Raw genomic sequence first — 55,901 nt, forward strand, 5'->3', positions numbered from 1 at the left:
CACCCTTGGTACGCAAAATGCGTGTGAGTTGGCGGGTGTCGATCCCGGCGATGGCCACGATGCCTTGGGCTTGCAGGTACTCGGACAGAGACTGCGTCTGACGGAAGTTGGAAACCCGGATGGGCAGGTCTTTGATGATCAGACCAGAGGCATGGACTTTCGACGCTTCGACATCCTCGGGGTTGACGCCGTAGTTGCCGATGTGCGGATACGTCAGGGTGACGATCTGCTGGCAATAGCTGGGGTCGGTGAGGATTTCTTGGTAGCCGGTGAGCGAGGTGTTGAACACCACTTCACCGACCGTGTGACCGGCGGAACCGATCGAAGTGCCAGAAAAGACCGTGCCGTCTGCGAGGGCCAGAAGAGCTTGGGGCAGTACGGGCAGCACGGGGTTATTCTCCGTTGTTGTGCGCGCCCAGCTCTGCTCTCGATGAGCCGATTCCGGTGAGGGTGAAACGATGCAAGTTTCGCTAGGCGGAGGGTGGTTTCGGGTAAACCTGTAGAGTATAACCCATCGTGCTGTCACAAAGCATTTCCCACTGTATGGAGGCCCCATGAAAGGCGACATGAAAGTCATAGAACACCTGAACGCTCAACTCAAAAACGAACTGACAGCGACCAACCAATACTTCCTGCACTACCGCATGTTGAAGCATTGGGGCTTCGACAAGCTGGCCAAGAAAGAGTACGAAGAATCCATCGGCGAAATGAAGCACGCCGACAAGTTGATGGAGCGCATCTTCACGCTCGACGGTCTGCCCAACCTGCAAGACCTGGGCAAGCTGCTGATCGGCGAGGACGTGCCCGAACTGCTGAGCTGCGACCTGCAATTGGAAACCGGCGCCCAGCAGACCATCAAGGACGGCATCGCCTATTGCGAGACAGTGCGCGACTACGTGTCACGCGACCTGCTGCAAGCCATCCTGGACGACACCGAGGAGCACATCGACTTCCTCGAAACCCAAATCGACCTGATCGGCAAAGTCGGTTTGCAGAACTACCTGCAGTCGCAGATCAGCTGATCTGACGGCCCCGGTTGGCGGGGCGAACGACAAAACCCCGCCAGTCCGTGAGGACTACACACATGAGGGGGTTGACTGCGAATTGTTCCTATTTAGAATAGTGTCATCAAACTCGTTGTTTTGTGACGCCCATGATTGTCTGTGTTTGCAACCGAATCTCCGACCGCGACATCGTGCGCCATGCGCAGCAAGGGTGCTCCACTTTCGAGGACCTGCAGTTCGAACTGGGCGTTTCCACCTGCTGCGGCAGTTGCGAACAATGCGCCCGCGATGTGTTCCAGGGTGCCCAGCGCCCTCACACGGAAGCCACCATCCACATCGTGGCACCCATGAGGTTGCCGGCTTTCGCCTGACACACCAAACCCGAAAAGCGCGTCATTTCGCACAATCGCGCCCGGCCTGTTTCCCTTAACTTTGCCGCTGCCCCGCCGATACGTCTTCAAAGACCAGTCGGTTTGGCTTGCATCAGAGGGAAACATGGCTTCATTCTTCTTCGTCGACGAACAGGCAAGCACCAACAACCGCAGTGCCGTGGCCAAGCCCACGCTGGTGCAATCGCGCGCCATCTCTGTGATCGCGTCTCCTGACGACTCCGGCTATGCCACCCCCTCCTCCCTGCGCCGGGCGCAGGTGTGCCCCCCATCGCTGTTCAGCCGCTCAGGGCCGCAATGGAAACGCTGGGTGCGGGGATTCTGGTCCTGGCTCTGGGACCTGGACGACTACGCGGACGCCATGCCCGTGCTCACGGGCCTGACCAAGGTCAAATCGGAATTCTGTGCCGCCATGTGGGATTTGCAGTCGGTGCGGGCCCATCAAGTGCGTGATGCCGTCGAACATGCGCGCTCCCTGCGTGAGTTGTGGCACTTGCGCGCCGACGTGTTCCGCGCCATTTCCACCCACCGTGGACAGGCCGAAGCCACCGTGCGGATCGAAGCGCTCAACAACCATTTTCCGGTGCGCGTGTCCCGGCCCAACGCCGAACTCAAGCAGGGCCGCACCACAACTTGGTGATCAGTTGTCACAAAGGGCGCTGCGCACGCTGACGCCATAGCACAATGGAGGGCTGAAACACCTCAGCCCCATGAACATCATCATCCTGGACGACTACCAAGACGCCGTCCGCAAGCTCAAGTGCTCGTCCAAGCTGGACGGCCTCTCCGCCAAGGTCTTCACCAACACCGTGAAAGGCAACGGGCAATTGTCCGTGCGGCTGCGCGATGCGCAGGCCCTGGTCCTGATCCGCGAGCGCACCCACTTCCCCAAGGGCCTGCTTGAAAAGCTGCCCAAGCTCAAGCTGATCTGCCAGACCGGCCCAGTGGGGCCTCACATCGACGTCGAAGCCTGCACGCGCCTGGGCATCGCCGTGTCCGAGGGGGTGGGCTCGCCCGTGGCCCCGGCTGAGCTGACCTGGGCCCTGGTCATGGCCGCCATGCGCCGCCTGCCTCAGTACATCGGCAACCTCAAGCACGGGGCCTGGCAGCAGTCGGGCCTGAAGGCCTCGTCCATGCCCACCAATTTCGGCCTTGGCATGGTGCTCAAGGGCAAGACGCTGGGCGTGTGGGGCTACGGTCGCATTGGTCAACTGGTGGCGGGTTTTGGCAAGGCTTTCGGCATGCACGTGACGGTGTGGGGGAGCGAAGAGTCCCGCGCACGCGCCAAGGCCGATGGCTGCATCCCGGCGCCCAGCCGCGAAGCGTTTTTCGAAGCCTGCGACGTGTTGTGCCTGCACCTGCGTTTGAACGACGACACCCGGGGCCTCATCAAGCTGGAAGACCTGAGCCGCATGAAGCCCACGGCTTTGCTGGTCAACACCTCCCGCGCAGAACTGATCCACGAGAACTCGCTGGTCACCGCCCTGAACCGCGGGCGCCCCGGCATGGCCGCCGTCGATGTGTTCGAGAGCGAGCCCATCATGCAAGGCCATCCCCTGCTGCGCCTGGAAAATGCGGTGTGCACTCCGCACATCGGCTACGTCGAACAAGACAACTACGAGCAGTACTTCAATGCTGCCTTCGACAACCTGCTGAACTTCATCAAGGGCGAGCCGACCAACATCGTCAACCCCGAAGTGCTGCACCCCCGGTATTGACTTGAGGCCCCGGTTTGGAAGCTGAACGCGCCCTGCCCCGGCAGGACATGGCCGCGGCCCGCTGGGCCTTGTTGCTCGGCAACTTCGTCATCGGTTGCGGCGTGATGGTCGTGGGCGGCACGCTCAACGACCTCACGCACTCACTGAGCATCACCGTGCTGCAAGGCGGGCACCTGATCGCCATCGCGGCCGTGATGATGGGCTTGGGCGCGCCCATCCTGGCAGGCTTGGTGGGCAGTGGTGACCGCCGCAAGCTCCTGACCGCCGCCATGCTCTGGTATGGATTGGGCCACCTCCTGTGCGCACTGGCGCCAAGCTACGCGTGGCTGTGGCCGGTGCGCGCGCTCACGGTGCTGTCGGCTGCGGTGTTCACACCGCAAGCCGCGGCCGTGGTGGGCTACATGAGCACGCCCGCGCACCGAGGACGGGCCATCACCTTCGTGTTCATGGGCTGGTCCATCGCCTCGGTGGCCGGGCTGCCGTTGGCCGCCTGGGTGGGCGAACGGATGGGGTGGCGGGTCGCCATGGCCGCGATCGCCGTGGGCTCGCTGGTGTCGGCATGGGCGGTGTACAGCGCAGTGCCTGCCGGCATCCGACCTCCCGCCTTGTCGATGCGTTCCTGGCGCAAGGTCTTCACCTCACCCTTGATGATGGGACTGGTGGCCGTGACCGCGCTGCAAAGCACCGGTCAGTTCACGGTGCTGGCCTATGCCGCCCCGTATTACAAGTTCGGTTTTGGCGCCAGCCCGGAGCAGATCAGCTTTCTGTTCGCCTGGTTCGGCGCCCTGGCATTGGCCGGCAACCTGCTGCTGAATCGGTACGTGGACAAGGTCGGCGCGGCACAAGCCGTGACCTCCACGCTGGGCCTGATGGCGCTGAGCTTGTTGATCTGGCCATGGGCGCACGATGTCAGCAGCCTGGCCCTGGTCTTGTTGCCTTGGGCCTTGAGCGGCTTTGCCACCAACTCCGGGCAACAGGCGCGGTTGGGTGGGCTTTCGCCTCGCCTCACGCCTGCCTTGATGTCGCTCAACACCTCGGCCATCTACCTGGGACACGCCTTGGGCGCCTCGGGCGGTGGTCTGGTGCTGACCCATGCCGGATACGGTCAGCTGCATTGGCTGGGCTTGTTCTGGATGCTGCTGGCCTGGGCGGTGAGCTGGTGGGCTTGGCGGGCCCAACAAGCTCAGGAACGACAGCGGGACGAGCGGCTGTCCATCAGCCCACCCGCCGCCGCCAGCTGAGGTCAGTGCTTGGCCAGGCCCCGCTGCCGGCGGGCTTCGTAAAGGCACACGCCGCTGGCCACGGACACATTGAGGCTTTCCACCCCGCCCAGCATGGGAATGCTGACCAGTTCATCGCAGTTCTTGCGGGTGAGCTGGCGCATGCCGCTGCCTTCGGCACCCAGCACCAGTGCCGTGGCCTGGGCCAGGTTGGCCGCGTACAGGTCGCGCGGGGCATCGTCGGAGGTACCGACCACCCAGATGTCGCGCTCTTTCAGTTCACCCAGGGTGCGCGACAGGTTGGTCACCATGAAGTAAGGCACCGTTTCGGCCGCGCCACTGGCCACCTTGGCCACCGTGGCATTGACGCCCACGGCATGGTCCTTGGGGGCAATCACGGCATGGGCGCCCGCGCCATCAGCCACGCGCAGGCAGGCGCCGAGGTTGTGAGGATCGGTGATGCCATCGAGCACCAGCAACAGCGGCGGCTCGGACAAGGCATCCAGCAGATCGTCCAGCGATTTGGGCTGGGGAATGCTTTCCACCTTGGCGACCACACCCTGGTGGCGGTGGGTGCCGCACATCTTTTGCAAGCGATCGTCATCGCTTTCGACCAGGTTCAGCCCGGCTTCCTCGGCCTTGGTCAGGAATTGGCGCATGCGCTGGTCGCGCCGAGTGGCGTCGAAATGCAACTCGCGGATGGACTTGGGTGCCACCTTCAGGCGCACGGACACGGCATGGAAGCCAAATAGCAGTTTCAGACTCATGCCGGCATCCTACCTTGTGCGCCAACCAAGGCCGGATCAGCCCTCGCTCACCAAGCGGCCTGCATCGATGCGAAGACTGCGTCCACAGCGGCTGGCGATCAGGGGGTCGTGGGTCACCAGAATCAAGGTGGTGCCCGCTTCTCGGTTCAATTCGAACATCAGGTCCATCACCGCATGGCCCGTGGCATGGTCGAGGCTGCCGGTGGGCTCGTCGGCCATCAACACCTTGGGCTGGACCACGAACGCCCGCGCCAGGGCCACGCGCTGCTGCTCGCCACCCGACAAGGTCACCGGCTTGTGCGACAGGCGCTTGCCCAGCCCAACGCGCTCCAGCATGGCGGCGGCCTGCTGGCGCGCATCGCGCACGCCCCTCAGTTCCAGCGGCAGCATGACGTTTTCGATGGCGCTCAGGTGCGACAGCAACTGGAAGCTCTGGAACACGAAGCCCAGGTTGGCCGCGCGGTGAGCGGCCCGGTCGTCTTCGTTGAGCGAGAACAAGTCCAGCCCACACAGCTGAACACTGCCATGGCTGGGCACATCCAGGCCCGCCAGCAAGGACAGCAAGGTGCTCTTGCCCGAGCCGGAAGCCCCCACGATGGCCACGGTTTCACCGGCCTGCAGGGTGAAGTCGATCTTGTGCAGAATGTCCAGGGTGCCCGATGAGTCCTCCACCGATTTGCCCAAGCCTTGCACCTGCACGACGATGGCCGACGAAAGGGGTACAACCGGGTTTTGGCTCATGTTTTTGACGAACGAAAGATGTTGATGCCCATGGACTTTACGCGAGGTGCGCGGCTGGCCCTGACCAGCCTGGCTTTGAGCCTGACGGTGTCAGTGGGTAATGCCCATGCGGCCCCCCAGGGTACGACCATCCTGGTCATGGGCGACAGCCTGTCCGCCGAGTATGGCTTGGCACGCGGCACAGGCTGGGTGGCCTTGCTGGAGAAGCGCTTGCAGGCCGAGAAGATCAGCGCCCAGGTGGTCAATGCCAGCATCAGTGGCGAAACCACCGCTGGTGGGGTTTCTCGGTTGCCTGCCTTGCTGAAGCAGCACCACCCCAGTCAAGTGATCATCGAACTGGGCGCCAATGATGCGCTGCGGGGCCTGGCGCTGGCCGCCACGCAGAACAACCTGGTCTCCATGGCCAAGGCGAGCAAGGCCGAGGGTGCCCGGGTGGTGGTCGTCGGCATGCAGGTGCCGCCCAACTTCGGCAAACGCTACACCATGGATTTTGCCGCGCTGTTTCCCAAGGTGGCCCAATCGGAGTCGGCGGCGCTGGTGCCATTCTTTTTGAAAGGCGTGGCCGACCGGGCCGATGCGCGCGATTGGTTCCAGGCCGATGGCATGCACCCTCTGGCCAAGGCGCACCCCGTCATCCTGGAGAACGTCTGGCCAGTGCTGAAGCCTTTACTTCTTGGTGGGGTTCAGCGTTGAGGCGAGACCGCTGCCAAAGTTGCCAAGCAGGGTTTCGGCCTGCTTGCTCATCTGCTCCTGCATTTGCGTGAACATCTGGCGCGACTGCTCCATGTAGCCGCCCATGAAGTTTTGCATCAGGGGCGCCTGCAGGTTGACCACGGAACTGTCGGTCAGGCGGCTTTGCAGGTCGATGAAGGACTGGATGTTCTTTTCCAGGTAATTGCCCATCAGCCCCTGCATGGTGTTGCCATAGAAGCGGATGATCTGCGCCAGGGCTTGGCTGGAGAACATGGGCACACCGCCGGTTTCTTCTTCCAGGATGATCTGCAAGAGAATGCTGCGCGTGAGGTCTTCACCGGACTTGGCGTCCAGCACCACGAAGTTTTCGCAGGCCAGGACCATGTCCTTCACATCCACCAGCGTGATGTAGCTGCTGGTCTGGGTGTCGTACAGGCGTCGATTGGGGTACTTCTTGATCGCACGCACACCCGGGGGAGCGGCCGCGGGGGTGTCAGCATCAGCGCCCATCTCTTCAGCGGTGGCTTTGCTTTGAGTGCCTGAGGCAGCTGATTGACGACGTGATGTGCTCATGCTGTTCTTGGGTCTCCGGATCGGTGGATCATTTTAGGCACAGTCGTCCGGAAATGGTAATACTCATGTCCAGTTGCGCCTTGCCCATCGTACACAAGACCTTCAAGCCAAACTGCATCTTTTTTCAACAGCCACGGGCCTTCATGGTGAAGGTGGGGCATGAATCGAACACCGCCTCTTGGGCAGTTTTGAGGAGATGGTGGTGGGCGGCAATGGGCCCGGACTGACCGGATAGGGGCAGGCCTGGTGGGCCCATCACGCCTTGCCTTCAAGTGTACCGCGGTGAAAGCTTGCCACGACATAAGGATATTCAACTTGCGAGTTTCACGGTTTGACGGCTGAGTGAGATAGTCCACGGCCAGTTTTCAATGAAGCACTGATGAACCGTATCTCCGTCCACCGTTGTCGAAACCTTCTGGCCGCTGGCTTGCTTTTCACGGTCAGTGCCTGGGCGAACGCCGCGCCCTCGCCTCAGGATCCTTCCTTGGTCCGGGCTGAACTGGTGTCCTCCGTGGACGCCGTGTACCCCGGTGAGCAGATCACGGTGGGGCTGCATCAGCGCATTGCCCCGCACTGGCACACGTACTGGATCAACCCCGGCGATTCCGGCTTGGCGACGACCCTGGAATGGACTTTGCCCGCAGGTTCGGTGGCGGGCGACATCCAATGGCCGGCACCGCGGCGTTTCACCCAGGGTCCCGTGACCAACTACGGTTATGAAAACGAAGTGACCTTGCTGACATCCGTGCGGGTGCCTGCCAATGCCAGCCCTGGGGTCAGCTTTCCTGTTCAAGCCAAGGCCAAATGGCTGGTGTGCCGCGAGGTCTGCATTCCCCAGGAAGCCACACTGAACTTGGCCCTGCCAGTGATTGCACCTGGCGGCGCCCGTTCCGAAGGCCAGGCCTTGATAAAACAGGCACATGAACAGTTGCCGGTGCAGGCCAACTGGGCGGCCGAGGCGGTCCTGCAAACCGGCGGTGGCGTGGCTTTGCGCATCCCCAAGGTGTCGATCCATTGGGCCGGGGCCACGGATGTCTGGTTCTACCCGGACGAGTGGGGTCGCATTTCGCACAATGCACCGCAACCCCGCCAGGACGACGACCAGCAAGGCAGTGTCATTCAATTGACTGCCGGAGACTCAGCCGCGACCGCAGGACAGGTGTTGAAAGGGGTCCTGGTGGTCTCCGAGGGTGAAGGCCAGGCGCTGGTTCGGAAAAGCTATTGGGTCAGCGCGACGGTGAAGCCTGGTGCATTGGGCACGCCGACGGCAACACCTTTGGCCACAGCCCCCTCGACATCGACGCAGCCCCCCGACCTGACCCTGGGCTCGGCCCTGGTGCTGGCGCTGCTGGGCGGCCTGGTCTTGAACCTCATGCCCTGCGTGTTCCCGGTGCTGTCCATCAAGGCACTGGCTTTGCTGAACCACGGTGATCAAACGCCTCGCCAAGCGCGCGTCCATGGTTTGGTGTACACCGCCGGGGTCTTGAGCAGCTTTGCCTTGCTGGGCGGTTTGCTGGTGGCGCTCAAGGCTGGTGGGAGCCAGGTCGGCTGGGGATTTCAATTCCAATCTCCGGTGTTCGTGTTGGCGGTGGCTTACCTGATGTTCGCGGTGGGTCTGAGCCTGTCGGGCGTGTTCACCATCGGCGGCTCGGTCACCGGCGTGGGGTCATCGCTGGCCAGCCGTGGCGGCTACGGTGGCAGCTTCTTCACGGGCGTGCTGGCCACGGTGGTGGCCACGCCCTGCACGGCGCCCTTCATGGGCGGCGCCATTGGCTTTGCCCTGGGCCAGCCCACCGCCGTGCTGATGGCCGTGTTCCTGAGTCTGGGACTGGGCCTGGCCCTGCCCTACCTGCTCCTGAGTTGGTGGCCGCGACTGCAGCGCTGGCTGCCCCCGCCGGGCGTCTGGATGGAACGCGTCAAGCAGGCCTTTGCCTTCCCCATGTACGGTGCCGCGGTGTGGCTGGTCTGGGTGCTCGCGCAACAGGCCGGTGTCGATGCCGTGGCGGTCGCCCTCGGTGGCCTTTTGGTCATCGCGTTGGCCGCCTGGGTCTACGACAGCTCACGTGCCAGCCAACCGGCCTTACGCCATGTGGGCACCTTCGCCGCGGGCGTTTTCCTGGCCGCGGCCCTGGGCGGAGGTTATGTCGGCATCCGGTCTGGCGCATCGGCCAACCCCGGCACTTCGTTCGAAACCAAAACCGGACCTGGCTCCGAGAAAGCAAGCTGGGAGCCCTACTCGGCTGGACGCTTGAATGAACTGCGCACCAAAGGCCAACCGGTGTTCGTGAACCTCACCGCGGCCTGGTGCATCACCTGCCTGGTCAACGAACGCGTGGCCTTGAGCCGGCCCTCGGTGGTCGATGCCTTCAAGGCCTCCGGCATCACCTACCTCAAAGGCGACTGGACCAACCAGGATCCCGAGATCAGCCGTGTGCTGTCCGAGTTCGGGCGCAGCGGCGTGCCCTTGTACGTGCTGTACCCGGAAGGACTTCAGAGCAAGCCCATCGTGCTGCCCCAGATCCTGACCCCGGACCTTGTGTTGGCCGCGCTGAAAGATGCCTCGGCGCTTGCCCTTGTTTCCCGTCGATAAAACCCTAGGAGCTTACCCATGTTGCTGCGTCGTCAATTTTCCAAGACCTTGCTGACTTGCGCCGTTCTGGCCGGCTTGCCGATGGCCGCGCTGGCCGCCGCCGAGGTCAACCAGGCCGCCCCGGCGTTCTCGGCCCAAAGCGCCAATGGCAAGGCCATCAACCTCAGCGACTACCAGGGCAAAACCGTGGTGCTGGAGTGGACCAATCAGGATTGCCCTTTCGTGAAGAAGCACTATGAAAGCGGCAACATTCCCAGGCTCCAGAAGGAAGCTGCCGCCAAGGGTGTGGTCTGGTTGCAGGTGATCTCATCTGCACCTGGCGAACAAGGCCAGGTTGATGGCCCGACCGCCATCAAGGCCAATGAGTACCGCGGCGCCACCCCAGCCGGCATCGTGCTGGACCCCCAAGGCAAGGTCGGCAAGCTGTATGGCGCGCAGACCACGCCCCACATTTTCATCATCGATCCGCAAGGCAAACTGGTCTACAAGGGCGGCATCGACAGCATCGCGTCCAGCAACCAGGCGGACATCGCCAAGGCGGAGCCCTACGTCGGCAATGCGATCAAGGCGGTGACGTCGGGCCAGAAGGTGGCACAGCCCAGCACGCGGCCTTATGGCTGCTCGGTGAAGTACGCCAGCTGACGACCCGAATCACGTTCACGCCAACCAACAAAAAAAGGCCAGACCGCTTGCGCGGCTGGCCTTTTTTTTGGCTGATGCCAGCGCAAGGCTGGCATCTCCCATCACATTTTGCCGGAGAACTGGATGCCGAACCAGCGCGGGATGGCTGGCACATAGGTGCTCAAGGTCTGGTTCTGCGGGGTGTCGTCGTCGAACAAGTTCTTGACGATCAGCGACACGTCGAACTTCTGGTCGCTTCGGCCGATGCCAATGCTCGCGTCGGTGGTCCAGTGCTTCTTGATCCAGCTGTAAGCCGAGAGGTTCGCATCGCTGTAGTAGCCGCTCTGGAACGCCGAGTTGAAGCTGCCATGGGCTTGAAGCTGATTGAACACGGGCACGCGGTATTCGGCGCCGATGTTCAACATGTACCGCGAAGCACCAGGCAGGACGCTTCCAGACACGTCGCGGGCGGTTGGTCCAGGGGTGGCGGAGCTGTTGGGCTGGTATTCCGCAGGCACCGGAGCGTTCGGGAAGCTCTTGTACTTGGCGATGGTGTAGGCACCCGATACACGGGCCGTCAAATTGCGGATGCCGGTGTAAGCACCATCGAACTCCAGACCGCGGATGGTCACCTTGGGTGCATTGCCGACATAGGTGACGACCGTGCCAGATGCTTCGAGTTGATTCACCGTCTGTTGGTAGTCACGGATGCCCGTGTTGAACACGCCTGTATTGAAAATCAGGCTCTTGTCGAACAGCACCGACTTCAGCCCCACCTCGAGCGACGTGGCTTTCTCGGCCTTGGCCAACACAGGCTTGCCGTTGACAACTTGCGCCACGCCACCCTTCTGGCCGTATTGGACCGTGAAGTAGCCGGTCTGGTCCTCATTGAACTTGTAGCTCGGGCTGATGTTGAATCCTGGATAAGCCTTTCTGTATTCCGGAGCGTTGACCTGGTTCCAGAGTGTGCCGATCTGACCATTGCGGATGGCCTTGGCCGTGCCCACTTGTCGGCGCTGGTCCGGTGTAAGCAGGCTGTAGGCGCTGACCCCGAAGTAGCGTTGAGCGACCTGGTCAGCCAGCGCCAGCTGCGCGGCCGTGTTGGTGCCCAGGACACCCGCATCATTCGAATTGAACCCGCCGAGTTGCACACCATTCTTCACGGCTGGGTTCAAGGCGCCACCCGAGCCGTTGTTGACGATGAGCGACGAGGTCTCGTTCGTGCGGTTCTCGTAGGTGAGTCGGGCGCCGGTGGTCAGGGTGAACTGGTCGGTCACGTGCCAATCGGTCTGCCCGAAAATGGCCTTGCTGCGGTTGACGATCTTCTGGGCCGAAGTCTTGCCCATGCCATTGAGGGAGTCCGTCAGCAGTTGACGCCCCGCGGAATCCGTGTCCAGAAGGTCATACTGCGCCTGGTTGGCGAACCACGCGCCCGCGTCCTGTCCCCATCCAGCGTTCAGGCTTTGCTGGCCGAACATGACCTGGTTGTGCCAGTAGAGGAAGCCCGTCTGCCAATCGACTTTGCCACCGGGCTTTGAACTCAGGCGGAACTCCTGGCTGAACTGCTTGTACTCCTCGACCTTGCCTCCACCGTTCAGGGACACGGCGAATGGTGTGCCTTCCGAGTCGTTGCTGGCGCCAAAATGATATCGGCGGCCTGCTGTGATCGATGTCAGGTCGAAGTTCTCGAAGTTCTTCTTGAGCTGCAGAGAGGCGTTGTTGGTGTAGGTGTAAAGCGGCAGCTGCTGGTTGGTCGTGGGATTGGGGTTGTTGAGGTAGAGCCCACCATAGTAGAAGTTCTCGCCGTTGTTCTGCCGCCTGAACCAATCGCGGTTCAGCCTCGTCGCGTTGTCGATCGAGCTGTCGTAAGTCGAATTGCCGTTGGTGAAGGTGGCGGGTGGATTGATCTTGACCGTGCCGCCGTTGTAGAACTCCGCCCCATTGGGTTGCACTTCGACACTGGCCAGGGCACTGAAGTCGGACGTCGGTGTGAAGAGGAGCTTGATGCGACCAGACACCCGATCCTTGTTGAAGTACGAGTTATCCGAGTTGTAGTTGTTGGTATACGGGCCATTGCCCTTCTCAACGATCAGGGCGCCACGCCACGCCAACACATCATCGATCACCGGACCACCACCGGCCACCTGGCTGATGACGGTCTGGTTCTGCCCCAAGGCGATCGACCAGTTGGCGTCTGGCGTGAAGGATGGATTGCGGGTGTTGATGGTGACGGAACCCATGTTGAAGTTCCGGCCTTGCAGGGTGCCTTGAGGACCCTTGGCCACCTCGACCGTGTCAACGTCGTAGAAGTTGAAGCTCAGCAGAGGTGGGTAGACGATGCTGACGCCATCGATGATCCCGCCGACACTGACGTCTTGAGCCTCGGTCTGCGTGATCTTGCCCACGCCGCGCATGGCGAGGCTGGCGGTGCGCGAGTTGCCAACATTGCGCACCAGGCCTGCGGCGCGTTGCGAGATGGCGCCAATGTCGAGCGCCAGCTGGCTTTCCAGCTCCTTGCCACTGATCACCGAGATGGATTGGGGCACATCGGCGACGCGGGCGAGCTTGGGCCGACTTCGCACCACCACCTTTTCAAGTTCCTGCGTCTTGGCGTCTTTCTCGGCCGCGGCCTCGGCGGCCACTGGGGCTTCCACGGCCGGTGCCGCGGCACCAGTGGACAGACCAGCGGCTTCGGCGGCGGCCTTGTCACGGGCGGCCAGTTCGGCCTTCAGCCTGGCCACTTCCTGCTGCAGCTCTTCCACGGTGGGGGCTTCCGCCGCGTACACGGAGCCAGCACCGAACACGAACAGACCGGCCACCAAAGCGGCAACGGGGGACAAATTCAAAGGCGCTTGCTTGTCTCGAATAGCATGTCTTCCAGCGCTCGCTTTATGCTTCATTACCGCTATCTCCGGGATGTAAAAATTAAGCTGCATAAACAGCAGAAGCCATGCCACCAAAGCACCGGTTTCTGCATATGAATATGTGAGCGGCCGTCACGGCCATGCCCATAGCGGAAAGAACCGCCGGCTTCATTGACCAGAGCTGGTCGCCCTGCCCCTCGCTGAGGTTTTCGCAAACAGCCAGGTTGATTTGTCAGCAATCATGGTTTGAAGGGGTGCGCCAATTCAAGCAGCACTGTTTGAATATCGACATCCCTTGAACACTGATGGCCCCATGCAAAAGCGCCACCCGTCACCCGGCGAAAGCCGAGCACCGCGTGGCGCCAAAGCAAAGCAGAGAAATGGATCAGGCGGCGCTGGGCTTGCCCCGCACGTAAAGGCTCCACAGCCTGGCGAGATCCGCCACGCCATCACGACCTGAGACATGGCGGTCGGTGTCGGCAAGCTAGCGCTGACCCCACAGCTTGGCTTTGCCATGGTCGCGCGAACGGAAGGCCGTGCCCGAGATGGACTCCAGGTAGCTGAGTTTCTCAGCCTGGCCAAGGCGACCCGACGCGTTCAAGGTTTCAAACGACTTGATCGTGGTGTCGAGGTCTCCAGCCCCAGCAGCGGCGGCCAGGCGCATGCGATCGATGGTGGAGGATTCCTGAGCGGTCTTGCCCCCACGGCGTCCTTGTACTTTTTGGGCCTTGATCAAGGACTGCGCTGCTTGCAATGGCCTGCCCAGGCACTTCCCATCAGCAGCGCCATCGCGGCCACCCGAAAGGTCTTGCTCACACCCGATTCATTCATGCTTGCTCCTTGCTCAGCCCGCTGCGGAGCGGGCTAGTTCACGAACTGCTCATTGCCCACGACACCGAGCTTGGTCACGCCGTGGCGCTGCGCACTGGCCAACACCGCGGCCACGTGCTCGTACTCGGCCAGCTTGTTGGGCCGCAGGTGCACCTCGGGCTGGTCGGCTTCGGCACCGGCCTTCTGCAACCGGGCCTCGAGTGCCTGGTGGTCGGGCAAAGCCTCGCCATTCCAGAGCACGGTTCCATCGAAGTCGACGTCGATGGTCACGACCACGGGAGGCTGGGGCGGCGCGGCAGCCGGCCTGCTCACAGGCAGGTTCAGGTTGACGGAATGCAACTGCACGGGAATCGTGATGATCAGCATGATGAGCAGCACCAGCATCACGTCGATCAAGGGCGTGGTGTTGATGTCGATCATCGGTTCGGGATCGCTGGCGCTGCCTGATCCAATGTTCATGGCCATGGAATGGTCCTTGGGTACTTTTGATTAAGAACGTGCGGGGGGCTCGGTCACGAAGCTGATCTTGGAGATCGCCGCGCGCTGGCAGGCGAACACCACTCGCCCGATCGATTCATAACGCGCCTTGCCGTCGCCACGGATGTGGACCTCGGGTTGCGGCACGAGGACCGAGACCTTCTTGAGCCGCTCCACCAGAGTGGCCGCGTCGGCCACCGGTTGCGTGTTCCAGAAGATCCCGCCGTCCTGATCAATCGAGATCTCGATGTTCTCGGGCTTGGTCTGCCGCACGATGTTCTGCTCTTTCGGCAGCGACACGGGAACCGTCTGGGTGACCACCGGGATGGTGATCAGGAAGATGATCAACAGGACCAGCATCACGTCCACCAATGGTGTGGTGTTGATGGTCGCGTTGATGGCGTCGTCCGAGCTGCTAGAGCCGATGCTCATGGCCATGTCAGGCTCCTGGGGTCAAGGTTGCTGGTCAGCCTGCGGCGCGCGCAGCGACCGGGATCGACGAAGGGGCGTTGTTGTTGCCGTTGGCATTGGCAGCATGGGCATGCCCGCCCACCAGACGGACGGGCTTGGCACCCAGCAACACGCCATGCAGTTCCGCGGCGAAGCTGCGGGCGGCATCGAGCGTGACCTTGTTGCGGCGAACGATCCAGTTGTAGCCCAGCACCGCCGGCACAGCGACCGCCAGGCCAATGGCCGTCATCAGCAGCGATTCACCCACGGGGCCGGCCACCTTGTCGATGGAGGCCTGGCCCGCCACACCGATGGCGGTCAGCGCGTGCAGGATGCCCCACACGGTGCCGAACAGGCCGATGAATGGCGAAGTGGAGCCCACGGTGCCCAGGAAAGCCAGGCCATCTTGTTGGCGAGCCTGGACTTCATCGATGGAACGCTGAACACTCAAGGTGACCCAGGTGTTGCGGTCGATGTTCTGGGTCAGCTCGCCTTCGTGGTGGTTGCTGGCTTCGATGCTGCTTTCGGCGATGAAGCGGAAAGCACTGCCTTCCTTGAGCTTTTGGGCGCCCTCTTGCAGGCTGCTGGCGCGGAAGAAGGTCTTGCGCGCTTCACGGGCCTGACTGGCCAGCTTGTAGCTTTCATACAGCTTGGTCACCAGGATGTACCAGCTGCCCGCGCTCATGAGGATCAGGATGATCAGGGTGCCACGCGCCACCAGGTCGCCCTGGCTCCACAGTGCTTCGAGGCCGTAGGGGTTGTCAACGGTTTCCTTGGCGGCGGTCGCAGGGGCAGCCGTGTGGCCTGCGGCTTCGGTGACGGCGGGCTTGCTGTCGACGGCGGTCACTGGCGTGGCCTGGTCTTGCGCATGAGCAGCGGATGGGTGACCCAGGGCAGTGACACCCAGCGCGGCCACGAGGGCCAGAGCGGTGGCCGCAGAGCTTAGTTTTTTGATGAACATGAGAGATTCCTTACTGACAAAAATTGAACAAGACGCATCACTCAGTTCGCGGCGGCGAACTCAAAAGTCTGCAATGCAACCACTACCTGATCACCGTTGTCCTGGCAGCCGTACTGCAGAACGGCCTTTCGAACGGCGTCGTCGAACACACCACGCGGCGTCGACTTCACGATGTCGACGTTGACCACCTTGCCCCCTTTGACGGTCAGGCGCGCCTGGACCGATCCGGTGATGCCGTCGCGCTCGGCCTTGGCAGGCATGACGGGCTGGGCTCGCTGAGGGCAGGCCACTGACACCGACACGACCGCTGGCTTGGGTGGCGCGGGTGGTGCCACCACCGGCGGTGCCACGGGCGCGATTTCGACCGGCGCGGGCGGAGGCGTTGGCGTGGCCGCGATGACGGGCGCGGGCGGAGGCTCCGCGATGGTCACCTCGGGCGGCGGCACGAAAGGCGGCGGAGGCAGGTCCACCTTGGGCGGTGGCGGCGTTTCGATTTTGGGCGGCGGTGGCGGCTTGACCTCTTCGATGATCTTGGTCTCGATGGGCGCGCGAACCACATCCACCACCTTCTGCGCCAAGCCAGACATGAGCGCGTAGATCACGACGACGTGGAAAAGAACGACAGAGCCAATGCCAAACAGTTGGCGCTTGGGGTCGGTTTGAAGCTGATAACTGTGCATGCCTGAACGCTCTGTGTGGGCGATGGGGATTGAATGAACGGGACGCCTGTGCAACGTCATTTGGGCGAAAGATACGCGGCCACTCCCGCACTGAAAACAAATAAATCTGGATATTCATATGCAGCGGCGCTGCGAAGAAATGCCACTGCTGAATAAGCAACCAAGGTGCTGACATGGCAGCAGCCAGCACCTTGAAACTGGTCAGAATCCAGCAGGCCGTGTCACTTTCCGGCGGCAATCACGGCCTGGTCGTCGTGAGGTGTCCCCGCAGGCGCCCAGTCGTAGGGCACCGGTTGCGCGCGGTACAGCTGGTGATTGACCGTCTGCTTGCCATTGACCGGGTCCTTGCCCACGCGAGGATGGGCATTGACGTACTCCCAGACGATGTCCCCGTTGGGCGTCACCTGGAACAAGCGCCCACTCTGCCCTTCGTCGATGAAGGTATTGCCATTGGGCAGGCGACGCGCAGCGCTGATGTGCGTGCTGCGGAAAGACCAGCTGGGCCCGCCCGAGTCCTCGCCCGTGTACTGCCAGACGATCTCTTTCTTGATGGGGTCGATTTCGAGCACGCGCGAACCTCCGGTCGTCTGCAGTTCGACCGGTGGATAGCCGGCCTCGCCCTGGTTGTCGAAGACCAGCAGATTGCCCGCGCCTGGCAAGCCCTCGGGGATGAGGTGGGCATCGTGTTGACCCGTGATCTGGTCGACCGGTCGTGGCACTTTCCGGGCGCTGGGTCCCTTCGGGATGGCCGGATAGTTGGGCCCCAAAGTCCAGACCACCTTGCCGGTCTTCCTTTCGACGATGGCGATGAAGTTGGCGTTGCGCGAATCGAAGATCAGGTTGTCCGGATGAAAGCGCTGGTCACCCGCCTTGTACCAGCGGTTCGGCCCCAGCACCTTGAGGTTGTTGACGTGCAAGTAGTCCGCGTCATGGGACTGTCGGACCAGCTTGAGTTGCTCGGGCGTGAAGCCGAACTCTTCCAGGTGCTCCGAGGCGACCCAGCGCCAGACGATCTCGCCCGCCGGGTTGACTTCGTAGAACACGTCGTCCAGCACCTGCGGCTGCTTGAAGCCCGGCGCCGCGTGCGTGAGGTTGGCCAGCACGATGGTGTTGCCGTTGGGCAGGCGGCCCCAGTCGTGGTGCTGGCGAGCCAGGCCACCAGGGGCCTTCTCGCCAAACTGCCAGACCACCTTCCCATGCCAGTCCAATTCGCCAATGGTTCTGGACACCCGTGTGCCCACGCGGCCCGGCACCAGTTCGGTCCCGGTGCCGTCGGCCTGGGCCAGCGTGACGAACACGTGCCCGCGCTGACCGCCCACCAGCGCCGGATCGACGAAGGTGCTGAAGGCGGCCGCGTCCCTCCACTGGCGCACTGTGTTGCCATGGAGGTCGATGAGGCGCGCAACGTTGTCTCCCCCGGTGAACAGCACGAAGCTGCCGTACGCCCGGGCCGGGTCGTGGCGCGTGGTGCCGGTGGGAAAGACGCTGGGGCCAGCCATGGCGGAGGCCGTCAGCAGCAAGCTGGTGAAGAAAAATGGGATGGATGCTTTGGTTCTGAACATGGGTTCTCTGCCTGGAAATGAAGCAGAGGTTTAGCAGCCGGCATGCCACGGAAATCAGCCCCGATTGCTGATCCAGCAGCAGCCATCAACCGCAACCTTTGAAGGCTGCTGTCTATTGAGCAAACGCTGTTGATTTGCCGGCACAAGCCGCCCGGACTGACCCGCATTTCGAGGTGGCGCGAAATCTGCTGCACAGGCCACCTTTCACTCTTGATCCCGTTTCGCCCATGCGCCCTGCATTTTCCACATTGCTGATGTCCACCTTGTTGCTGGCTTCCCTGAGCGCCGAGGCCGGTACCTTGTATGGCGGCACCTGGGTGCCCACCGGCTGCGGCGCCAAGCCAGCGGCCCCCCAGCTTGATTTGAAGGACCCCGATGCCTTCAACCGCAGCGTGTCCGGCGTCAACACCTACCGCCAGGCCATCCGCACCTACCTCGATTGCCTGGTGCAGGAAGCCAATGCCGACATCCAGACGGTCACCAAGAGCGCCAGCGCGGCACAGCAAGCCGCGAAGGACGCCAACGACAAGATCCAGGCCGACGTGAAGGCTGCGGACGAGAAGTTCAAGTAGCACAGCCCTGTGCTCGTCCACCCCATGTCGACATGCCGAGCGATCAAGGCGCCAGTTTCAACTCCAAGGCCAGGCGGATCACCGTGTCAGAGGGTGTCACCGTGAACTGCCGCCTTAGGCCATCCGTGTTCGTGTACACGCTGTCATCGACCTGCTCCTGCGGCAGCAGGTTCGACAGCGTCAAGCGCCATGTCTGCAAGAAAAAGCCCGGGCATGCCCGGGCTTGCGATAGACGACCAAGCCGCTTAGAACTGCGGGCCGCCGAAACCACCATGGTCATCATGGTGAGGCGCCGCGGCCGCCTTGGGCTCGGGCAACTCGGCCACGATGGCCTCGGTCGTCAGGATCAGGCTGGCCACCGAAGCGGCGTTCTGCAAGGCAGAGCGCGTCACCTTGGCGGGGTCCAGCACGCCCTGCTCCACCAGGTCACCGTAGGTGTCGTTGGCGGCATTGAAGCCGAAATTGCCCTCGCCTTCCAGCACGCGGTTGACGACCACGCTGGGTTCGCCACCGGCGTTGGCCACGATCTGACGCAGCGGTTCCTCAATGGCGCGCAGCACCAGTTGGATGCCGGCATCCTGGTCGGCGTTGTCGCCCTTGATCACGCCCGCGCGTTGCTTGGCGCGCAGCAAGGCCACGCCGCCGCCAGGCACCACGCCTTCTTCGACGGCGGCACGGGTGGCGTGCAGCGCGTCTTCCACGCGGGCCTTCTTTTCCTTCAGCTCGACTTCGGTCGCAGCGCCAACCTTGATCACCGCCACGCCGCCAGCCAGCTTGGCCACGCGCTCTTGCAGCTTTTCGCGGTCGTAGTCGCTGGTGGCATCGCCGATCTGGATGCGGATCTGCTTGACACGGGCTTCGATGTCCTCGGCCGGGCCGGCGCCATCGATCAGGATGGTGTTCTCCTTGCCCACTTCAATGCGCTTGGCCTGGCCCAGCTCGGCCAAGGTCACCTTGTCCAGCGTCAGGCCGATCTCTTCGGCGATCACCTTGCCACCGGTCAGCACGGCGATGTCTTCGAGGATGGCTTTGCGGCGGTCGCCAAAGCCTGGCGCCTTCACGGCCACCACTTTCAAGATGCCGCGGATCGAGTTGACCACCAGCGTGGCCAAGGCTTCACCCTCGACCTCTTCCGCGATGATCAGCAAGGGCCGGCCCGCCTTGGCCACTTGCTCCAAGGTGGGCAGCAGGTCGCGGATGTTGCTGATCTTCTTGTCAACCAGCAGGATGAAGGGGTCGTCCAGCGCCGCGATCTGCTTGTCGGCGTTGTTGATGAAGTAAGGCGACAGGTAGCCGCGGTCGAACTGCAGGCCTTCGACCACGTCCAGTTCATTGTTCAGGCTCTTGCCATCTTCCACGGTGATCACACCTTCCTTGCCCACCTTGTCGATGGCGTCGGCGATGATCTGGCCGATGTCCCAATCGGAGTTGGCCGAGATGGCGCCAACCTGGGCGATCTCTTTGGAGGTGGTCGTGGGCCTGGCGATGTTCTTGACCTCGGCCACCAAGGCCGCCACAGCCTTGTCGATGCCGCGCTTCAGGTCGGTCGGGTTCAGGCCGGCGGCCACGTACTTGAAGCCTTCGCGCACGATGGCCTGGGCCAGCACGGTGGCGGTGGTGGTGCCGTCGCCAGCGTTGTCGGAGGTCTTGGATGCGACTTCCTTGACCAGTTGTGCACCGATGTTTTCATAGCGGTCGCGCAGTTCGATTTCCTTGGCCACGGACACACCGTCCTTGGTCACGGTGGGCGACCCGAAGGAGCGCTCGAGCACCACATTGCGGCCCTTGGGGCCCAGGGTGACCTTGACGGCGTCGGCCAGGACGTTCACGCCACGGACGATCTTCGCGCGGGCGTCATCACCGAATACGACATGTTTTGCTGCCATGTTGGTTTCTCCAGGAATGCAATCAGAAAATGGGGATCAGGCGATCAGTTGTCGAACACGGCCAGCACGTCGTCTTCACGGATGACGAGGACTTCGTCGCCATCGACTTTCACGGTCTGGCCGGAGTACTTGCCGAAGAGGATGCGGTCGCCCGTCTTGACGGACAGGGCCACCATATCGCCCTGGTCATTGCGCTTGCCGGGGCCGACCGACAGGACCTCGCCCTGCTCGGGCTTTTCGCCAGCCGAATCGGGGATGACGATGCCGCTGGCGGTCTTGAGTTCGGGTTCGCTGCGCTTGACGATCAGGCGATCGTGCAAAGGACGGATGGGCATGGAAGAAGACTCCTGTGGATCATGGTTGGGATGTCGAAGCTCTCTATTCGCAAACGGCGGGCCAGGCTTTCAGCCCCCTGGTTGCTGGAAAGACGACAGTTTTCTGGCCGCCATCAGCACTCGATCAGCTCGGCTGCTAAAAATCAATCAAGGCGATCTGTTGGGTTTTGGACAGCCGCCTTCAGGGCGATGGCGATGGCCTGCCTTGTGCGCCCTGTTGTTCGGCCAAGGCCAAGGACCTGGCCTTGGCGATGTTGCGCTCAATGGATGAACGCATCTCCGCGTCGGGCGGAATGAGGCTCAGGATCCTGGTCCACTGCGCTTGAGCCCGGTCATAGTCATGGGCTTCGAAGGCGGCGCTGCCCGACAAGGCCAGGGCCTGGATGTGGCCAGGATTCAGCTGAAGCGCCCGATTGATCAGGGCTTCGGGTTCGCCCACCAAGGTCTGTCCCTGGCTCATGCCCAGCGTCACGGCATAGTCGGTCAGCAAATCGGCATCGGGGGGCTGCAGGGCCAGGAGGCGCTGGTAGGCGCCCACGGCTTGCGGAAAACGCTCCAGCGTCTCGTAGGACTTGGCCAGCATGCGCCAGCCGGCCGCATCGTTGGGCTGGGTTTGCAGGCGTTGGGCCAATCGCGCGACCATGCCTTCGATTTGCGCGGGCGTCACGGCGGGTGCGGCACTGTCGGCACCGCTGGCCTCAGCAGGAGCCGAAGCTTCGGCTTGCGGCCCCAGCGCTTGAGGGGCGCCCGTGACAAGGTACAGCCCCGCGGTGACGACAGCCACGCCCGAGACGAGCGAGGCGGCCGTCCAGCGCTCAGGCGGTTCGGCCTTGGTCAGGCCAGAAGGTGTTCGGCGCCACAAGGTGGGCACGATGAACAGGCTGGCGGCGACCACCATCAGCAAGGCCAAGATCAGGAAACTGGTCATGTTTGAAGCTTTCGCCGCGGATGCTGGCTGGCGTCGTTCTCCGCATCATCGAGCTCCATGGAAGGCAGCTCGGAATCCACCTGGCCCTGAAAGGCAACACGCCTCTCGCGCCAATGTGCAAACAAGAGCCCGGCGCCCATCAGCAACAGCAAGGCAGGCGCGGCCCACAGCAGGAAGGTCGCCTTGTTGACCGGAGGCCGGTACAGCACGAAATCACCATAGCGCTGGACCATGAAGTCGCGCACCTGCTCGTCCGTGGCGCCCCCGGCCAGTTGCTGGCGCACTTCGCGCTTCAACTGCATGGCCAACTCCGCCTGCGAATCCGCGATGGTCTGGTTCTGGCAAACCAGGCAACGCAGCTCCGCCGTGAGCCGGTTGACGTGTTCGTCCAGCAGCGGGTCGGTTGCCGCGGCGGCCACCGTCAGTGGCGCCCAGCCGACCAGCAGCAAGGCCAAGGCGGCCAGGAAGGTTGCACGGAGAAACCTAGCCACGCTTGAGCTCCTCGATCAGCGGCAGCAGCTTGTTCTTCAAAACCTCGGGCGTGATGGGCCCGGCATGGCGCAAGCGGATGCGGCCTTGCTTGTCGATGACGAAGGTCTCGGGCACGCCGTAGACCCCGAGGTCCATGCTCACACGCCCATCCCGGTCGGACACGGTCAGTTGGTAAGGGTTGCCATGGCGCGTCAGCCACTGCTGGCCGTTGACCAGTTCGTCCTGGTAGTCCAGTCCCACGATCGGCGCAACACCTTCCTTGGACAGTCCCAGCAGCACGGGGTGCTCTTCACGGCAGGACACGCACCACGATGCCCAGACGTTGAGCAGCCAGACCTGCCCTTTCATGTGCTGGGGACCGAATGGCTTCCGAGGATCGTCCAGTTGCGCCAGGCTGAAGGGCGGCGCCGGCTTGCCCACCAGTGGCGATGGGATCTCGGTCGGGTCACGGCCCAAGCCCAAGCCCAGCGCGGTGGCCAGCCCCAGGAAGATGAACAGAGGTAGAAGGTATCGCTTCATCAGTGTCTCGCCATCACGGGTTGTGGGCCGGTGGCCGTGCTGGCAGGCTTGTCCTGCTTCACCCGTCCGCGGTAGCGCCTGTCGGTGGCGGCCAGCAGTCCGCCCAAGGCCATCACCACGCACCCACTCCACACCCAGGCCATGAAGGGCTTGACTTGAACGCGCACGCCCCAGGCGCCATCGGGCGAGGCTTCGCCCAGCGACACATACAGGTCACGTGTCCACCCACGGTCGATGCCGGCTTCCGTCATGGGCATGCGCTGCACCACGTAGAAGCGCTTCTCGGGGTGAAGAGTGCTCACTCGCACGCCATCACGGGTGATCTCGAAAGTGGCCTTGCCCGCGATGTAGTTGGGGCCCTTGACCTTTTCCAGCTCGCTGAACTGGAACCGGTAACCGCCCAAGCTCACGGCATCGCCCACCTTCAGGCTGGCGTCTTCCGCGTGGTCCAGGCCTTTGACCAGGGTCACGCCCAGCACGAAGATGCCGATGCCCGCGTGCGCGACCACCATGCCCCAGAAGGACCGCGGCACAAGCCGCCAGCGTTGAGCCAAGGTGGACTTGCCAGCATGCGAGGAGAGACGTTGGACCACATGCCCCACGGTGCTCAGCAGCACCCAGACCGCCAGCAACACACCCACGCTCACCCCCACCGAGGTGCGCAGCCCCAAGGCGATGGCCCCGGCCAGCAGCAAGGACACGGCGGCCAGGCCGCGCAACTCGCGCCACACGCGCACCAGAGAGCCTTCTTTCCAGGCCACGTAAGGGCCCACGCCAATGAAGATCAACACCGGCAGCATCAGGGGCACGAACACCGCTTCGAAGTAAGGCGGGCCCACGGAGATCTTGCCCACGCCCAGCGCATCGAGCGCCAGCGGGTACAGCGTGCCCAGCAGCACCGTGCCCATGGCCACCACCAGGAAGACGTTGTTGATCAAGAGCATGGACTCGCGCGAGAACAAGGCGAAGCGTCCACCCAGTCCTACCTTGGGTGCCCGCCAAGCGTACAAGCCCAGCGAGCCGCCGATCACGACCAGCAGGAAGACGAGGATGTAGAGCCCGCGTTTGGGGTCGGAGGCAAAGGCGTGCACCGAGGTCAACACCCCCGAGCGGACCAGGAAGGTGCCCAGCAATGACAGCGAAAACGCCAGGATCGCCAACAGCACGGTCCAGTTCTTGAAGCTGCTGCGCTTCTCGGTCACGGCCAATGAATGGACCAAGGCCGTGCCCACCAGCCAGGGCATGAAGGAAGCGTTCTCGACCGCATCCCAGAACCACCAGCCGCCCCAGCCCAGCTCGTAGTAGGCCCAGAAGCTGCCAAGCAGGATGCCCAGCGTCAGGAACATCCAGGCCAGCAAGGTCCAAGGCCGGGACCACTTGGCCCAGGCCGCGTCCAATTGACCGCCCAGCAAGGCGGCGATCGCGAAGGCAAAGGCCACCGAGAAGCCCACATAGCCCATGTACAGCATCGGCGGGTGGATGATCATGCCGAAGTCCTGCAGCAGCGGGTTCAGATCACGGCCATCGGCTGGCACCGGGAAGACCCGGTCGAACGGATTGGAGGTGAACAGCGTGAAACTGAGGAAGCCCACGCTGATGAGGCCGAGTACCCCCAGCACGCGCGCCACCGTCACCTCGGGCAGGCTGCGGCTGAAGATGGCCACCGCCAGCGTCCAGGACGTGAGCATCAGCAGCCACAGCAGCAGCGACCCTTCGTGCCCGCCCCAGGCACCTGCCACGCGGAAGTAGACAGGCAACAAGGAATTGGAATTGTTGGCCACGTAGGCCACCGAAAAATCATTGGCCACGAAAGCCGACACGAGGATGCCAAAGGCCACCGCAACGAACAGGAACTGCCCCGCCGCCAACGGACGTGCCAGGGCCATCCAGCGGGCCTGCGCCTTGTAGGCGCCCCACACCGGCAAGGTGCCCAACAGCGTGGCCAGGCACAAGGCCAGGATCAGTGAAACATGGCCCAATTCAGGCGTCATCGTGTGTCCTTTTGCACTGCGACGGCAGGCCCGGCCTGGCGGTCGGCGGCTTGCTTGAGCGCAAAGGCCGCCTCCGGAGGCATGTAGTTTTCATCGTGCTTGGCCAGAACTTCCTCGGCCACGAACAACCGGCCTTCGCCCAGCTTGCCTTGGGCGACCACGCCTTTGCCTTCCTTGAACAGGTCGGGCAGCAAGCCTCGGTAGCGCACCGTCACGCGGTGGGCCATGTCAGTGACCACGAAGGTGGAGGTGATGCCATCGGCCTGCCGTTGAAGGCTGCCAGCTTCCACCATGCCGCCGACGCGAAAGCTGCGGTGGGCCGGCGCTTCGCCCGCCAGGATTTGTGTGGGCGTGAAGAAGAACACCAGGTTCTTTTGAAAAGCCGACAGCACCAGCCAGGCGCCCACGGCCAGCACCGACAAACCCAGCAGCACCAGGGACAGGCGTTTGTGCCGGGTTTTCATCGCCCAGCCCTTCTCAGGGCCTTGAGCACGATACGGCGGCGCCACACGACCTCAATCACCTCGAAGGCCAGGGTGCCGAACACCACCAGCACCGAGCCCCACACATAGACGCCATAGCCGCCCATGGCCACGAATTCGCCCCAGCTGTTCCAGTTCATGCGCCCATCCTCACGCTTTTGACTTCCGGGAGCTCGGCAACCCAGGTGGCATCACCTTCACGCTCCAACACGATGGCGCGCAGCCGCAGCAAGGCCATGCCGATGGCGTAGGCCCAGAATCCCAGGGCCGTGAGCAGCATGCCCAGCAACATCGTGCTGGCCATGGTGGGCGCCGCCTTGAAGCTGATCGAAGCGCCCTGGTGAAGAGTGTTCCACCACTGCACCGAGAAATAGATGATGGGCACATTGACCACGCCGACCACGGCCAGCAAGGCGCCCGCGCGGTCACCGCGACGCGGATCGTCGGATGCGGACTGCAGGGCCATGAAACCGATGTACAGGAACAGCAGGATCAGCTCGGACGTGAGCCGGGCATCCCAGACCCACCATGCGCCCCAGGTCGGCCGACCCCACAAGGCCCCGGTCCACAAAGCCAGGAAGGTGAACAGCGCCCCCGTGGGCGCCAGGGCGCGGGCCATCATGGACGACAGGCGCGTGTTCAGGACCCAGCCCAGCCCAGCCCAGAAGGCCATGGCCACGTACACCACCATCGACAGCCAGGCCACCGGCACATGCACGAAGATGATGCGGTAGGCATCGCCTTGCTGGTGGTCGGTGGGCGCCACGAAGAAACCGATGTACAGGCCCACGGCCGACAACAACAGAGCCACGCCCATGAACCACGGCACCAGCTTGCCCGCGATGGGGTAGAAGCGCTGGGGCGAGGCGTATTGCAGCCATGGTTTGGTGCTCGATGGCCTGGACCTCAGGCCGGATTCAGTCACAGTGATGCCCACCGCAGCTCCTTTCTCATTGCTTGAATCAATCCAGCGCCACACGCAAGGCGGCGGCCGTGGCCCAGGGGGCCAAGGCCAGAGAAGCGGCCAGCACACCCGCCAACAGTTGAAGGTGTGCCATGCCGCCCAAGCCACTGCTTTGCGCGCCCACCGCGCCCGCGCCAAAAATCAGCACCGGGATGTAGAGGGGCAGCACCAGCAAGGCCACCAGCACGCCACCGCCACGGAGTCCCAGCGTGAGCGCCGCGCCGATGGCCCCGATCAGGCTCAACGCCGGCGTGCCCAGCAACAGGCCGCCAGCCAGCACCTCGATCGCCTCCAGCGACAAATCGAACTGCAAGGCCAGCAAAGGCGCCAACAGCACCAGCGGCAGCCCCGACACCAGCCAATGCGCCAGCACCTTGCCCGCGACGATCACACTCAAGGGCTCGGGCGAAAGCAGCATCTGCTCCAACGTGCCATCGGCGAAATCCAGCGCGAACAAGCGCCCCAGCGACAGCATGGCCGCCAGCAGTGCGCTCACCCACAAGATGCCGGGCGCCATCGTGCGCAACAAGTCGCGCTCCGGCCCCACGCCCAGCGGGAACAGCGTCGTCACCATGACGAAGAAGAACAAGGTGGTCAGCACATCCGAGCGGCGCCGGAACGCCAGCAGGACGTCGCGCCGCACAACGGCCAGGAACACCCGCCACATCAGACCGCTCCATCGAGGTGGACCTCATGGGTTCGGCTCGCCGCCAGCGTCTGGGACTGGTGCGTGGTGTAGACCACCACGGCGCCTTCCGCCAATTGGCGGCTCAAGAGGGAGGACAGCACATCGACCGACTCCTGGTCGAGCGCATTGAAAGGCTCGTCCAGGATGGCCAGCCGGGCCACGGGCTTGATCGCCAGCCGGGCCAGCATCACACGGCGTCGCTGACCTTGCGACAGGACCCGGGCGGGCAAGTGGGCACGGCCCCGCAGGCCCATCAGGTCGAGGGCATCACAGGCTTCGGATTCACTGCACGACCGGCCGGACAGCACGGCACTGATCTGCACGTTCTCGCTGGCGGTGAAATCATCCTTGAGCCCGCTGCCATGCCCGACGTAGACCAAGTCCTGGTTGAAATCCTCGCGCAGGGACCGGATGGACCGGCCCTGCCACAGCACCTGGCCCTTGAGCGGCTCGGCCAAGCCCGACAGCACGCGCAAGAGGCTGGTCTTGCCACTGCCGTTGCGGCCGACCACGCGCAAGGCCTCGCCCGCCTGGACCTCGAGGTCGAGCCCATCGAATAGCTTGCGGTTGCCACGCGCATGAGCGAGTTGGCTGGCCTGCAATGTCATGTTCGTTCACCTTCACCATTCAAATGCATGTTTCTTGTGGCAAAGGAAAGTCATACCCGCCGAACCTGCAACACTGGCTGCAATGTATCGGCGAGGTCGTGCAGACCCAAGGAACGAATTCGCAGATCCATATGCGGCACCCCGCAAGGACCGATCTGCCAAAAGAAATCGGGCAAGGCGCGAAGCCTTGCCCGTGGACCATCAAGTCAAGATGATCAGTTGGTCGCGAAGCAGTACAGCAGGCCCGCCCCGCCGGTGGCGACCAGGTTCTCCTGGCCACAACCGCGGCTGGGGTGCGTCGAGTTCCAGGAGGTGTTGCCACCACCCGTGCGGTCGAAGTGCCCCACCTGTGCGGAACCATCGGCCGCACTGCTCGTGTAGTTCTTGCAAGTGTGGTCGGCGGAATCCGTGAAGGCCCGGCCATCAGGCTGGGAGCCGGTCAGGATGTCGTGCTCGTTCGGCTTGTCGCCCGCGCGCTTGACGGCTTCGTTCTTCTCGGTGAAGGCGGTGGCCCAGGTCAGGTTGTTGCCAAGGCGTGCCAGCTCCAGCGTGTCGCCGTGCAGGTGCGCCAGGTCGCGGGCCACCACGACACCGCGGGTGTTGTACCAGGGGCCTTGGCCGATGCGATCGCGCGCGTTGACGGCGGGTTGGCCTTCGCTGGCCTGCGTGCTCAGGTAAGCGCGCCAGGTCTTGGCGCCCCCGCCGGCGGCGGTGGCCAGCTTCTGGCAATGCGCGTCAGCGCCCGCCAGACCACCCAGGTCAGCGCCCTTGCCCAGACCGGCACTGGTCACGAAGAAGCTGAAAGGCTGCTTGGGCGCGGCTGCGGCAGCGGGCGCAGCCGCCGTTTGTGCCTGCGCCACCGAACCCAGCGACAGCAAGACCAACCCGGTGGCCAAGGCCAAACCCTTGAAACGGTGACTCATCTCATCAGTCCTTCTTGCGGAAGTCATCGTGGCAGGCCTTGCAAGTGCCTTGCAGCTTGCCCAGCTGGGTCTTCACCGCCGCGACATCGCCCAAGGCAGCCACCTTGGCCAGTTCATTGGCCTCCTTGTTGAAATTGGCCGCCACTTCACCGGCTTTCTTGTCGGTGAACAGCTCGGGCTTGACCGCGGTGTCATGCCAGCCCTTGCCGGTTTCGGTGCCAGGGGCATACAGGGCGCCCAGACCGGAATTGGCGATGGCCGCGATGGTGTTGGCGGCCTTGATCACTTCTTCCTTGTTGTACTGGCCATCGACGTTGGCCTTGACGCGACCGGTGTTCCAGGCGATGACCTGGTAGGCCGACTGGCGCCATTTGATCAACTGTTCGGGCTTGGGGGCCTGTTGCGCCACGGCGGTCGCGGCGGCGGCCAGGGCGGCCACCGCCAGGATGGGGGCCACGACGTTTTTCAAGCGTTGTTTCATCGAGTTGTCCTTGCAAGTGCTGGGATTGAAAAACCCGGACCAGGCCGGGTGAGAGGGGGAATTCAGGTGCGCAGGTGTTGGTTGAAAAACTCCACGGTGCGCTGCCAGGCCAGCTTGGCGGCGGCCTGGTCGTAGCGGGGCGTGGTGTCGTTGTTGAAGCCGTGCTGAACGCCTGGGTAGAAGTGCGCTTCGTAACGGACCTTGGATTTCTCGAGGGCCGCCTCGTACTTGGGCCAGCCGGCGTTGATGCGTTCGTCGTTGCCTGCGTAATGCAGTTGCAAGGGCGCCTTGATCTTGGCCGCATCTTCCTCGCTGGGTTGGCCGCCATAGAAGGGCACCGCCGCGCCCAGGTCGGCCACTTGCGTCGCCAGGAAGTTGGACACGCCACCGCCATAGCAGAAGCCCACCACCCCCACCTTGCCATTGCCTTGCGGCAGGCTCTTCAGCGAGGCGGCCGAGGCCAGGAAGTCGGCACGGCTCTTGACTTGGTCCAGCTTGGGGAACAACTCTCGGGCCTTGTCTTCGTCACCAGGGTAGCCACCCAGGGGGAACAAGGCGTCCGGTGCGAAGGCGATGAAGTTGTCCAGCGCCAGGCGCCGGGCGATGTCCTCGATGTGAGGATTCAAGCCACGGTTTTCGTGCACCACCAGCACGGTGGGCAGCTTGCCCTTGGGGGCGGCAGGCTGAACCAGGTAGCCACGCACGGTGCCGTAGCCCTGCGGCGACGGGACCTCGACGTACTTGGCCTGGATGCGAGGATCACGGCCCTGCACCTGCTGGGCATTGGCGAAGTTGGGACTCAGTTGTGCCAGCAACAGCTCCGCCGACATCCCCGCGGCCGTGTACTTGGCGGCGGACTGAAGGAAACCCCGGCGGTCCAGCAAACCGTGCACGTACTGGTCGAAAAGCTTCAGGACTTCAGGGGCGAAATCGTTCGCGGTCTTGCGTGTCATGTCTGCACTCCAGTTGGGTCACTTGGCCCGGCCACTGACGCCTGCGGTCAGCACCGGGAATCGGTAGGCGGCACCACGACCTACCGCGTACAAAGTCTTTTTATCAGGGCCGGCGAAGGCCAGGTTCTGAGGCTTCTTGGGCAGGGTGATGCTGCCCAAAGCTTCGCCCTTGGAGCTGAAAATTTCAATGCCCTTGTTGGACGCCACGTAGACCCGACCGGCGTCGTCGACGGCCAGGCCATCAGCGCCGCTGTTGACGCCGCCGTTGCTGGTCTTCTCGATGACTTCCAGCTTGGCGAACTGCCGCTTCGGCCCCACCGAGCCATCGGCCGCGATGTCATAGGCCAGCACGTGCTCGCCATTGGTGTTGGCCACGTACAGCACCTTGTCGTCCGGACTCAACTGGATGCCGTTGGGGCGCTCCACGTCGCTAGCCAGGCGCTTCACCTCACCGGAAGACGAGATGCGGTAGACCGCGGGCTTGGCAGGCTCCGGCGCACCAGGCGGCAAGGCCCCATTCGCGCCGGAATCCGTGAAGTAGACGTTGCCCTTCTTGTCCACGACGAGGTCGTTGGGACGCCCGAAAGGTTTGCCTTCGAAACCCTCGGTCAGGGTCTTGGCGTGCGTGGACGGGTGGATGATGCCCACGCGGGTGCGCTGCACCTGAACGGCGTACAGGTCGCCGTTGGGCGTGAAGCCCAGGCCATTGGCGCCGTTGGTGTTGTCCAGGAAGCCGGTGACGGTGCCATCGGGCCAAATCCGCGTGATGCGGTTCACTTGCGTCTCCGTGAAGATCAGGCTTCCGTCGGCCAGGCCCACCGGGCCCTCCGTGCCTGAGAATCCTTCCTTGATCAGCTCGACCTTGGTGCCCGCGGCCACCACACCCGGGATCGCATTGACGATCAGGGTCGTGGCGGGAGCCGGCACCTGGGCGCCTGCCTGCACGGCCACACCGGCCAGCAAGGTCACGGTCAATGCTTGTTTCAAAACCTTGATTTGTTTCATGGCTTGTCCTTTGAGCATCCTGGGGTCAGGACTTCTTCGCGGACTTGGCCGCCAGTTGCTGAACGATTTCCAGCGACTTCTCGACGTTCGCAGCAGGGCCCACACCACCCACCGTGGCGACGATCTTGCCGTTCGGGCTGATGATGAAAGTGGTGCGCTCGACACGGCCGTGGTCGATGTCATCGCCGCGCGTGTCCTTGCGTCCGGTTGGCGTGTCGTTGACCGCCAGGTCGAAGGCCTTGGACACCTTGCCGTCCGCATCGGAACCCACCGCGATCTTGCCGGCGCAGTACTCGGGGTCGGCGGAGAAGCGGTTCAGGCGCGTGATGCTGTCCAGGGACACACCCAGGACGGTCGCACCGGCCTGTTCGAATTTGTCGTGGTTGACCGCGAAGGTGTGTGCCTGGATGTTGCACCCGCCGGTGTAGGCCGAGGGATAGAAGTACACCACCACCGGTCCTTTCTTGAGGGCATCCTTGAGCGAATAGCTGAAGGCCTTGCCGGCCAGCGAGGCCTGCAGCTTGAAGTCCGGGGCCGCGTCGCCCTCCTTGAGCACCGCCATGGCAGGCAGGCTGACCAGGGCCGACAACGCGCCGGCCAGGATCCATTTCCGATGGTTCATTTCATCTCCGTTCCATGTATCAATGATCGATGGCTCACTGGGCCGACAGGTGGTCGGCCAGTGATTGAATTTCTGCGTCGGTGAGCGCCTGACTCACCTGGTTCATGATTCCTTCCGGGTTGTTGCGCCGAAAGCCCGAACGCCAGTCCTGGATCTGCTTTTCCAGGTACTTCCATTCCTGCCCACCCAGGATGGGCCCCTGGGCCGAGTTCAGGCCCTGCCCTCGTTCGCCATGGCAACTGGCACACGCCACGATGCCCCTGGCGGGATCGCCTTGCGCGAACAGCCTGGCGCCCGGTGTTTCGGCAGCACCACCCTCGCCTTTCATGCGGGGCAAGGACGCGAAGTAGGCAATGATGTCGCGCTGGTCTTCCTCTTCCACGCTGCGGGCCATGATGGCCATCTGGTCGTGCTTTCGCTTGCCCGACTTGAGGTCTTGCAATTGCTTGAGCATGTACTCGGGGAACTGCCCCGCGAGCTTGGCGAACTTGCCCTCCGGGCCATTGGCATGGCCCTGCCCTTGGCCATCCTGGCCATGGCATTCAAAGCAGCGCTCAGCCTCCGCCTTGTCCTTGCCCAGCACGGGATCGCCTTTGAAAGCCGCAGGCGCAAGAGGCTTCGCTTGCGCGGCCTTGCCGGTCTTGCTCACCTTGGTGACAGGCGCCGCGGCCTGGGCCGAGGCGCACAGAAGCAAGGCGCACAGAAGCACGTTCGACATGAATTTCACGAAACGCCCTTCACCTTCAGGACTTCTTGTAGAAGGTGTGGCAGCTCCGGCATGCGCGCGATATCTCGGTGGCCGAATCCGTGGCCGCGTCGAATTGCTGCGCTCCCACGGCCTTCACGATGGCGGTGGCCAGGTCCTTGCTCTTGCGCGACAGGTCGACCGCATCGGGTGCGTCGCCCTTGGCCACGAAGTGGTTCTCCACCTTGGCGAACAGCGTTTCAAGTTCCTTGGCATCGTCCGTGCTGCCCTTGACGTTCTTCAACGCGATGTTCGAGGACAGGCTCTTGTTGGTGTCCTCGATGGTTTGCATCAGGTCCATGTCCAGCTCATCAGCGGCACGAACGGCACCCACCAACACCGCCAGCATGGCCATCGCCATGATCAACTTACGCATACGAAATACAAATCTTGCCAATGCATTGAGAAACGCGGACTCAGGCCCATGGCCCGAGTCCGCTCTGTGCTAGTCCTTGACCGGCATCAAGCGATCAGTTCCTTGATGACCTTGCCGTAAACCACCGTCGGACGTTCGGAACGGCCGTTGTTCAGGAAGGTGGTCTTCAGGTGATCCAGGCCCATGAGGCTCAGCACCGTGGCTTGCAGGTCATAGGTGTCCACCGCCTTGTCCTTGTCGGCCGTTTGCAGGCCGATTTCGTCGGTTTCACCGTGCGTGTAGCCAGCCTTGACGCCGCCACCGGCCAGCCACTGCGTGTAGCCCCAGGGGTTGTGGTCGCGGCCATTGCCGCTCTGGCCATAAGAGGTGCGGCCAAACTCGGACGTCCAGACCACCAAGGTGGTTTCGAGCAGACCGCGGGCTTTCAAGTCGGCCAGCAGGCCGGCGATGGGCTTGTCCACTTGGCGGGCCTTGACGCGGTGGTTCTTGTCCAGACCGTCGTGCGCGTCCCAGCTGGCACGCTCGCCATCGGCCACAGGGGCATCGCCCGTCACGACCTGGATGAAACGCACGCCGCGTTCGACCAGTCGGCGAGCACGCAGCAGCGTTTCGCCATACTTGCCGCTGATCTCGTCATTGATGCCGTAGAGCTCCTTGGTCGCTTCGGTTTCCTTGCTCAGGTCGACGGCGATGGGGGCGGCCACTTGCATGCGGTCGGCCAGCTCGTAGGACTTGACGCGTGCGCGCAGCTCCGAGTCTGCCGGGTACTTGGCGGCACCCAGGTTGTTCAGGCGCTTGAGCAGGTCGAGCGCACCACGTTGCTGGTTTTCGGCACGCAGTTCAGGGCGGTCCAGGTACAGGATCGGCGAGTTGCCAGGACGGAAGGCCACGCCTTGGTACACGGCGGGCAGGAAGCCCGAACTCCAGTTCTGCGAACCAGCTTGCGGCTCGCGGTCACCGTCGTACAGCACCACGTAAGGCGGCAGGTCAGGATTGGCGGTACCCAGGGCATAGGTCACCCAGGCGCCCAGAGAAGGACGGCCGGGGCTCAGGTCGCCGGTGTTGAGCTTCAGGATCGAGATGTCGTGGGTGGCGCCCACGGTCACGCTCGACTTGATGAAGGCCATCTTGTCGGCGTGCTGGCCCAGGTTGGGCAGCAGGTCCGAGAACCAGGCGCCGCTTTCACCGTACTGTTTCCAGGTGCGGCCGGATTCGAACAGCTTGCCCACACCGCCCTGGGTGCTGGTCTTGATGCCCTTGAGGAAAGAATCCGGAGGTGGCGTGCCGGCCAGGCGAACCAGCTCGGGCTTGTAGTCGTAGAGGTCCAGGGTGCTGGGGGCGCCGTTCTGGTGGAGCCAGATCACCGACTTCACCTTGGCGGGGAAGTGGGTGGGCTTGGGTGCCAGCGGATCGATCAGGTCCGATGCCATGGCCGATTGCACGGCACCGAATCCAGGCACGAGGCCGGACAGAGCGGCACCGCCGACGGCGGCACCCGACTTGGACAGAAAATCACGGCGAGAATTTTGGCTCATGTTCATATTCCTTTGGTAATGGCTTGGTAGCGGCACGCTCAGAAGCGGTACGCGAAATCATTCGAATTGGCGACGGTGTGAACCAGGTCCACGAAAGCTGCGGCACGGATCGGGTTGACCGCTTGCCCCGCCTTCACGCCCGTTGGCACGGCCACGGAGAAGGTGCCGGACTTGGCGGCATCGGCCACCTTGTTGGCCACGACCTTTTCCTGCTGTGCCAGGAAAGCCTGCAACGCCACCTTCTCTTCCTTGTTCGGCTTGCGGGCAAAGAGGACTTCGTAGAGTCGGTCGATCTGCGCCGATTCGCTGCCACCGGCCTCGTTGATCACGCGGCCCGCCAGGGCTTGCGACCACGCAAAGACGATGTCGCTGTTGAACAGGGTCAAGGCTTGCAGCGGCGTGGTGGTCACATCACGCTTCTGGTGAGGCGAGACCGGGTTGGCCGGGTCGAAGCTCACGGTCAGTGGATACGGCACGGAACGGCGCACGAAGGTGTAGATGCTGCGGCGACGGGCGTCTTCGGGGTTCTTGCTGATTTCCCACAGGTTGCCGGCGTTCAGGTTGCTCGGCACGGGCGGGAACACGGCAGGGCCACCGACCTTGTCGACCAGCTGACCCGAGGCGTACAGCAGCGAGTCGCGGATCTCTTCGGCTTCCAGGCGCTTGCGGGGGAACACCGCCAGCAGCTTGTTGTCCGGATCGACCTTGACCACATCAGCCCGCTCGGCCGAAGCCTGGCGGTAGGTGCTGGACAGCAGGATCTCGCGGTGCAGCTTCTTGACGCTCCAGCCATCGTTGATGAACGACGCGGCCAGGTGGTCCAGCAACTGGGGATGCGTTGGCTTTTCACCGGCGCGACCGAAGTCACCCAGCGTGCTCACGATGCCCTTGTCGAAGTACTGGCTCCAGATGCGGTTGACGTAGACGCGCGAAGTCAACGGGTTGCTCGGGCTGGTGAGCCAGTTGACCAGCGCGGTACGGCGGCCGGACGACTTGTCGGTCGGCGTGATGGCCAGCTGTTCCTTGGTCGGGTTCCACAAGGCGGGGATGCCAGGTTGAACTTCTTCCAGGGGACGCTCGTGAATGCCACCAAAGCGCACAAAGGTCGGGGGCGCTTCCTTGCCCAGCTCGAGTGCCGTGGTCAGGTTGGTCGATCCAGCGAACTTGGGCTTGAGGTGGTCGAGCTTCTTCAGCTCGGCGGTCAGCTTCTGGTATTCCTTCCAAGTGTCGACCTTGGTGGCATCGTATTCAGGGCTGTCTTTGTCCTCGGCCGCCATCTTCAGGTAGCTGCCGATGTCGGTGGCTTCGTTGAACACCGCCTTGTGGCGCCAGTTCACCCACTTGTCCATGGGCGTCCACTGATCCTGAGGCTTGAACAAGGCATCGCGGGCATCGCCGAGGTAACGCTCCTTCTGGTACTTGATGGCTTTCTCACGGACCGTGTCCAGCAGGGCCTTCTGCTTGTCGCGGATCTCCTTGGTGGCTTCGCGGTAGGCGGCCTGAGCCTTCTCGTAGGCCACGTCCACATCGGCCTTCTGGTCCAGCTTGGCCCGCTCGTCGAACACCGTGTTGGAGAAGAAGGCCTGCAGTTGGAAGTATTCCTTCTGGCTGACCTTGTCTGCCTTGTGGTTGTGGCAGCGGGCGCAACCGATGGTCGAGCCCAGCAGCGTTTCGCCCACCAGGTCGGTCACGTCGGTCGAGATCTGGTAGTGGCGCTGAACCAGGTCACGCGAATTGGAGTTGTCGGGGTAACCGGCGATGTAACCCGTGGCGATGCGAGCTTCCTGGCTTTGCGGCCAGAGTTCGTCGCCCGCGATCTGCTCCTTGATGAAACGGTCGAAAGGCTTGTCGCTGTTGAAGGCGTTGATCACGTAGTCGCGGTAGCGCCAATTGTTGGGACGGGTCTGGTCGCCCTGGAAGCCCGCGCTGTCCGCATAGCGGGCCAGGTCCAGCCAGCGGCGGGCTTGGCGCTCACCGAAGTGATGCGAGGCCAGCAAGCGATCCGCCAGCTTTTCGTAGGCGTCGGGCGACTTGTCGCCCACGAAAGCCTTCACCTCTTCAGGCGTTGGCAGGATGCCCCAGGCGTCCAACGTGGCACGGCGGATGTAGGTGGCGCGGTCCGCCTCTTGCGAAGGCTTGAGGCCCTTGGCTTCGAGTTGCGCCAGCACGAAGGCATCGACGGGACTGCGGACCCACTTCTTTTGCTTGACCTCGGGAACGGCGGGCTCCTTGACCAACTGGTACGCGGACCATGACTTGGGCGCGGCGGGCGCCGCTTTGGCTGCGTCGGCCACGGGTTTGCCGTCGGCGGCGATCGCCGCAACGGCAAAAGTGCCTGACAAGATCGATAGATAGATGGCTTTATTCATTGATGGACCCCAACACGTAGAGCGCTTGACTCATTTATTTACTCCATTAACGAGAATGCATTCAGAGTTCATGAGCCAGCGGCAAAAAACTCAAACTGACTGCGACTCAAGGGCTTCCATATAGCAACTATCAAGCCAGGTTTCAGAAGGTGATAGTTTTTGCAAAGTCAAGCGTAAGTTATTGTTTTTAAAGCATATTTATTCATTGCATTTGCAAATGAGGAAATTGCTCCAGCGCCCAATCTGCGGTCCACTGGGAGCTGTTTGGAACGCAACATGCCAGTGCTGAAAAATCAGCAAGCGGCGCTGATTTATTCTGGGAAATGTTAAAAAATCAATTCAAAAGCTGGCTCAGCATTTGCATTAACAAAGGCGTCATTCATACAAATTGGCATTAGCAGTTGAATAAATTAAATACTTATTTGCATGAGCATGCTGCCTGCAAATGAACATTTATTCAAAGAACCGAACTCAATGAGAAAGCACTTAGTTTCATGAAAGCACACGCATTCAAACGTTTGCTGAGCCTGGCCTTGTTGGCCACTGGCGCCGCCGCCCTGGCCCAGACGGCCACCACGGCACCCGCCGCTTCTGCCGCCGCGAGGGCCCCGCAGCCTTGGACGTACAAGACCGAGAACCTGACGAAGGCCAAGGTTGATGCCCTGCTCGCCAACCCCTCGAAACTGGTGATCATTGATTTGCGGCGCCCGGACGAGCTGGTCAAGTACGGCAGCTTCCCGGCCTACCTGAACGTGCAGTTGAAGGCCTTGCCCGAAGTCCTTGACTACATTCCCAAGGACCGCGTGATCCTGACCGTGTCGAACCGGGCCCACCGGGCCGGCGCGGCGGGCGACCTGCTCACCAGCAAGGGCTTCAAGGTGGCGGGCGCCACGGGCTCCGAAGACTACCGCGAAGCCGGCGGCACGATCGTGAAGGTCGCACCACCCGCCCCTGCCGCCTCCAACTGAATTGAACTGAACTGAACGACAAAGGCCGCCATCGCCCACGCGCATGGCGGCCTCCTTCCTGACTGCGAGAACACACCATGGCACTGCGAAAAGTCCTTGAAGAAGACGACATCCCGGCCTCAGTCCAAGCGCCAGCACTTCGATCCGTCAAGGCTGCGGCCACCACCCGCGTCAAGCTGTGGGACTTGCCCGTGCGGATCTTTCACTGGTCATTGGTGGCGGCCGTCACCGCCGTCATCGTGACCGGCAAGATCGGTGGCGACATGATGGAATGGCATGGCAGAGCCGGCCTGGTCATCGTCGGACTGGTGGCCTTTCGCCTGAGCTGGGGCTTCCTGGGATCGACCCACGCCCGGTTCACGTCCTTCGTGCCTTCGCCCGGCAAGATCGTGGCCTACCTCCGAGGTCGTTGGCGTGGCCTGGGCCACAACCCGCTGGGGGCCTTGTCGGTGCTGGCCTTGCTGATCATCCTCGGGGTGCAAGCGGGCACGGGCCTGTTCAGCAACGACGACATCGCGTTCACCGGCCCCCTGGTCAATTTGATCGAAGAAGGGCTGTCGCAACAGCTGACCGGATGGCATCACAAACTGGTCAACGTGATCTTCGTGCTGCTGGGCCTGCACGTGGCGGCCATTTTCTACTACGTCAAATTCAAGAAGGACAACCTGGTCAAGCCCATGGTGACGGGTTGGAAAGACGTGGACGCCAAGGACCATCATCCTGGAAAGGGCGTGCGCCAAGGCGGGCCGGTGGCTTTCGCCGTGTCAGTGCTGATCGCAGCCGCCGCGGTGTATGGCGCCAATGGCGCATGGATTCACACCGCCAAACCGGCCGCCACCCCTGCTCCATCGGCCGCCACCAACCACAACGCCGCGCCAGCCTGGTAGGCGGACGCGGCGTGAGCTGAGAAGCCATGGCATGGGGTGCCATGGCTTTTTTCGTCAGGATTCGACCAGGACGAAGTGGTTGGCGTGCTGGTCGATCGACTCGCCGTCTTGGGGTTCTTCGGCGCCCAGGTCGGTGCCATCCACCGCTTCGCCAGCGCCCAGCAGACCGTGCCGCTTGAGCTGGGTTCTCAGCATGTTGCGCGTGATGCCCAAGACCTTGGCGGTGCGGACCTGGTTTTGCCCGGCATGCGCAAAGGCCGCATGGATCAAGGCGGACTCCACCTTCTCGAACAAGGCACTGTGGCCTTCGGTGAGCAAGGCCTGCCAGGCCACGACCATGCGCTCCAACGCCGTGAGCGAAGGCTGGGGCGACACCAATGCCGGCGGCACGCTGGCCGATGATGCCAGGCCGCCCTCTCCCCCGCCCTGCGTGGCCACCTCGCCAGGCGACCAGACCGGGGCCAAAGTCGATGCGCGTTCCGGTTGGGCCAATCCGCCCGTGACCAGGGCAGAGCCGGCCATGGGCGCCGACGTGGCCAAGGGCACCAGCTTGATGTCTTCGAGTTGGATCACGTCATCGCGGCAGACGATCAGCGCGAAGTGGATGGCGTTTTCAAGTTCGCGGATGTTGCCTGGCCAGCCGTAGTTCAGGAAAGCCGTTTGCACCTCGTCGCTCAGCGTCACGTCTCGCAGGTTCAAGCGGTTGCTGTAGACCGAGATGAAATGCCGGGCCAGCGGCACGATGTCCGCCAGCCGTTCGCGCAAGGGGGGCAGCCGCACGCAGGCCACGCTGAGGCGGTAATACAGGTCGGCCCGAAAGTGCTGGGCCTCGACGGCGCGCGCCAGGTCGATGTTGGTGGCGGCCACCAGGCGCACATCCAGCGGGATGCCTCGCCGCGAGCCCAGCCGGACCACCTGGCGTTCCTGAAGAACGCGCAGCAGCTTGACTTGCAAGGCCATGGGCAGGTCGCCGATTTCATCAAGGAAGAGCGTGCCGCCATTGGCCGCTTCGAACCAGCCGGCGCGGGCCTGGGAGGCGCCCGTGAACGCCCCCGACTCGTGGCCGAACAATTCGGCATCGATCAAGGACTCGCTGAAGGCACCGCAATTCACGGCCACGAAGGGGCCGCGGCGGCCGCTGATGGCGTGGATGTGGCGGGCGATCAGCTCTTTGCCCGTGCCCGTTTCACCCGTGACCAACACCGTGGCTTCGCTCAGGGCGATGCGCTCCACGTGGTGCAGCAGGGTCAGCGAACCGGGGTCGTGGAACACCAGGGCCTTGGCCCGGATGGACAAAGGCGCGGTGGGCGACTCGGGAAGGGTCAGTACTTTTTCCACAGTGTGTGTTCTTCTTGAAAAAACAGCAGGGTTGCTGGAAATCAAACAAGGTGCGACCGTAAAGGCAAGGCGCCCGAATGAAAACGTTTTTTTTCAAGAGTGCTTATTCACTTCTGGCGCGGCGGGTCCTCCCAACCGCCCCCCAGGGCCTTCAACAAGCTCGCGCTGGCGACCAGGCGCCGGCCCGCGAGGTCGAGCACCGTGCGACTTTGCGCCAAGGCGCTGGTCTGCGAAGTGAGGACGTTGAGCAAGCCCACGGTGCCCGCCTGGTATTGGTTCAAGGTCAGCTGCAGGCTTTCCTGCGCCGACGCGTTGGCCTGCCGCTGCACTTCGGCTTCCTCCTTCAACACCGCCAAGGTGGCCAAGCTGTCTTCGACCTCCTGGAAGCCTGTCAGCACGGCCTCGCGGTATTGCGCCACGGTGCGGTCATAGGCGGCCACGGTCTGGTCTTTCTGGGCTTGCCGGGCCCCGCCATCGAACAGGGTGGCGGCCAACGCCGGCCCCACGGACCAGATGCGGTTGGGCGCGGTCAGGATCTGGCTCCAGGTGTTGCTCTGGAAGCCGGTGGAGGCCCCCAGGGTCAGGGCCGGGAAAAAGGCAGCCTGGGCCACGCCGATCTGGGCATTGGCCGACGCCACGCGCCGTTCGGCTGCGGCGATGTCGGGACGACGCTGCAGCAGCGTGGCGGGCAAGGCCAGCGGCACGCCGGGCAGCGCGGGCACCACACCGGTCACGGGCAGCGAGAACTGTGCTGGCGCCTTGCCCACGAGCAAGGCCATGGCGTGTTCCAGCTGGGCACGCTGTGCCCGCAGGTCGATGGCTTGCGCTTGGGTGGCCTGCCATTGGCTTTCCACCGCCAGCACGTCCGCGCGGTCGGCCACGCCCGCGTCGAAGCGGTTGCGCGTGATGCGCACGGCCTTCTCGTTGTTCTCCAGCGACTGCTTCATCAAGGCCTGCTGGGCCTCGTTCACACGCAATTGCAAATAGCTCTCCACCAGGGCCGATTGCGCACTCAGCAGGGCCGCCTGCAGATCGGCCTGGCTGGCCTGCACTTCGGCCCTGCCGGCTTCCGCGCCGCGCCGCAAGCGGCCCCACAGGTCGATCTCCCAGTTGGCCGACAAGGCCACGCGGTGGCTGGTGGTGACGCGTCCGCCCTGCCCGTTGGCTTGATTTCCGTTGGCGTTGTTGCCGTTGGCGCTGCTGCGCGAACGTGTGGATGAAGCATCCGCCGACACGGTCGGCAGGTAGGCTGCATCGGCTGCGCCCAAGGCGGCCTGGGCCTGGCGCACCGAGGCCTCAGCCGCCGACACCGTCTGGTTGTTCAACGCCACCTGGGCCACCAGCTGGTCGAGTTGCGCATCGCCATACACCGACCACCATGGGCCCGGAGAGGCCAGGTCGGCAGGCTGGGTCACCTGCCAGCCTTCGGCTTCTTTGAAGGCAGAAGGCACGTCCATGGTCGGGCGTTGGTAATCGGGGCCGCTGGCACAGGCGGCCAGGGTGGCCACCAGCGCGGCGCAAGCCACGGGCCGCAGAGCCCGCCAGGAGAGGTGTCGGATGCTGTTCATGGGTGTCCTGGGGCGGCCTGCCATTCTTCGCGGGCTTGGACGCCCCGGCGGCGGCGCAGCCCCCAAAGGCGAAGCCGCTCAAGGTAAAGGTAGACCACCGGGGTGGTGTAGAGCGTGAGGATCTGACTGAAGACCAGGCCGCCCACGATCGCCACGCCCAGCGGTTGGCGCAACTCGGCGCCGTCGCCCGCGCTCAAGGCCAGCGGCAAGGCCCCCAGCAATGCCGCCAGGGTGGTCATCATGATCGGCCGAAAACGCAGCAGGCAAGCTTGGGTGATGGCCTCCAGCGGTGGCCGGTCGTGATCTCGTTGCTGCACCAGGGCGAAGTCCACCATCATGATGGCGTTCTTCTTGACGATGCCGATCAGCAGCAGCACGCCGATGAGCGCGATGATGCTGAAGTCGAAGCCCGTGGCCATCAAGGCCAGCAAGGCGCCCACGCCGGCCGAGGGCAAGGTCGACAGGATGGTGATCGGATGGATGAGGCTTTCGTAGAGGATGCCCAGCACGATGTACACCGCCACGATGGCCGCCAGGATCAGCCAGGGCTGGTTGTTGACCGAAGCCTGGAAGGCCTGGGCCGTGCCCTGGAAGCTGCCATGCAGGCTGGACGGCAAGCCCAGCTTGGCCATGGCCTGGTCGATGGCCAGCGTGGCCTTCGACAAGGACACCCCCGCCGACAGGTTGAAGGACACGGTGGTGGACGCGAATCCGCTCTGGTGGTTGACCGCCAGTGGTGTGTTCGTCGGCTGGTAGGTGGCGAAGGCCGACAAGGGCACCTTGGCCCCATTGGGCGCGGCGAAAATCACGTCGTCCAGCGCCTTGGGGCTTTGCCAGAAACGCGGCGCGGCCTCCATCACCACCCGGTACTGGTTGAGCGGGTTGTAGATGGTCGAGACCTGCCGCTGGCTGAACAGGTCGGCCAGGGTGGCGTCGATGAGCTTTTGCGTGAGGCCCAGGCGGCTGGCGGCGTCACGGTCGATCACCAAGGTGGTCTGTTCGCCCTTGTCCTGCTGGTCGGTGTTGACGTCCTGCAGTTCGGGCAGGCGGCTCAAGGCCTGCCGGATCTTGGGCCCCCAGGTGCGCAAGTCCTGGATCTCGTCGGCCTGCAAGGTGTACTGGTATTGGGCATTGCCACCACGCCCGCCGATGCGCAGATCCTGAGCAGGTTGCAGGAACAGGTTGGCGCCAGGCTCGTGGGCCAGCTTGCCTCGCAGCCGCGCCACGATCTGGTCGGCCGAGACGTCGCGCTGGTCCCGGGGCTTGAGGCTGATGAACATCTGGCCGGTGTTGCGCCCCCCGCCAAAGCCGCCCCCGCCGATCGAACCGGTCACGGTGTCGACCGCCGGGTCTTGTTGAACGATGTCCACGAAGCGCGTGAGCTTGGTCCGCATGGCTTGGAAGGAAATGCTTTGGTCGGCCTGGATGTTGCCGATGATGCGGCCGGTGTCCTGCTGGGGGAAGAAGCCCTTGGGCACGGCGATGTAGAGGTAGACATTGAGCGCCACCGTGCCCAGCAAAAGCAGCATGGTGATGCGGCTGTGCCGGATCGCCCAGCCCAGGCTCACCTCGTAGCCACGGGTCATGCGGGCCAGGGTGCCGTCGAGGGTGCGCCGCAGTCGGCCGGGCTGGTCATCCTCGGGTTTCGGCGCCGGTTTGAGCAAGCGGGCGCACATCATCGGGGTCAGCGTGAGTGACAGCACCAGCGACACCAGGATGGCCGCCGACAAGGTGACCGCGAACTCCCGGAACAGCCGCCCCACGATGCCCCCCATCAACAGGATGGGGATGAAGACCGCGATCAAGGACAGGCTCATCGACAGCACGGTGAAGCCCACCTCGCGCGAGCCGACCACGGCCGCCTTCATGGGCGCCATGCCGGCTTCGACATGGCGAGAGATGTTCTCCAGCACCACCACCGCGTCGTCCACCACGAAACCGGTGGCCACGGTCAAGGCCATCAGCGACAGGTTGTCCAGGCTGAAACCGCACAAGTACATCAGGCCGCAGGTGCCCATCAGGGACACCGGCACCGTCACGCTGGGGATCAAGGCCGCCCGCCCATGGCGCAGAAACAGGAACACCACCATCACCACCAGGGCCACGGACATGGCCAGCGTGCGCTCGACCTCGTGCAAGGAGGCCCGGATGGTGGTCGTGCGCTCCTGCGTCACGTCCAGGTGCATGGAGGCCGGGATCATGGCCCGCAGCTGCGGCATCATGGCCTGGACCCGGTCCACCGTCTCGATGATGTTGGCCTCGGGCTGGCGGAACAGCAGCAGCAGCACCGAGGGCTTGCCGTTGACCAGGCCCGCGTTGTTCAGATCCTGAACCGAGTCCAACACCTCGGCCACGTCGGACAGCCGCACGGCCGAGCCGTTGCGGTAGGACACGATCAGCGGCAGGTAGTCGGCCGCCTTCTTGGCCTGGTCGTTGGCGCCGACCTGCCAGTGCCGGTCACCCTGCTCGACGCTGCCCTTGGGCCGGTTGACGTTGGCCGCCACGATGGCATTGCGGACGTCCTCCACCCCCACGCCCATCTGGTTGAGCACCGGCGGGTTCAACTCGACCCGCACCGCGGGCAAGGAGCTGCCCCCCACGTTGACCTGGCCGATGCCCTCCACCTGGGCCAATTTCTGGGCCAGGATGGTGGCGGCCACGTCGTACATCTGCCCTTGCGTGGCCGTGTCCGACGTCAGGGACAGCAGGATCACGGGCGAGTCCGCCGGGTTCACCTTGCGGTAGGTCGGGTTGCTGGGCAAGCCCGTGGGCAGGAGGCTGCGCGCGGCGTTCAGGGCGGCCTGCACATCACCCGCGGCGCCATCGATGTCGCGGTCCAGGTCGAACTGCAACGTGACGCGTGTCGACCCCAGAGAGCTGGTCGACGTCATCTCGGTCACGCCGGCGATGCGGCCCAATGATCGCTCCAGCGGCGCGGCCACCGAACTGGCCATGGTCTCCGGACTGGCGCCCGGCAAGGAGGCCTGCACCGAAATCGTCGGGAAGTCCACCTGCGGCAGGGGCGACACCGGCAACAAGCCGAAGGCCAGGATGCCGGACAAAGCCACGCCCAGGGTCAGCAGCGTGGTGGCCACGGGCCGGTGGATGAACGCCGCGCTGAACTTCATGCCGGCGTCTGTTCGGTGTCGACCGCCTTGCGGCCGCGGCGAACCAGCCTGTCGAAGGCCAGGTAGATGACCGGCGTGGTGAACAGCGTCAGCACCTGGCTGAGCAGCAAGCCCCCGACCATGGTCACGCCCAGCGGGTGGCGCAGCTCCGAGCCAATGCCCGTGCCCAGCATCAGCGGCAAGGCGCCCAGCAAGGCCGCCAGGGTGGTCATCAAAATGGGCCGGAAGCGCAGCAAGCCAGCCTGGTAGATGGCCTCCCGCGGGGACAGGCCCTCGTCGCGCTCGGCCTGCAAGGCGAAGTCGATCATCAGGATCGCGTTCTTCTTGACGATGCCGATCAGCAGCACGATGCCGATGATGGCCACGATGCCGAGGTCGGTGCCCGACACCATGAGGGCCAGCAAGGCGCCCACCCCCGCCGATGGCAAAGTCGACAGGATGGTGACCGGGTGGATGAAGCTTTCATAGAGCACGCCCAGCACGATGTACATGGTGACGATGGCCGCCAGGATCAGCCACAGGGTGTTGCTCAGCGAGGCCTCGAAGGCCAGGGCCGCGCCCTGGAAGCTCGTCACCAGGCTGGCGGGCGCCTGCATCTCCTGCTCGGCCTCGCGGATGGCCGACACGGCATCGCCCAGTGCCGCGCCAGGTGCCAGGTTGAAGGAAATGGTGGCCGAGGGGAACTGGCTCAGGTGGTTGATGACCAGCGGCGCCGTGCGTTCGCTGATGCGCGCCACGGCGCTCAAGGGCACTTGCGCGCCATTGGCGCCAGGCACGTACAACTGCGAGAACGATTGCAGGCCTTGCTGGAAATCGGGGTGCACTTCCAGCACCACGCGGTACAGGTTGGACTGCGTGAAGATGGTCGAGATGAGTCGCTGCCCGAAGGCGTTGTACAGCGCGTTGTCGATCGCCGCCACCGTCACACCCAGGCGGCCCGCCGCGTCGCGGTCGATCTCGACGTAGGCCTGCAGGCCCTTGTCCTGCAGGTCGCTGGTCACGTCGGTGATCTGGGGGATGTGGCTCAGGCGCTCGACCAGCTTCGGCACCCAGGTGGACAGCTCGTCGAGGTTGGCGTCCTGGAGGCTGAACTGGTACTGCGTGCGGCTGACGCGGTCTTCGATCGTCAGGTCCTGCACCGCCTGCAGGTAGACCGACATGCCGGGCAGCTTGGCCGTGCCGTGCTGCAGGCGCCGGATCACGCCTTGCGCATCGTCGTCGCGCAGGCCCCGCTCCTTCAGCTTGATGAGCATGCGGCCGTTGTTGAGCGTGCTGTTGGCGCCATCCACGCCAATGAAGGAGCTGAGGCTCTCGACCGCCGGATCGCGCAGCAGCACGTCGGCCAAGGCCTGCTGGCGCTCGGCCATCGCGGCGAACGAGCTCGACTGCGGCCCTTCGGTGATGGCCTGGATCAGGCCCGTGTCCTGCACCGGGAAAAAGCCCTTGGGCACCACCAGGTAGAGCAGCACCGTCAGCACCAGGGTGCCCGCCGCCACCGCCAAGGTCAAAGGCTGGTGGTCCAGCACCCAGCGCAAGGCCACGCCATAGCGCGCGATGACGCGGTCGATGAAGGCGCCCGACTTGCGGTGAAACCAGCCTTGCTCGCTGTCAGGGATGTGGCGCAGCAAGCGCGCGCACATCATGGGCGTCAGGGTCAGCGAGACCACCGCCGAGATCAGGATGGACGCCGCCAGCGTCACCGCGAACTCGCGGAACAACCGGCCCACCACATCGCCCATGAACAGCAGCGGGATCAGCACCGCGATCAGCGAGAAGGTCAGCGAGATGATGGTGGTGGCGATCTGCTGCGAGCCCTTCAAGGCGGCCGCCATGGGCGACTCGCCCTCTTCCACGAAGCGCGACACGTTCTCGATCATCACGATGGCGTCGTCGACCACGAAGCCGGTGGCGATGGTCAGCGCCATCAGGCTCAGGTTGTTCAGGCTGAAGCCCGCCAGGTGCATGACGCCGAACGTGCCCACCAAGGACAGCGGCACGGCCACGCTGGGGATGACGGTGGCGGTGGCACTGCGCAAGAAGAGGTAGATCACCATCACCACCAGGCCAATGGCCAGGCACAGCTCGAACTTCACGTCCTCGACCGAGGCGCGGATGGTGGTGGTGCGGTCCGTCAGCACCGCCACGTCGATGGCCCCTGGCAGGCTGGCCTTCAACTGAGGCAGCACCTGGTGGATGCGGTCCACGGTCTCGATCACGTTGGCGCCCGGCTGGCGCTGCACGTTCAGCAGGATGGCCGGCGCTTGCCGGGGCCCCTGCTCGCTCGCAGAACCGGCCCAGGCGGCGATGCGGGTGTTCTCGGCGCCATCGACCACGTCGGCGATGTCGCGCAGGCGGATCGCCGCGCCATTGCGGTAGGCGATCACCAACTGACGGTACTCGTCGGCCGAACGCAACTGGTCGTTGGCATCCAGTGTGGAAGCGCGCTGGGGCCCATCGAAACTGCCCTTGGCCTGGTTGACGTTGGCATTGCCGACGGCCGTGCGCACATCGTCCAGGCTCAAACCTTGAGACGCCAGCGCGCGGGGATTGACCTGCACGCGCACCGCCGGCCGCTGCCCGCCTGCCAGGCTGACCAGGCCCACGCCGGGCACCTGCGACAACTTCGGCGCAATGCGCCCGTCCACGAGGTCTTCCACCTTGGGCAAGGGCAAGGTCTTGGACGTGATGGCCAGCGTGATGACCGGCGCATCGGCCGGGTTCACCTTGCTGTAGACCGGCGGCATGGGCAGGTCTTGCGGCAACACCGAGTTGGCGGCATTGATGGCGGCCTGCACCTGCTGCTCGGCCACGTCCATCTTCATGGTCAGCTCGAACTGCAGGGTCAGCACCGACGCCCCGCCCGAACTGCTGGACGACATCTGCTTGAGGCCCGGCATCTGCCCGAACTGGCGCTCCAGGGGCGCCGTGACCGACGAGGTCATCACGTCCGGGCTGGCGCCAGGGTACAAGGTCGTGACCTGGATGGTCGGGTAGTCGACCTCGGGCAGCGCCGAGACCGGCAGCATGCGGTAGGCCAGCAGGCCGGCCAGCAAGATGGCCAGCATCAGCAGCGACGTCGCCACAGGACGCAGGATGAAAAGGCGCGAGATGTTCACGACGGATCCGGTTGGCTTACGACGCTTCCGCCGGCCGCTGGCGCTGGCCATGCCGTCCCTGGCGAGGCCCGGAGGCCGCAGGCGCGGCTGGGTCGCCCGTGATGAGTTCCACCTTGCCGCCATCGCGCAGCTTGTCCAGCCCGTCGATCACCACCCGCTCACCAGCCTGGACACCCTTGTCCACGACCAGGAACTCGCTGGTCGATCCTGTCGGAGACAAGACCACCGGTCGCACGTTCACCACGCCTTCGGCGTTGACGGCGTAAACAAAACTGCCCTGGGCTCCGCGCTGAACGGCGGCGGCGGGCACCATGACCGCGTTGGCCCGGGTCTCGACATGCAGCCGCGCATTCACGAACTGGTTGGGGAAGAGCGCGTTGTCCCGGTTGTCGAACTCGGCCTTGAGCTTGACCGTGCCCGTGGCCAGGTCGATCTGGTTGTCCGCGCTGACCAGGCGCCCCTTGGCCAGCACCGTCTTGCCGTCACGGTCCAGGGCCTCCACCTGCAGCACCGCGCCCGAGCGCTGGCGGTTCAGCACCGAGCCGAGCTTGTCGGCTGGCAGCGGAAAGACCACCGCGATGGGTTGCGTCTGGGTGATGAGCACGATGCCCGTGGCGTCCGATGCATGCACCGTGTTGCCCACGTCCACCTGGCGAAGGCCCAACCGCCCCGAAATCGGCGCCGTGACCCGGGTGTAGCCGAGTTGCAGCTTGGCATTGTCCACCTGGGCTTGGTCCACCTGCACCGTGCCCTGGTACTGCTTGACCAGGGCGGCCTGGGTGTCCACCTGCTGTTTGGCGATGGAGTCCTTGGCCAGCAAACCCTGGTAACGCTCAAGATCGACCTGCGCACTGGCCAGCAGGGCTTGGTCGCGGGCCAACTGCCCCTGTGCCTGCGACAGCTGAACCTGGAAAGGACGCGGGTCGATCTCGGCCAGCAGGTCGCCGCGGCTCACGGTTTGCCCTTCGGCGAAAGCGATGCTCAGCAAGGGCCCATCGACACGGGCCTTGACGGTGGCGGTGTTTCGGGCCGTGACGGTGCCCAGCCCGTCCACGGTGACCTGGACATCGCCCTGCTTCACGTTCGCGGCGCGCACGGGGATGGGCTTGTTGTTGCCACCCAGCCCCCCTCGCCGCCCGGCGCCCGCACCGCCTGGCCCTGCCGCGGATTCGGCCGTGGCCCCTTCGGCCTTGGCACGGCGCGCATGCCAGACATAGACAGAGGTGGCCAGCACGCCGACGGCGACCAGGACGAGCAGCAAATTTCTTGTTTTCATGACAGATCGTGGGTAAGACCAGAGCCCACGTGGATCCTAATCACTCGTCTTGAATATTTCGGACTTGACAAAATTCTTTACGCACAAGAAACAGTTCGGCCACCCGCAGGGTGGCCGTGTTCCTGCCGAAAGCCAGGCATCAAGCAGCCGCGTCGCCGTGGTCGTCAGAATGGCTGCGGGTGGATTGCTCGACCACCGACCGCGTCAACGTGGGCGCGAAAGTCTCGATGAAGGAATAGACGTAGCCGCGCAGGAACACCCCGCGCCGAAACGCGATGCGGGTCATGTTGACCGCGAAAAGGTGCCCCGCATCGATGGCCTTCAGGTTGCGGTCACGTTCTTCGTCGTAAGCGATCGAGGCCACCACGCCGACGCCCAGGCCCAGTTCCACATAGGTCTTGATCACGTCGGCGTCCATCGCGCTCAGCACGATGCGGGGTTGCAAGTCTTCCTTGGCAAAAGCTTCGTCAATGTGCGAACGGCCGGTGTAGCCCGCGTCGTAGGTCACCATCGGGAACCGCGCCAGGCGCTGCAAGGTCAAGGGCTCGCCATCCAGCAGCGGGTGCCCGTGCGGGACCACCACGCTGTGGGTCCAGCGGTAGCAGGGCAAGGTCACCAACTGGTCGTACTGGTCCAGCGCCTCGGTCGCGACGCCGATGTCGGCCTCGCCGCTCAGCAGCATCTCGGCCACCTGGCGGGGCGAACCCTGGTGCAGGCTCAGCGTCACTTGCGGGTACAGCTCGCGGAAATCACGCACCACGGCGGGCAAGGCATAGCGCGCCTGCGAGTGGGTGGCCGCGATCGACAGCGGACCGGTGTCGTGCTGCGAAAAATCGCGCGAGGCATTGCGCAGGTTCTCCGAATCGGCCAGCAGGCGCTCGATGATGGGCAGCACTTCCGCCCCCGGGCTGGTCAAGCCGGTCAGCCGCTTGCCTGCCCGGATGAACAACTCGATGCCCAGCTCCTCTTCCAGCTCACGGATCTGACGGCTGACGCCCGGCTGCGAGGTGTGCAGCGCATTGGCGACCTCCGTCAGGTTGAAGCCACGGCGAACCGCCTCTCTCACTGATCTCAATTGTTGGAAATTCATGTTTTTTTCTTCTTGGATTCAGGAAACGGTGTCGGCGAAGCGGCGCACGCGGCGCGGCTTCAGGTGCACGGTCGCGCCGGTCACCAAGATGCCGCTGTCGCGCAGGGCTGCAAATTCGCCACGGGGCAGTTCCACGTCGATCTCGCCCTGGTCGTCAACCCGGCGGAACTCCAGTCGCGTGTTGGGCCCCACGGTCAGGATGTGCGCCAGCGTGACGGCCAGGCTGCCCTCTTCCGGGTGCGCCAGCACCTGGATCTCGTGCGGCCGCACATAGCTCACGTCGTCGGAGGCGCCCGTGCCGGCGGACTCGGCCACCGCGCCTGGCGCATGGTCGCGGCCATGGAACAGGTTCACATCGCCCAGGAACTTCAGCACGAATGGCGTGGCCGGGTGGTCGTAGACCTCGTCCGGCGCACCATCCTGTTCGATGCGGCCCTGGTTCATCACCACGATGCGGTCGGCCACTTCCATGGCCTCTTCCTGGTCGTGGGTCACGAAGACGCTGGTGATGTGCACTTCATCGTGCAAGCGGCGCAGCCAGCGGCGCAGTTCCTTGCGCACTTTGGCATCCAGGGCACCAAAAGGTTCGTCCAGCAGCAGCACCTTGGGCTCGACCGCCAGCGCGCGCGCCAGGGCGATCCGTTGGCGCTGGCCACCCGACAACTGGTGCGGGTAGCGGTCGGCGATCCAATCCAGTTGAACCAGCTTGAGCAGCTCGGTCACCTTCTTGCGGATGGTGGTTTCATCGGGGCGTGTTTCACGCGGACGCACCCGCAAGCCGAAGGCCACGTTCTCGAAGATGCTCATGTGGCCGAACAGCGCATAGTGCTGGAACACGAAGCCCACTTGGCGATCGCGCACCGACACATTGGTCGCATCGGCGCCATGGAAGAGCACCGAGCCGCTGTCGGGTTGCTCCAGGCCCGCGATGATGCGCAGCAGCGAGGTCTTGCCCGAGCCCGACGGGCCCAGCAACGCCACCAGCTCACCCGAGGGGATTTCGATGTTCAGGTTGTCACAGACCGTGGTCGGCCCGAATCGTTTGACGAGGTTCTTGACTTCAATGCTCATGCGGGAACTCCAACATCCTTGATCTGGGCCAGCTCTTGCTTGACCTGACGCTCAACGATGAATTTCAAAACCAGGGTCACCAGCGCCAGGCTGGCCAGGATGGACGCCACGGCGAACGAGGCGGCGAACTGGTACTCGTTGTACAAAATCTCGATGTGCAATGGCAAGGTGTTGGTCTGCCCACGGATGTGGCCGGACACCACGGACACCGCGCCGAACTCGCCCATGGCCCGGGCATTGCACAGGATCACGCCGTACAGCAGCGCCCACTTCACATTGGGCAGCGTCACCTTGAAGAAGGTTTGCCAGCCCGAGGCGCCCAGCACCCGCGCGGCCTCTTCCTGCTCCTGCCCTTGGGCCTGCATCAGCGGGATCAGCTCACGCGCGATGAAGGGGAAGGTCACGAAGATGGTGGCCAGCACGATGCCGGGCACCGCGAAGATCACCTTCAGGTCATGGTCGCGCAGCCACTCGCCCCACCAGCCTTGCAGGCCGAAGAGCAGCACATACACCAGGCCGGCGATCACCGGCGACACCGAGAACGGCAGGTCGATCAGCGTCAGCAAGATGCTCTTGCCGCGAAAATCGAACTTGGCGATGGCCCAGGCGGCCGACACCCCGAACACCAGGTTCAAGGGCACCGCGATGATGGCCGCCGTCAGCGTCAACCAGATGGCCGACCTGGCATCAGGCTCGTTGATGGCGGCCAGGTAGACTTCCCAGCCCTTTTTGAAGGCCTCGAAGAACACCGACACCAGTGGCAGGAAGAGGAACAGGGCCAGGAAGAGCAGCGCGGTGCCGATCAGCGTGCGCCGCACCCATGGGGGTTCGTTGCGGCTGCCTGAAACATTGGGAGGAGACTGCGACATGTCACTTGCCTTGACGTTTGCGGGTCCACGCTTGCAGGGCGTTGATCGCCAGCAGCAGGACAAAAGACATCATCAACATGACCACGGCGATGGCGGTGGCCCCCTGGTAGTCGTATTGCTCCAGCTTGGTGATGATGAGCAGGGGCGTGATCTCGGACACCATGGGCATGTTGCCCGCGATGAAGATGATGGAGCCGTACTCGCCCAGCGCACGGGCGAAGGCCAATGCGAAACCGGTCAGCAAGGCCGGCATCAAGATGGGCAGGATCACCTTGGCGAAGGTCTGCAAGCGCGTGGCACCGAGGGTGGCCGAGGCCTCCTCCAGCTCGCTGGCCAGGTCTTCGAGCACGGGCTGCACCGTGCGCACCACGAAAGGCAGGCCAATGAAGGTCATCGCCACGAAGACCCCGATGGGCGTGTAAGCCACCTTCAAACCCAAGGGCTCCAGGTAGCGCCCGACCCAGCCATTGGCGGAATACAGGCCCGTCAGCGTGATGCCCGCCACCGCGGTGGGCAGCGCGAACGGCAAATCCACCAGGGCATCGATGATGCGCTTGCCGAAGAATTCGTAGCGCACCAGCACCCAGGCCACCAGCAGCCCGAACACGCCATTGATGACCGCGGCGGCCAACGAAGCACCGAAGGTCAGCTTGTAGGACGCCACCACCCGGGGTGACGCCACCGCCTCCACGAAGGCGGGCCAGGTCATGGTGAACGTCTTCAGAAAAGTGGCCGACAAAGGCAGCAACACAATGATGGCGAGGTACATCAGCGTCAGGCCCAGCGCCAGGTCGAAGCCTGGCAAGACACTGGGCTTGCGCAATAGAGTTTTAGAGAAAATCATGAATCAGCCGTTTGATACTGCCACGGTCACTTCTTGCCCAGGCCCAGGATCTGGTCATAGGCGGCGCCATCGTTGAAGTGCTCTTTCTGAGCCTTTTGCCAGCCGCCGAACACTTCATCCACGGTGAAAGTCTTGACCTTGGGGAACTCCTTGGCGAACAGGGCCTGGGCCTTGTCGGTGCGGGGACGCAGGTGGTTCCTGGCAGCAATGGCCTGGCCTTCGTCCGACCACAGGTACTTCAAATAAGCCTCGGCCTGCTTGCGGGTCTTCTTGCGGTCGACCACCTTGTCGACCACGCTGACCGGGTTCTCGGCGAGCACGGTCCACTTGGGGTAAACCACTTCGAAATCGCCACCGAACTCGTTCAGGATCAGGGGCACTTCGCTTTCAAAGGTGACCAAGGCATCGCCAATGTTGCGCTGGGCGAAGGTCGTGGTCGCGGCACGGCCGCCACCATCGAACACCGGCACGTGCGCGAAGATCTTGTGCACCAGGGCCTTGGCCTTGGCCACGTCGCCGCCAGTCTTGATCACCGAGCCCCAGGCCGCCAGGTAGGTGTAGCGGCCATTGCCCGACGTTTTCGGATTGGGAATGACCACCGAAATGCCAGGCCGGGCGAGGTCGTCCCAGTCCTTGATGTTCTTGGGATTGCCCTTGTGCACCAGGATCACCGTCACCGAAGCGGTGGGTGAACTGTTGTTGGGCAAGCGCTTGGCCCAGTCGGCGGGGATCAACTGGCCGCGCTCGGCCAGCAGGTCGATGTCATTGGCCTGGTTCATGGTGATGACGTCAGCTTCAAGGCCATCGACCACGCTGCGCGCTTGCTTGCTGGAGCCGCCGTGCGATTGGTTGATGGTCAAAGTTTCGCCCGTGGTCTGTTTCCAGTACTTGGTGAAGGCCACGTTGTAATTCTTGTAGAACTCGCGCGTCACGTCGTAGCTGACATTGAGCAGCGTGGCATCCGCCCAAGCGGAACTGGCCAACGCCGAAACGGAAAGAACGCCCAAGGCGAGGTGAACAAATTGTTTCTTCAAAGAAAAAATCATGACGAGGCCTTTTTTGATGCAGCGGGCGAATGTTAAAGAGCGGCAACTCACATCAGAAGTGAGGTTTTTGCAATTGATTATGCGGAAAACAGGTATCCATGAGAAAAATAGGCGACTCTGACCAGGGTCAGAGTCGCCTTAAATTGATGCCTTTGGACTTCCCTTGCAGGACGCCCCAGGCACCACCCCACTCGCTAGAAACTGGTGCTTGCTGTTACTTCTTGGTGTAAATCTGGTCGAAGACGCCGCCGTCGGCAAAGTGCGTCTTCTGGGCCTTGGTCCAGCCACCGAAGGTGTCATCGATGGTGAACAGGTTCAACTTGGGGAACTGCTTGGCGTACTTGGCCGCAGCCTTGGCATCGGTGGGACGGTAGAAGTTCTTGCCAGCGATGTCCTGGCCTTCGGCGGAGTACAGGTACTCAAGATAAGCCTTGGCCACGTCACGGGTGCCGCGCTTGTCAACCACCTTGTCCACCACGGCCACCGGAGGTTCGGCCAGGATGCTGATCGGGGGATAGACGATGTCGAACTTCTCGGCGCCGAATTCCTTCAAGGCCAGGTGGGCTTCGTTTTCCCAGGCCAGCAGCACGTCGCCTTGACCGCGTTCAGCGAAGGTCACGGTGGATCCACGCGCGCCGGAGTCCAGCACGGGCACGTTCTCGAACACCTTCTTGACGAATTCCTGAGCCTTGGCGTCGTTGCCACCAGGTTGCTTCAGGGCGAAGCCGTAAGCGGCCAGGTAACCCCAGCGTGCGCCGCCCGAGGTTTTGGGGTTGGCGGTGATCACGCCCACGCCCGGCTTGATCAGGTCGCTCCAGTTCTTGATGCCCTTGGGGTTGCCCTTGCGCACCAGGAAGATGTAGGTGGAGGTGTAAGGCGCGCTGTTGAGCTTGAATTGCTTTTGCCAATCGGTGCTCAGCAGGCCCTTGTCGGCGATGGCGTCGATGTCATACGCCAAGGCCAAGGTCACCACATCGGCGTCCAGACCGTCAATCACCGAGCGGGCTTGCTTGCCCGAACCGCCGTGCGAGGCCTTGACCGTGACGTTGTCGCCGGTCTTGGCCTTCCAGTACTTGGCGAAAGCGTCGTTGTACTGTTGGTAGAGCTCACGGGTGGGATCGTAAGACACATTAAGCAGGGTGACATCCTTGGCCTGGGCGACCGCAGGGACCAGGGATGCCACACCAGCGATGGCGGTCAATGCCGCCAGGGCCAAGGTGCTGAAGGTGCGACGAGTGCGGTTGGAAACGGCTTGCATGTTGGTTGAAACGTGTGTTGTGGTGAATCAATGGATGAATCCTAAAAGTCGCTGCATCAAAGCGGAACGAATAAAAATGCCTTTGCATATTCATTTCTTCAAAGATTCAAAACACCCTGTTGCAAACAATCCGTTGCAACGGATTCAAACGTCAGCTTGGCGGATGAAGTCCATTTGAGTTCCTGGGCATTGCGGCTTTCCCTGGACGAAGTTACATATATCAATTGATAATATTGATATACACAAAACAGATAAGAGACGTTTCTTTCAACAAAGCAACGCTTGACCGCTTATATCCCCTCAGGCACGGTTCTGCCAGTCATTCAGATGTTCCTCCCAGCTGCAGCCTGCCCAATGAAAAACAATCCATTCAAACCCACCGACGCGGTCCAAAACGACTGGAATCTCTCGTCGGTGGTATCAGCCCTTCGGCATTCCCGCGAAACCGCCCACAACATCCGCCACAAAGGCCGCATCCGTGAATTACCTTCGCGCGAAGCCTTGGCCCAAATACTTCAGGGTTTGCTGGCGGTTTTATTTCCCACCCACCTGGGCCGCCCCGACCTGAACGACGAAAGCATCGATTACTTCGTCGGCAACACCTTGAACAGCACGCTGGCGGTGCTGGTGGAACAGGTACGGCGCGGCCTCCTGTTCGTCACCGACGCCGACGCGGAAAACGACGCCACGCTGACCGCCAAGGCCACCGAGATCACCCGCGAATTTGCGGCCCGCCTGCCCGAGATCCGCGCGCTGCTGGTCAGCGACCTGCTGGCGGCTTTCCACGGCGACCCGGCCGCGTCCAGCCCGTCCGAGATCCTGCTGTG

General features: G+C 63.4%; 55 protein-coding genes (1 of these 55 running past the window's edge). 12 read left to right on the forward strand and 43 right to left on the reverse strand.

What is annotated here, in order from left to right:
• On the reverse strand, window positions 1-388 hold a 388-nt coding region (locus ACREB4_RS16245), incomplete at its 3' end, for a carbamoyl-phosphate synthase domain-containing protein (protein WP_431589277.1).
• A 166-nt stretch (window positions 389-554) separates the two neighbouring features.
• On the opposite strand from ACREB4_RS16245, the gene bfr reads away from it, so the two are divergent.
• The 5 genes from bfr (at window position 555) to ACREB4_RS16270 (ending at window position 4,352) form a co-directional block, all read left to right on the forward strand.
• Window positions 555-1,022, forward strand: a complete 468-nt coding sequence (bfr, locus tag ACREB4_RS16250) for a ferritin-like domain-containing protein (protein WP_431589278.1) — start codon at window positions 555-557, stop codon at window positions 1,020-1,022.
• A gap of 131 nt (window positions 1,023-1,153) precedes the next feature.
• Window positions 1,154-1,375, forward strand: coding sequence for a (2Fe-2S)-binding protein (locus tag ACREB4_RS16255; protein ID WP_431589279.1), 222 nt, complete (start codon window positions 1,154-1,156; stop codon window positions 1,373-1,375).
• A 124-nt stretch (window positions 1,376-1,499) separates the two neighbouring features.
• Window positions 1,500-2,033, forward strand: a complete 534-nt coding sequence (locus tag ACREB4_RS16260; RefSeq protein WP_431589280.1) for a hypothetical protein — start codon at window positions 1,500-1,502, stop codon at window positions 2,031-2,033.
• Between the two features lie 70 nt (window positions 2,034-2,103).
• Window positions 2,104-3,111 (forward strand): D-2-hydroxyacid dehydrogenase family protein, encoded by a 1,008-nt coding sequence (locus tag ACREB4_RS16265; RefSeq protein ID WP_431589281.1) that lies wholly within the window; start codon window positions 2,104-2,106, stop codon window positions 3,109-3,111.
• Between the two features lie 14 nt (window positions 3,112-3,125).
• Window positions 3,126-4,352, forward strand: a complete 1,227-nt coding sequence (locus ACREB4_RS16270; protein WP_431589282.1) for an MFS transporter — start codon at window positions 3,126-3,128, stop codon at window positions 4,350-4,352.
• Between the two features lie 2 nt (window positions 4,353-4,354).
• Here ACREB4_RS16270 and rlmB read toward each other — a convergent pair whose 3' ends face one another.
• Both rlmB and ACREB4_RS16280 read right to left on the reverse strand, forming a co-directional pair.
• On the reverse strand, window positions 4,355-5,098 hold the full coding sequence (rlmB, locus tag ACREB4_RS16275) for a 23S rRNA (guanosine(2251)-2'-O)-methyltransferase RlmB (protein WP_431589283.1): 744 nt from the start codon (window positions 5,096-5,098) through the stop codon (window positions 4,355-4,357).
• A 36-nt stretch (window positions 5,099-5,134) separates the two neighbouring features.
• Complete coding sequence (locus ACREB4_RS16280; RefSeq protein WP_431589284.1) at window positions 5,135-5,839, reverse strand: ABC transporter ATP-binding protein; 705 nt, start codon at window positions 5,837-5,839, stop codon at window positions 5,135-5,137.
• A gap of 30 nt (window positions 5,840-5,869) precedes the next feature.
• Here ACREB4_RS16280 and ACREB4_RS16285 point away from each other — a divergent pair, with 30 nt between their 5' ends.
• Window positions 5,870-6,532: an arylesterase gene (locus tag ACREB4_RS16285; protein ID WP_431589285.1), complete on the forward strand. Its 663-nt coding sequence runs from the start codon at window positions 5,870-5,872 to the stop codon at window positions 6,530-6,532.
• Here the strand turns inward: ACREB4_RS16285 and phaR are convergent.
• A complete protein-coding gene (gene phaR, locus ACREB4_RS16290) occupies window positions 6,506-7,042 on the reverse strand; it encodes a polyhydroxyalkanoate synthesis repressor PhaR (protein WP_431589286.1) in 537 nt (178 codons plus the stop codon). The two genes, ACREB4_RS16285 and phaR, sit on opposite strands and share 27 nt — an antisense overlap.
• 442 nt (window positions 7,043-7,484) lie before the next feature.
• Here phaR and ACREB4_RS16295 point away from each other — a divergent pair, with 442 nt between their 5' ends.
• Entirely contained in the window at window positions 7,485-9,695 is a 2,211-nt protein-coding gene (locus tag ACREB4_RS16295; protein ID WP_431589287.1) for a protein-disulfide reductase DsbD family protein, read from the forward strand.
• A gap of 18 nt (window positions 9,696-9,713) precedes the next feature.
• A complete protein-coding gene (locus ACREB4_RS16300) occupies window positions 9,714-10,337 on the forward strand; it encodes a redoxin domain-containing protein (RefSeq protein ID WP_431589288.1) in 624 nt (207 codons plus the stop codon).
• A gap of 101 nt (window positions 10,338-10,438) precedes the next feature.
• On the opposite strand, the gene ACREB4_RS16305 is transcribed toward ACREB4_RS16300, so the two are convergent.
• The 7 genes from ACREB4_RS16305 to ACREB4_RS16335 form a co-directional block, all read right to left on the reverse strand.
• Window positions 10,439-13,162 carry a TonB-dependent receptor gene (locus tag ACREB4_RS16305; RefSeq protein WP_431589289.1) on the reverse strand — a complete coding sequence of 908 codons (2,724 nt, stop codon included), beginning with the start codon at window positions 13,160-13,162 and terminating at the stop codon, window positions 10,439-10,441.
• Between the two features lie 502 nt (window positions 13,163-13,664).
• Window positions 13,665-13,916, reverse strand: a complete 252-nt coding sequence (locus ACREB4_RS16310; protein ID WP_431589290.1) for a hypothetical protein — start codon at window positions 13,914-13,916, stop codon at window positions 13,665-13,667.
• A 128-nt stretch (window positions 13,917-14,044) separates the two neighbouring features.
• Window positions 14,045-14,476, reverse strand: a complete 432-nt coding sequence (locus ACREB4_RS16315; RefSeq protein ID WP_431589291.1) for an ExbD/TolR family protein — start codon at window positions 14,474-14,476, stop codon at window positions 14,045-14,047.
• Window positions 14,477-14,500: 24 nt separating this feature from the next.
• Window positions 14,501-14,926 (reverse strand): ExbD/TolR family protein, encoded by a 426-nt coding sequence (locus ACREB4_RS16320; RefSeq protein ID WP_431589292.1) that lies wholly within the window; start codon window positions 14,924-14,926, stop codon window positions 14,501-14,503.
• 28 nt (window positions 14,927-14,954) lie between these two features.
• On the reverse strand, window positions 14,955-15,899 hold the full coding sequence (locus tag ACREB4_RS16325) for a MotA/TolQ/ExbB proton channel family protein (protein WP_431589293.1): 945 nt from the start codon (window positions 15,897-15,899) through the stop codon (window positions 14,955-14,957).
• Between the two features lie 41 nt (window positions 15,900-15,940).
• The gene (locus ACREB4_RS16330; RefSeq protein WP_431589294.1) at window positions 15,941-16,579 is read right to left on the reverse strand and encodes an energy transducer TonB; all 639 of its coding nucleotides are present in this window, start codon (window positions 16,577-16,579) and stop codon (window positions 15,941-15,943) included.
• Window positions 16,580-16,800: 221 nt separating this feature from the next.
• Window positions 16,801-18,141: an aryl-sulfate sulfotransferase gene (locus tag ACREB4_RS16335; protein ID WP_431589295.1), complete on the reverse strand. Its 1,341-nt coding sequence runs from the start codon at window positions 18,139-18,141 to the stop codon at window positions 16,801-16,803.
• A 227-nt stretch (window positions 18,142-18,368) separates the two neighbouring features.
• On the opposite strand from ACREB4_RS16335, the gene ACREB4_RS16340 reads away from it, so the two are divergent.
• Complete coding sequence (locus ACREB4_RS16340; RefSeq protein ID WP_431589296.1) at window positions 18,369-18,713, forward strand: hypothetical protein; 345 nt, start codon at window positions 18,369-18,371, stop codon at window positions 18,711-18,713.
• Window positions 18,714-18,756: 43 nt separating this feature from the next.
• Here ACREB4_RS16340 and ACREB4_RS16345 read toward each other — a convergent pair whose 3' ends face one another.
• The 21 genes from ACREB4_RS16345 to ACREB4_RS16445 all read right to left on the reverse strand — a co-directional run bounded on the left by ACREB4_RS16345 (window position 18,757) and on the right by ACREB4_RS16445 (window position 36,615).
• On the reverse strand, window positions 18,757-18,897 hold the full coding sequence (locus ACREB4_RS16345; protein WP_431589297.1) for a hypothetical protein: 141 nt from the start codon (window positions 18,895-18,897) through the stop codon (window positions 18,757-18,759).
• A gap of 61 nt (window positions 18,898-18,958) precedes the next feature.
• Window positions 18,959-20,599, reverse strand: coding sequence for a chaperonin GroEL (gene groL / locus ACREB4_RS16350; protein WP_431589298.1), 1,641 nt, complete (start codon window positions 20,597-20,599; stop codon window positions 18,959-18,961).
• A gap of 44 nt (window positions 20,600-20,643) precedes the next feature.
• Window positions 20,644-20,934 carry a co-chaperone GroES gene (locus ACREB4_RS16355; protein WP_431589299.1) on the reverse strand — a complete coding sequence of 97 codons (291 nt, stop codon included), beginning with the start codon at window positions 20,932-20,934 and terminating at the stop codon, window positions 20,644-20,646.
• A gap of 181 nt (window positions 20,935-21,115) precedes the next feature.
• A complete protein-coding gene (locus tag ACREB4_RS16360; RefSeq protein WP_431589300.1) occupies window positions 21,116-21,862 on the reverse strand; it encodes a tetratricopeptide repeat protein in 747 nt (248 codons plus the stop codon).
• The gene (locus tag ACREB4_RS16365) at window positions 21,859-22,353 is read right to left on the reverse strand and encodes a cytochrome c-type biogenesis protein (RefSeq protein ID WP_431589301.1); all 495 of its coding nucleotides are present in this window, start codon (window positions 22,351-22,353) and stop codon (window positions 21,859-21,861) included. The genes ACREB4_RS16360 and ACREB4_RS16365 overlap by 4 nt, the downstream gene beginning before the upstream one ends.
• Window positions 22,346-22,873, reverse strand: a complete 528-nt coding sequence (locus tag ACREB4_RS16370) for a DsbE family thiol:disulfide interchange protein (protein WP_431589302.1) — start codon at window positions 22,871-22,873, stop codon at window positions 22,346-22,348. Before ACREB4_RS16370 ends, ACREB4_RS16365 begins: the two co-directional genes overlap by 8 nt.
• Complete coding sequence (locus ACREB4_RS16375; RefSeq protein ID WP_431589303.1) at window positions 22,873-24,864, reverse strand: heme lyase CcmF/NrfE family subunit; 1,992 nt, start codon at window positions 24,862-24,864, stop codon at window positions 22,873-22,875. The genes ACREB4_RS16370 and ACREB4_RS16375 overlap by 1 nt, the downstream gene beginning before the upstream one ends.
• Window positions 24,861-25,328, reverse strand: coding sequence for a cytochrome c maturation protein CcmE (gene ccmE / locus ACREB4_RS16380; RefSeq protein WP_431589304.1), 468 nt, complete (start codon window positions 25,326-25,328; stop codon window positions 24,861-24,863). The genes ACREB4_RS16375 and ccmE overlap by 4 nt, the downstream gene beginning before the upstream one ends.
• Window positions 25,325-25,486 (reverse strand): heme exporter protein CcmD, encoded by a 162-nt coding sequence (gene ccmD, locus ACREB4_RS16385; protein WP_431589305.1) that lies wholly within the window; start codon window positions 25,484-25,486, stop codon window positions 25,325-25,327. The genes ccmE and ccmD overlap by 4 nt, the downstream gene beginning before the upstream one ends.
• Window positions 25,483-26,277: a heme ABC transporter permease CcmC gene (gene ccmC / locus ACREB4_RS16390; RefSeq protein WP_431589332.1), complete on the reverse strand. Its 795-nt coding sequence runs from the start codon at window positions 26,275-26,277 to the stop codon at window positions 25,483-25,485. The genes ccmD and ccmC overlap by 4 nt, the downstream gene beginning before the upstream one ends.
• Before the next feature lie 31 nt (window positions 26,278-26,308).
• Window positions 26,309-26,977, reverse strand: coding sequence for a heme exporter protein CcmB (gene ccmB / locus ACREB4_RS16395; RefSeq protein ID WP_431589306.1), 669 nt, complete (start codon window positions 26,975-26,977; stop codon window positions 26,309-26,311).
• The gene (gene ccmA / locus ACREB4_RS16400; RefSeq protein WP_431589307.1) at window positions 26,977-27,606 is read right to left on the reverse strand and encodes a cytochrome c biogenesis heme-transporting ATPase CcmA; all 630 of its coding nucleotides are present in this window, start codon (window positions 27,604-27,606) and stop codon (window positions 26,977-26,979) included. Before ccmA ends, ccmB begins: the two co-directional genes overlap by 1 nt.
• 215 nt (window positions 27,607-27,821) lie before the next feature.
• Window positions 27,822-28,529, reverse strand: coding sequence for a lectin (locus ACREB4_RS16405; RefSeq protein WP_431589308.1), 708 nt, complete (start codon window positions 28,527-28,529; stop codon window positions 27,822-27,824).
• A 4-nt stretch (window positions 28,530-28,533) separates the two neighbouring features.
• Window positions 28,534-29,010 (reverse strand): c-type cytochrome, encoded by a 477-nt coding sequence (locus ACREB4_RS16410; protein WP_431589309.1) that lies wholly within the window; start codon window positions 29,008-29,010, stop codon window positions 28,534-28,536.
• Between the two features lie 62 nt (window positions 29,011-29,072).
• On the reverse strand, window positions 29,073-29,963 hold the full coding sequence (locus tag ACREB4_RS16415; protein WP_431589310.1) for a dienelactone hydrolase family protein: 891 nt from the start codon (window positions 29,961-29,963) through the stop codon (window positions 29,073-29,075).
• Between the two features lie 18 nt (window positions 29,964-29,981).
• A complete protein-coding gene (locus tag ACREB4_RS16420) occupies window positions 29,982-30,968 on the reverse strand; it encodes an SMP-30/gluconolactonase/LRE family protein (protein ID WP_431589311.1) in 987 nt (328 codons plus the stop codon).
• A 25-nt stretch (window positions 30,969-30,993) separates the two neighbouring features.
• Window positions 30,994-31,590, reverse strand: coding sequence for a peroxiredoxin (locus tag ACREB4_RS16425; RefSeq protein ID WP_431589312.1), 597 nt, complete (start codon window positions 31,588-31,590; stop codon window positions 30,994-30,996).
• A 34-nt stretch (window positions 31,591-31,624) separates the two neighbouring features.
• The gene (locus ACREB4_RS16430) at window positions 31,625-32,308 is read right to left on the reverse strand and encodes a c-type cytochrome (RefSeq protein WP_431589313.1); all 684 of its coding nucleotides are present in this window, start codon (window positions 32,306-32,308) and stop codon (window positions 31,625-31,627) included.
• Between the two features lie 25 nt (window positions 32,309-32,333).
• Window positions 32,334-32,711, reverse strand: a complete 378-nt coding sequence (locus ACREB4_RS16435) for a hypothetical protein (protein ID WP_431589314.1) — start codon at window positions 32,709-32,711, stop codon at window positions 32,334-32,336.
• A gap of 86 nt (window positions 32,712-32,797) precedes the next feature.
• Window positions 32,798-34,246: a DUF1501 domain-containing protein gene (locus tag ACREB4_RS16440; RefSeq protein WP_431589315.1), complete on the reverse strand. Its 1,449-nt coding sequence runs from the start codon at window positions 34,244-34,246 to the stop codon at window positions 32,798-32,800.
• 38 nt (window positions 34,247-34,284) lie between these two features.
• Window positions 34,285-36,615, reverse strand: a complete 2,331-nt coding sequence (locus tag ACREB4_RS16445; protein WP_431589316.1) for a DUF1549 and DUF1553 domain-containing protein — start codon at window positions 36,613-36,615, stop codon at window positions 34,285-34,287.
• Between the two features lie 494 nt (window positions 36,616-37,109).
• Between ACREB4_RS16445 and ACREB4_RS16450 the strand changes: the two genes are divergently transcribed.
• Entirely contained in the window at window positions 37,110-37,583 is a 474-nt protein-coding gene (locus tag ACREB4_RS16450; RefSeq protein WP_431589317.1) for a rhodanese-like domain-containing protein, read from the forward strand.
• Between the two features lie 77 nt (window positions 37,584-37,660).
• Window positions 37,661-38,470 (forward strand): cytochrome b/b6 domain-containing protein, encoded by an 810-nt coding sequence (locus tag ACREB4_RS16455; protein ID WP_431589318.1) that lies wholly within the window; start codon window positions 37,661-37,663, stop codon window positions 38,468-38,470.
• 54 nt (window positions 38,471-38,524) lie between these two features.
• Here the strand turns inward: ACREB4_RS16455 and ACREB4_RS16460 are convergent, their stop codons facing one another.
• The 11 genes from ACREB4_RS16460 to ACREB4_RS16510 all read right to left on the reverse strand — a co-directional run bounded on the left by ACREB4_RS16460 (window position 38,525) and on the right by ACREB4_RS16510 (window position 55,074).
• Window positions 38,525-39,808: a sigma-54 interaction domain-containing protein gene (locus ACREB4_RS16460; protein ID WP_431589319.1), complete on the reverse strand. Its 1,284-nt coding sequence runs from the start codon at window positions 39,806-39,808 to the stop codon at window positions 38,525-38,527.
• A gap of 107 nt (window positions 39,809-39,915) precedes the next feature.
• Complete coding sequence (locus ACREB4_RS16465; protein ID WP_431589320.1) at window positions 39,916-41,376, reverse strand: efflux transporter outer membrane subunit; 1,461 nt, start codon at window positions 41,374-41,376, stop codon at window positions 39,916-39,918.
• On the reverse strand, window positions 41,373-44,504 hold the full coding sequence (locus tag ACREB4_RS16470) for a multidrug efflux RND transporter permease subunit (protein WP_431589321.1): 3,132 nt from the start codon (window positions 44,502-44,504) through the stop codon (window positions 41,373-41,375). Before ACREB4_RS16470 ends, ACREB4_RS16465 begins: the two co-directional genes overlap by 4 nt.
• Window positions 44,501-47,620 carry an MdtB/MuxB family multidrug efflux RND transporter permease subunit gene (locus ACREB4_RS16475; RefSeq protein ID WP_431589322.1) on the reverse strand — a complete coding sequence of 1,040 codons (3,120 nt, stop codon included), beginning with the start codon at window positions 47,618-47,620 and terminating at the stop codon, window positions 44,501-44,503. The genes ACREB4_RS16470 and ACREB4_RS16475 overlap by 4 nt, the downstream gene beginning before the upstream one ends.
• A 16-nt stretch (window positions 47,621-47,636) precedes the next feature.
• Entirely contained in the window at window positions 47,637-48,896 is a 1,260-nt protein-coding gene (locus ACREB4_RS16480; RefSeq protein WP_431589323.1) for an MdtA/MuxA family multidrug efflux RND transporter periplasmic adaptor subunit, read from the reverse strand.
• A 139-nt stretch (window positions 48,897-49,035) separates the two neighbouring features.
• The gene (locus ACREB4_RS16485) at window positions 49,036-49,986 is read right to left on the reverse strand and encodes a CysB family HTH-type transcriptional regulator (protein ID WP_431589324.1); all 951 of its coding nucleotides are present in this window, start codon (window positions 49,984-49,986) and stop codon (window positions 49,036-49,038) included.
• Window positions 49,987-50,004: 18 nt separating this feature from the next.
• Window positions 50,005-51,057, reverse strand: coding sequence for a sulfate/molybdate ABC transporter ATP-binding protein (locus ACREB4_RS16490; protein ID WP_431589325.1), 1,053 nt, complete (start codon window positions 51,055-51,057; stop codon window positions 50,005-50,007).
• On the reverse strand, window positions 51,054-51,926 hold the full coding sequence (cysW, locus tag ACREB4_RS16495) for a sulfate ABC transporter permease subunit CysW (protein ID WP_431589326.1): 873 nt from the start codon (window positions 51,924-51,926) through the stop codon (window positions 51,054-51,056). The genes ACREB4_RS16490 and cysW overlap by 4 nt, the downstream gene beginning before the upstream one ends.
• A 1-nt stretch (window position 51,927) precedes the next feature.
• Entirely contained in the window at window positions 51,928-52,770 is an 843-nt protein-coding gene (gene cysT / locus ACREB4_RS16500) for a sulfate ABC transporter permease subunit CysT (RefSeq protein ID WP_431589327.1), read from the reverse strand.
• A 26-nt stretch (window positions 52,771-52,796) separates the two neighbouring features.
• Window positions 52,797-53,816 (reverse strand): sulfate ABC transporter substrate-binding protein, encoded by a 1,020-nt coding sequence (locus ACREB4_RS16505; RefSeq protein ID WP_431589328.1) that lies wholly within the window; start codon window positions 53,814-53,816, stop codon window positions 52,797-52,799.
• Window positions 53,817-54,030: 214 nt separating this feature from the next.
• Window positions 54,031-55,074: a sulfate ABC transporter substrate-binding protein gene (locus ACREB4_RS16510; RefSeq protein ID WP_431589329.1), complete on the reverse strand. Its 1,044-nt coding sequence runs from the start codon at window positions 55,072-55,074 to the stop codon at window positions 54,031-54,033.
• A gap of 354 nt (window positions 55,075-55,428) precedes the next feature.
• Here ACREB4_RS16510 and epsC point away from each other — a divergent pair, with 354 nt between their 5' ends.
• A protein-coding gene (gene epsC, locus ACREB4_RS16515; protein ID WP_431589330.1) for a serine O-acetyltransferase EpsC crosses the window boundary here: on the forward strand, window positions 55,429-55,901 show its 5' portion. 457 nt of this gene lie beyond the right edge of the window; the window shows 473 of its 930 coding nt (coding positions 1-473); the start codon lies at window positions 55,429-55,431; its stop codon lies off the right edge, out of view.

This window comes from Aquabacterium sp. (genome assembly GCF_050725395.1).
In the GTDB taxonomy this organism is placed as follows: Bacteria; Pseudomonadota; Gammaproteobacteria; order Burkholderiales; family Burkholderiaceae_C; genus Aquabacterium.

What these genes read in the sequence shown, in the direction of transcription:
- phaR (WP_431589286.1), bottom strand. Translation starts at nt 7,042, where the DNA reads ATGGGCGCTGATGCTGACACCCCCGCGGCCGCTCCCCCGGGTGTGCGT.
- ACREB4_RS16420 (WP_431589311.1), bottom strand. Translation starts at nt 30,968, where the DNA reads ATGAAACAAATCAAGGTTTTGAAACAAGCATTGACCGTGACCTTGCTG.
- ACREB4_RS16410 (WP_431589309.1), bottom strand. Translation starts at nt 29,010, where the DNA reads ATGAAACAACGCTTGAAAAACGTCGTGGCCCCCATCCTGGCGGTGGCC.
- ACREB4_RS16355 (WP_431589299.1), bottom strand. Translation starts at nt 20,934, where the DNA reads ATGCCCATCCGTCCTTTGCACGATCGCCTGATCGTCAAGCGCAGCGAA.
- ACREB4_RS16265 (WP_431589281.1), top strand. Translation starts at nt 2,104, where the DNA reads ATGAACATCATCATCCTGGACGACTACCAAGACGCCGTCCGCAAGCTC.
- ccmA (WP_431589307.1), bottom strand. Translation starts at nt 27,606, where the DNA reads ATGACATTGCAGGCCAGCCAACTCGCTCATGCGCGTGGCAACCGCAAG.
- ACREB4_RS16405 (WP_431589308.1), bottom strand. Translation starts at nt 28,529, where the DNA reads ATGAGTCACCGTTTCAAGGGTTTGGCCTTGGCCACCGGGTTGGTCTTG.
- bfr (WP_431589278.1), top strand. Translation starts at nt 555, where the DNA reads ATGAAAGGCGACATGAAAGTCATAGAACACCTGAACGCTCAACTCAAA.
- ACREB4_RS16440 (WP_431589315.1), bottom strand. Translation starts at nt 34,246, where the DNA reads ATGAGCCAAAATTCTCGCCGTGATTTTCTGTCCAAGTCGGGTGCCGCC.
- ACREB4_RS16480 (WP_431589323.1), bottom strand. Translation starts at nt 48,896, where the DNA reads ATGAAAACAAGAAATTTGCTGCTCGTCCTGGTCGCCGTCGGCGTGCTG.
- ACREB4_RS16450 (WP_431589317.1), top strand. Translation starts at nt 37,110, where the DNA reads ATGAAAGCACACGCATTCAAACGTTTGCTGAGCCTGGCCTTGTTGGCC.
- ACREB4_RS16330 (WP_431589294.1), bottom strand. Translation starts at nt 16,579, where the DNA reads ATGCACAGTTATCAGCTTCAAACCGACCCCAAGCGCCAACTGTTTGGC.
- ACREB4_RS16455 (WP_431589318.1), top strand. Translation starts at nt 37,661, where the DNA reads ATGGCACTGCGAAAAGTCCTTGAAGAAGACGACATCCCGGCCTCAGTC.
- ACREB4_RS16375 (WP_431589303.1), bottom strand. Translation starts at nt 24,864, where the DNA reads ATGACGCCTGAATTGGGCCATGTTTCACTGATCCTGGCCTTGTGCCTG.
- ACREB4_RS16505 (WP_431589328.1), bottom strand. Translation starts at nt 53,816, where the DNA reads ATGATTTTTTCTTTGAAGAAACAATTTGTTCACCTCGCCTTGGGCGTT.
- ACREB4_RS16415 (WP_431589310.1), bottom strand. Translation starts at nt 29,963, where the DNA reads ATGACACGCAAGACCGCGAACGATTTCGCCCCTGAAGTCCTGAAGCTT.
- cysT (WP_431589327.1), bottom strand. Translation starts at nt 52,770, where the DNA reads ATGATTTTCTCTAAAACTCTATTGCGCAAGCCCAGTGTCTTGCCAGGC.
- ACREB4_RS16340 (WP_431589296.1), top strand. Translation starts at nt 18,369, where the DNA reads ATGCGCCCTGCATTTTCCACATTGCTGATGTCCACCTTGTTGCTGGCT.
- ACREB4_RS16430 (WP_431589313.1), bottom strand. Translation starts at nt 32,308, where the DNA reads ATGTCGAACGTGCTTCTGTGCGCCTTGCTTCTGTGCGCCTCGGCCCAG.
- ACREB4_RS16285 (WP_431589285.1), top strand. Translation starts at nt 5,870, where the DNA reads ATGGACTTTACGCGAGGTGCGCGGCTGGCCCTGACCAGCCTGGCTTTG.
- ccmB (WP_431589306.1), bottom strand. Translation starts at nt 26,977, where the DNA reads ATGTGGCGGGTGTTCCTGGCCGTTGTGCGGCGCGACGTCCTGCTGGCG.
- ccmE (WP_431589304.1), bottom strand. Translation starts at nt 25,328, where the DNA reads ATGAAAACCCGGCACAAACGCCTGTCCCTGGTGCTGCTGGGTTTGTCG.
- ACREB4_RS16315 (WP_431589291.1), bottom strand. Translation starts at nt 14,476, where the DNA reads ATGGCCATGAACATTGGATCAGGCAGCGCCAGCGATCCCGAACCGATG.
- ccmD (WP_431589305.1), bottom strand. Translation starts at nt 25,486, where the DNA reads ATGAACTGGAACAGCTGGGGCGAATTCGTGGCCATGGGCGGCTATGGC.
- groL (WP_431589298.1), bottom strand. Translation starts at nt 20,599, where the DNA reads ATGGCAGCAAAACATGTCGTATTCGGTGATGACGCCCGCGCGAAGATC.
- ACREB4_RS16370 (WP_431589302.1), bottom strand. Translation starts at nt 22,873, where the DNA reads ATGAAGCGATACCTTCTACCTCTGTTCATCTTCCTGGGGCTGGCCACC.
- rlmB (WP_431589283.1), bottom strand. Translation starts at nt 5,098, where the DNA reads ATGAGTCTGAAACTGCTATTTGGCTTCCATGCCGTGTCCGTGCGCCTG.
- ACREB4_RS16435 (WP_431589314.1), bottom strand. Translation starts at nt 32,711, where the DNA reads ATGCGTAAGTTGATCATGGCGATGGCCATGCTGGCGGTGTTGGTGGGT.
- ACREB4_RS16295 (WP_431589287.1), top strand. Translation starts at nt 7,485, where the DNA reads ATGAACCGTATCTCCGTCCACCGTTGTCGAAACCTTCTGGCCGCTGGC.
- ACREB4_RS16335 (WP_431589295.1), bottom strand. Translation starts at nt 18,141, where the DNA reads ATGTTCAGAACCAAAGCATCCATCCCATTTTTCTTCACCAGCTTGCTG.
- ACREB4_RS16255 (WP_431589279.1), top strand. Translation starts at nt 1,154, where the DNA reads ATGATTGTCTGTGTTTGCAACCGAATCTCCGACCGCGACATCGTGCGC.
- ACREB4_RS16445 (WP_431589316.1), bottom strand. Translation starts at nt 36,615, where the DNA reads ATGAATAAAGCCATCTATCTATCGATCTTGTCAGGCACTTTTGCCGTT.
- ACREB4_RS16510 (WP_431589329.1), bottom strand. Translation starts at nt 55,074, where the DNA reads ATGCAAGCCGTTTCCAACCGCACTCGTCGCACCTTCAGCACCTTGGCC.
- ACREB4_RS16325 (WP_431589293.1), bottom strand. Translation starts at nt 15,899, where the DNA reads ATGTTCATCAAAAAACTAAGCTCTGCGGCCACCGCTCTGGCCCTCGTG.
- ACREB4_RS16465 (WP_431589320.1), bottom strand. Translation starts at nt 41,376, where the DNA reads ATGAACAGCATCCGACACCTCTCCTGGCGGGCTCTGCGGCCCGTGGCT.
- ACREB4_RS16260 (WP_431589280.1), top strand. Translation starts at nt 1,500, where the DNA reads ATGGCTTCATTCTTCTTCGTCGACGAACAGGCAAGCACCAACAACCGC.
- ACREB4_RS16320 (WP_431589292.1), bottom strand. Translation starts at nt 14,926, where the DNA reads ATGGCCATGAGCATCGGCTCTAGCAGCTCGGACGACGCCATCAACGCG.
- ACREB4_RS16485 (WP_431589324.1), bottom strand. Translation starts at nt 49,986, where the DNA reads ATGAATTTCCAACAATTGAGATCAGTGAGAGAGGCGGTTCGCCGTGGC.
- ACREB4_RS16425 (WP_431589312.1), bottom strand. Translation starts at nt 31,590, where the DNA reads ATGAACCATCGGAAATGGATCCTGGCCGGCGCGTTGTCGGCCCTGGTC.
- ACREB4_RS16280 (WP_431589284.1), bottom strand. Translation starts at nt 5,839, where the DNA reads ATGAGCCAAAACCCGGTTGTACCCCTTTCGTCGGCCATCGTCGTGCAG.
- ACREB4_RS16360 (WP_431589300.1), bottom strand. Translation starts at nt 21,862, where the DNA reads ATGACCAGTTTCCTGATCTTGGCCTTGCTGATGGTGGTCGCCGCCAGC.
- ACREB4_RS16300 (WP_431589288.1), top strand. Translation starts at nt 9,714, where the DNA reads ATGTTGCTGCGTCGTCAATTTTCCAAGACCTTGCTGACTTGCGCCGTT.
- ACREB4_RS16490 (WP_431589325.1), bottom strand. Translation starts at nt 51,057, where the DNA reads ATGAGCATTGAAGTCAAGAACCTCGTCAAACGATTCGGGCCGACCACG.
- ACREB4_RS16470 (WP_431589321.1), bottom strand. Translation starts at nt 44,504, where the DNA reads ATGAAGTTCAGCGCGGCGTTCATCCACCGGCCCGTGGCCACCACGCTG.
- cysW (WP_431589326.1), bottom strand. Translation starts at nt 51,926, where the DNA reads ATGTCGCAGTCTCCTCCCAATGTTTCAGGCAGCCGCAACGAACCCCCA.